The 54,351-nt window shown below is 68.8% G+C and carries 52 protein-coding genes and 1 other RNA gene (2 of these 53 running past the window's edge); 16 read left to right on the top strand and 37 right to left on the bottom strand.

All coding sequences use genetic code 11. The features are described 5' to 3' along the window. On the bottom strand, positions 1 to 282 hold the 5' end (the start) of the coding sequence (locus N5D62_RS11245) for a hypothetical protein (RefSeq protein WP_279757859.1). 336 nt of this gene lie to the left of the window's left edge; only the first 282 of its 618 coding nucleotides appear in the window; it begins with the start codon at positions 280 to 282; the stop codon falls past the left edge of the window. A 103-nt stretch (positions 283 to 385) separates the two neighbouring features. Continuing rightward, the gene (locus tag N5D62_RS11240; RefSeq protein WP_279757857.1) at positions 386 to 946 is read right to left on the bottom strand and encodes a hypothetical protein; all 561 of its coding nucleotides are present in this window, start codon (positions 944 to 946) and stop codon (positions 386 to 388) included. Between the two features lie 257 nt (positions 947 to 1,203). Here N5D62_RS11240 and N5D62_RS11235 point away from each other — a divergent pair, with 257 nt between their 5' ends. Continuing rightward, the gene (locus tag N5D62_RS11235) at positions 1,204 to 1,536 is read left to right on the top strand and encodes a DUF4148 domain-containing protein (protein WP_279757855.1); all 333 of its coding nucleotides are present in this window, start codon (positions 1,204 to 1,206) and stop codon (positions 1,534 to 1,536) included. Positions 1,537 to 1,707: 171 nt separating this feature from the next. Here the strand turns inward: N5D62_RS11235 and N5D62_RS11230 are convergent, their stop codons facing one another. Both N5D62_RS11230 and N5D62_RS11225 read right to left on the bottom strand, forming a co-directional pair. Then, positions 1,708 to 2,058 carry a GNAT family N-acetyltransferase gene (locus N5D62_RS11230; protein WP_279757852.1) on the bottom strand — a complete coding sequence of 117 codons (351 nt, stop codon included), beginning with the start codon at positions 2,056 to 2,058 and terminating at the stop codon, positions 1,708 to 1,710. A 536-nt stretch (positions 2,059 to 2,594) separates the two neighbouring features. Continuing rightward, a complete protein-coding gene (locus N5D62_RS11225) occupies positions 2,595 to 2,981 on the bottom strand; it encodes a hypothetical protein (protein ID WP_279757849.1) in 387 nt (128 codons plus the stop codon). Positions 2,982 to 3,286: 305 nt separating this feature from the next. On the opposite strand from N5D62_RS11225, the gene N5D62_RS11220 reads away from it, so the two are divergent. Next, entirely contained in the window at positions 3,287 to 3,619 is a 333-nt protein-coding gene (locus N5D62_RS11220; protein WP_279757847.1) for a DUF4148 domain-containing protein, read from the top strand. Between the two features lie 90 nt (positions 3,620 to 3,709). Here N5D62_RS11220 and N5D62_RS11215 read toward each other — a convergent pair whose 3' ends face one another. Together N5D62_RS11215 and N5D62_RS11210 are read right to left on the bottom strand one after the other, a co-directional pair. After that, entirely contained in the window at positions 3,710 to 4,324 is a 615-nt protein-coding gene (locus N5D62_RS11215; RefSeq protein ID WP_279757846.1) for a DUF2185 domain-containing protein, read from the bottom strand. Between the two features lie 218 nt (positions 4,325 to 4,542). Continuing rightward, complete coding sequence (locus N5D62_RS11210; RefSeq protein ID WP_279757884.1) at positions 4,543 to 5,547, bottom strand: SLAC1 anion channel family protein; 1,005 nt, start codon at positions 5,545 to 5,547, stop codon at positions 4,543 to 4,545. A 111-nt stretch (positions 5,548 to 5,658) separates the two neighbouring features. On the opposite strand from N5D62_RS11210, the gene N5D62_RS11205 reads away from it, so the two are divergent. Then, positions 5,659 to 6,666, top strand: a complete 1,008-nt coding sequence (locus tag N5D62_RS11205) for a GlxA family transcriptional regulator (protein WP_279757845.1) — start codon at positions 5,659 to 5,661, stop codon at positions 6,664 to 6,666. A 23-nt stretch (positions 6,667 to 6,689) separates the two neighbouring features. Here N5D62_RS11205 and N5D62_RS11200 read toward each other — a convergent pair whose 3' ends face one another. Beyond that, positions 6,690 to 7,010: a metalloregulator ArsR/SmtB family transcription factor gene (locus tag N5D62_RS11200; protein ID WP_279757843.1), complete on the bottom strand. Its 321-nt coding sequence runs from the start codon at positions 7,008 to 7,010 to the stop codon at positions 6,690 to 6,692. 96 nt (positions 7,011 to 7,106) lie between these two features. Between N5D62_RS11200 and N5D62_RS11195 the strand changes: the two genes are divergently transcribed. From N5D62_RS11195 to N5D62_RS11185, 3 genes are read left to right on the top strand one after another with little or no spacing between them, the layout of a single operon-like run. Further along, a complete protein-coding gene (locus N5D62_RS11195) occupies positions 7,107 to 7,517 on the top strand; it encodes a DUF393 domain-containing protein (protein WP_279757839.1) in 411 nt (136 codons plus the stop codon). Between the two features lie 23 nt (positions 7,518 to 7,540). Continuing rightward, positions 7,541 to 8,245: a bifunctional 2-polyprenyl-6-hydroxyphenol methylase/3-demethylubiquinol 3-O-methyltransferase UbiG gene (gene ubiG / locus N5D62_RS11190; RefSeq protein ID WP_279757836.1), complete on the top strand. Its 705-nt coding sequence runs from the start codon at positions 7,541 to 7,543 to the stop codon at positions 8,243 to 8,245. Between the two features lie 24 nt (positions 8,246 to 8,269). Beyond that, positions 8,270 to 8,524, top strand: a complete 255-nt coding sequence (locus tag N5D62_RS11185) for a VF530 family protein (protein WP_279757835.1) — start codon at positions 8,270 to 8,272, stop codon at positions 8,522 to 8,524. Between the two features lie 66 nt (positions 8,525 to 8,590). Here the strand turns inward: N5D62_RS11185 and N5D62_RS11180 are convergent, their stop codons facing one another. The 9 genes from N5D62_RS11180 to N5D62_RS11140 all read right to left on the bottom strand — a co-directional run bounded on the left by N5D62_RS11180 (position 8,591) and on the right by N5D62_RS11140 (position 17,031). Continuing rightward, positions 8,591 to 9,388 (bottom strand): N-acyl homoserine lactonase family protein, encoded by a 798-nt coding sequence (locus tag N5D62_RS11180; protein WP_279757833.1) that lies wholly within the window; start codon positions 9,386 to 9,388, stop codon positions 8,591 to 8,593. Positions 9,389 to 9,498: 110 nt separating this feature from the next. Continuing rightward, a complete protein-coding gene (locus N5D62_RS11175; protein ID WP_279757831.1) occupies positions 9,499 to 10,269 on the bottom strand; it encodes an ATP-binding cassette domain-containing protein in 771 nt (256 codons plus the stop codon). Next, a complete protein-coding gene (locus N5D62_RS11170; RefSeq protein WP_279757828.1) occupies positions 10,269 to 11,396 on the bottom strand; it encodes a M14 family metallopeptidase in 1,128 nt (375 codons plus the stop codon). The genes N5D62_RS11175 and N5D62_RS11170 overlap by 1 nt, the downstream gene beginning before the upstream one ends. Before the next feature lie 25 nt (positions 11,397 to 11,421). Beyond that, entirely contained in the window at positions 11,422 to 12,108 is a 687-nt protein-coding gene (locus N5D62_RS11165; RefSeq protein ID WP_279757827.1) for an ABC transporter permease, read from the bottom strand. An 88-nt stretch (positions 12,109 to 12,196) separates the two neighbouring features. Further along, complete coding sequence (locus N5D62_RS11160; RefSeq protein WP_279757825.1) at positions 12,197 to 12,889, bottom strand: ABC transporter permease; 693 nt, start codon at positions 12,887 to 12,889, stop codon at positions 12,197 to 12,199. 145 nt (positions 12,890 to 13,034) lie between these two features. Continuing rightward, complete coding sequence (locus tag N5D62_RS11155; RefSeq protein WP_279757824.1) at positions 13,035 to 13,829, bottom strand: ABC transporter substrate-binding protein; 795 nt, start codon at positions 13,827 to 13,829, stop codon at positions 13,035 to 13,037. Between the two features lie 139 nt (positions 13,830 to 13,968). Continuing rightward, positions 13,969 to 14,943: an alpha/beta fold hydrolase gene (locus tag N5D62_RS11150; RefSeq protein ID WP_279757823.1), complete on the bottom strand. Its 975-nt coding sequence runs from the start codon at positions 14,941 to 14,943 to the stop codon at positions 13,969 to 13,971. Then, positions 14,940 to 15,731 carry a sulfurtransferase gene (locus N5D62_RS11145; protein ID WP_279757821.1) on the bottom strand — a complete coding sequence of 264 codons (792 nt, stop codon included), beginning with the start codon at positions 15,729 to 15,731 and terminating at the stop codon, positions 14,940 to 14,942. The genes N5D62_RS11150 and N5D62_RS11145 overlap by 4 nt, the downstream gene beginning before the upstream one ends. A gap of 247 nt (positions 15,732 to 15,978) precedes the next feature. After that, positions 15,979 to 17,031: a peptidylprolyl isomerase gene (locus N5D62_RS11140; protein WP_279757820.1), complete on the bottom strand. Its 1,053-nt coding sequence runs from the start codon at positions 17,029 to 17,031 to the stop codon at positions 15,979 to 15,981. 59 nt (positions 17,032 to 17,090) lie between these two features. On the opposite strand from N5D62_RS11140, the gene dnaE reads away from it, so the two are divergent. Next, the gene (dnaE, locus tag N5D62_RS11135) at positions 17,091 to 20,645 is read left to right on the top strand and encodes a DNA polymerase III subunit alpha (protein ID WP_279757817.1); all 3,555 of its coding nucleotides are present in this window, start codon (positions 17,091 to 17,093) and stop codon (positions 20,643 to 20,645) included. A 12-nt stretch (positions 20,646 to 20,657) separates the two neighbouring features. Here the strand turns inward: dnaE and N5D62_RS11130 are convergent, their stop codons facing one another. Then, the gene (locus tag N5D62_RS11130; RefSeq protein WP_279757815.1) at positions 20,658 to 20,978 is read right to left on the bottom strand and encodes a contact-dependent growth inhibition system immunity protein; all 321 of its coding nucleotides are present in this window, start codon (positions 20,976 to 20,978) and stop codon (positions 20,658 to 20,660) included. A 92-nt stretch (positions 20,979 to 21,070) separates the two neighbouring features. Between N5D62_RS11130 and N5D62_RS11125 the strand changes: the two genes are divergently transcribed. Both N5D62_RS11125 and N5D62_RS11120 read left to right on the top strand, forming a co-directional pair. Next, positions 21,071 to 21,391, top strand: coding sequence for a helix-turn-helix domain-containing protein (locus N5D62_RS11125; protein ID WP_279757814.1), 321 nt, complete (start codon positions 21,071 to 21,073; stop codon positions 21,389 to 21,391). Between the two features lie 88 nt (positions 21,392 to 21,479). Then, entirely contained in the window at positions 21,480 to 22,778 is a 1,299-nt protein-coding gene (locus N5D62_RS11120) for a patatin-like phospholipase family protein (protein WP_279757813.1), read from the top strand. A gap of 51 nt (positions 22,779 to 22,829) precedes the next feature. Here N5D62_RS11120 and N5D62_RS11115 read toward each other — a convergent pair whose 3' ends face one another. The 6 genes from N5D62_RS11115 to glf form a co-directional block, all read right to left on the bottom strand. Then, complete coding sequence (locus N5D62_RS11115) at positions 22,830 to 24,230, bottom strand: ATP-binding protein (RefSeq protein ID WP_279757812.1); 1,401 nt, start codon at positions 24,228 to 24,230, stop codon at positions 22,830 to 22,832. Continuing rightward, positions 24,227 to 25,018, bottom strand: a complete 792-nt coding sequence (locus tag N5D62_RS11110; RefSeq protein WP_279757811.1) for a response regulator transcription factor — start codon at positions 25,016 to 25,018, stop codon at positions 24,227 to 24,229. Before N5D62_RS11110 ends, N5D62_RS11115 begins: the two co-directional genes overlap by 4 nt. Next, the gene (locus N5D62_RS11105; RefSeq protein ID WP_279757809.1) at positions 25,015 to 25,920 is read right to left on the bottom strand and encodes an intradiol ring-cleavage dioxygenase; all 906 of its coding nucleotides are present in this window, start codon (positions 25,918 to 25,920) and stop codon (positions 25,015 to 25,017) included. The genes N5D62_RS11110 and N5D62_RS11105 overlap by 4 nt, the downstream gene beginning before the upstream one ends. Positions 25,921 to 26,157: 237 nt before the next feature. After that, positions 26,158 to 27,987 (bottom strand): ABC transporter transmembrane domain-containing protein, encoded by a 1,830-nt coding sequence (locus N5D62_RS11100; protein ID WP_279757808.1) that lies wholly within the window; start codon positions 27,985 to 27,987, stop codon positions 26,158 to 26,160. Positions 27,988 to 28,111: 124 nt separating this feature from the next. Further along, positions 28,112 to 28,984, bottom strand: a complete 873-nt coding sequence (locus N5D62_RS11095; protein WP_279757807.1) for a hypothetical protein — start codon at positions 28,982 to 28,984, stop codon at positions 28,112 to 28,114. Between the two features lie 30 nt (positions 28,985 to 29,014). Next, positions 29,015 to 30,118 carry a UDP-galactopyranose mutase gene (gene glf, locus N5D62_RS11090; RefSeq protein ID WP_279757806.1) on the bottom strand — a complete coding sequence of 368 codons (1,104 nt, stop codon included), beginning with the start codon at positions 30,116 to 30,118 and terminating at the stop codon, positions 29,015 to 29,017. Between the two features lie 168 nt (positions 30,119 to 30,286). On the opposite strand from glf, the gene N5D62_RS11085 reads away from it, so the two are divergent. Further along, positions 30,287 to 31,423 carry a glycosyltransferase gene (locus N5D62_RS11085; protein WP_279757805.1) on the top strand — a complete coding sequence of 379 codons (1,137 nt, stop codon included), beginning with the start codon at positions 30,287 to 30,289 and terminating at the stop codon, positions 31,421 to 31,423. Between the two features lie 94 nt (positions 31,424 to 31,517). Here the strand turns inward: N5D62_RS11085 and N5D62_RS11080 are convergent, their stop codons facing one another. The 12 genes from N5D62_RS11080 to gyrA form a co-directional block, all read right to left on the bottom strand. After that, positions 31,518 to 32,567, bottom strand: a complete 1,050-nt coding sequence (locus tag N5D62_RS11080) for a glycosyltransferase family 2 protein (protein WP_279757804.1) — start codon at positions 32,565 to 32,567, stop codon at positions 31,518 to 31,520. 10 nt (positions 32,568 to 32,577) lie between these two features. Then, positions 32,578 to 33,336: a glycosyltransferase gene (locus tag N5D62_RS11075; RefSeq protein ID WP_279757803.1), complete on the bottom strand. Its 759-nt coding sequence runs from the start codon at positions 33,334 to 33,336 to the stop codon at positions 32,578 to 32,580. A gap of 22 nt (positions 33,337 to 33,358) precedes the next feature. Beyond that, complete coding sequence (lapB, locus tag N5D62_RS11070) at positions 33,359 to 34,516, bottom strand: lipopolysaccharide assembly protein LapB (protein ID WP_279757800.1); 1,158 nt, start codon at positions 34,514 to 34,516, stop codon at positions 33,359 to 33,361. Further along, positions 34,506 to 34,805 (bottom strand): LapA family protein, encoded by a 300-nt coding sequence (locus N5D62_RS11065; protein WP_279757798.1) that lies wholly within the window; start codon positions 34,803 to 34,805, stop codon positions 34,506 to 34,508. Before N5D62_RS11065 ends, lapB begins: the two co-directional genes overlap by 11 nt. Positions 34,806 to 34,950: 145 nt before the next feature. Next, on the bottom strand, positions 34,951 to 35,268 hold the full coding sequence (locus tag N5D62_RS11060; protein WP_279757796.1) for an integration host factor subunit beta: 318 nt from the start codon (positions 35,266 to 35,268) through the stop codon (positions 34,951 to 34,953). A gap of 168 nt (positions 35,269 to 35,436) precedes the next feature. Further along, entirely contained in the window at positions 35,437 to 37,122 is a 1,686-nt protein-coding gene (gene rpsA, locus N5D62_RS11055; RefSeq protein ID WP_279757883.1) for a 30S ribosomal protein S1, read from the bottom strand. Positions 37,123 to 37,307: 185 nt separating this feature from the next. Further along, positions 37,308 to 39,329, bottom strand: a complete 2,022-nt coding sequence (locus N5D62_RS11050) for a bifunctional 3-phosphoshikimate 1-carboxyvinyltransferase/cytidylate kinase (protein ID WP_279757794.1) — start codon at positions 39,327 to 39,329, stop codon at positions 37,308 to 37,310. Between the two features lie 40 nt (positions 39,330 to 39,369). Then, the gene (locus N5D62_RS11045; RefSeq protein WP_279757792.1) at positions 39,370 to 40,257 is read right to left on the bottom strand and encodes a prephenate dehydrogenase/arogenate dehydrogenase family protein; all 888 of its coding nucleotides are present in this window, start codon (positions 40,255 to 40,257) and stop codon (positions 39,370 to 39,372) included. A 33-nt stretch (positions 40,258 to 40,290) separates the two neighbouring features. After that, the gene (gene pheA, locus N5D62_RS11040; RefSeq protein ID WP_279757882.1) at positions 40,291 to 41,391 is read right to left on the bottom strand and encodes a prephenate dehydratase; all 1,101 of its coding nucleotides are present in this window, start codon (positions 41,389 to 41,391) and stop codon (positions 40,291 to 40,293) included. Positions 41,392 to 41,422: 31 nt separating this feature from the next. Continuing rightward, positions 41,423 to 42,550, bottom strand: a complete 1,128-nt coding sequence (serC, locus tag N5D62_RS11035) for a 3-phosphoserine/phosphohydroxythreonine transaminase (RefSeq protein ID WP_279757790.1) — start codon at positions 42,548 to 42,550, stop codon at positions 41,423 to 41,425. 103 nt (positions 42,551 to 42,653) lie between these two features. After that, positions 42,654 to 43,256 carry a DUF2059 domain-containing protein gene (locus tag N5D62_RS11030; protein ID WP_279757788.1) on the bottom strand — a complete coding sequence of 201 codons (603 nt, stop codon included), beginning with the start codon at positions 43,254 to 43,256 and terminating at the stop codon, positions 42,654 to 42,656. 5 nt (positions 43,257 to 43,261) lie between these two features. After that, positions 43,262 to 45,931 carry a DNA gyrase subunit A gene (gyrA, locus tag N5D62_RS11025; RefSeq protein ID WP_279757786.1) on the bottom strand — a complete coding sequence of 890 codons (2,670 nt, stop codon included), beginning with the start codon at positions 45,929 to 45,931 and terminating at the stop codon, positions 43,262 to 43,264. Between the two features lie 259 nt (positions 45,932 to 46,190). Here gyrA and ompA point away from each other — a divergent pair, with 259 nt between their 5' ends. The 5 genes from ompA to N5D62_RS11000 all read left to right on the top strand — a co-directional run bounded on the left by ompA (position 46,191) and on the right by N5D62_RS11000 (position 50,935). Beyond that, positions 46,191 to 46,838: an outer membrane protein OmpA gene (gene ompA, locus N5D62_RS11020; protein WP_279757785.1), complete on the top strand. Its 648-nt coding sequence runs from the start codon at positions 46,191 to 46,193 to the stop codon at positions 46,836 to 46,838. Between the two features lie 174 nt (positions 46,839 to 47,012). After that, the gene (ubiG, locus tag N5D62_RS11015) at positions 47,013 to 47,714 is read left to right on the top strand and encodes a bifunctional 2-polyprenyl-6-hydroxyphenol methylase/3-demethylubiquinol 3-O-methyltransferase UbiG (RefSeq protein ID WP_279757784.1); all 702 of its coding nucleotides are present in this window, start codon (positions 47,013 to 47,015) and stop codon (positions 47,712 to 47,714) included. Continuing rightward, on the top strand, positions 47,711 to 48,418 hold the full coding sequence (gene gph, locus N5D62_RS11010; RefSeq protein ID WP_279757783.1) for a phosphoglycolate phosphatase: 708 nt from the start codon (positions 47,711 to 47,713) through the stop codon (positions 48,416 to 48,418). Before ubiG (N5D62_RS11015) ends, gph begins: the two co-directional genes overlap by 4 nt. A 106-nt stretch (positions 48,419 to 48,524) precedes the next feature. Beyond that, positions 48,525 to 48,898, top strand: a transfer-messenger RNA (tmRNA) gene (gene ssrA, locus N5D62_RS11005). Between the two features lie 96 nt (positions 48,899 to 48,994). Next, positions 48,995 to 50,935 carry an ATP-dependent helicase gene (locus tag N5D62_RS11000; protein WP_279757781.1) on the top strand — a complete coding sequence of 647 codons (1,941 nt, stop codon included), beginning with the start codon at positions 48,995 to 48,997 and terminating at the stop codon, positions 50,933 to 50,935. Positions 50,936 to 50,961: 26 nt separating this feature from the next. Here N5D62_RS11000 and N5D62_RS10995 read toward each other — a convergent pair whose 3' ends face one another. Next, entirely contained in the window at positions 50,962 to 51,867 is a 906-nt protein-coding gene (locus N5D62_RS10995) for a LysR substrate-binding domain-containing protein (RefSeq protein WP_279757780.1), read from the bottom strand. 264 nt (positions 51,868 to 52,131) lie between these two features. Here N5D62_RS10995 and N5D62_RS10990 point away from each other — a divergent pair, with 264 nt between their 5' ends. Then, on the top strand, positions 52,132 to 53,757 hold the full coding sequence (locus N5D62_RS10990; protein ID WP_279757779.1) for an MFS transporter: 1,626 nt from the start codon (positions 52,132 to 52,134) through the stop codon (positions 53,755 to 53,757). Between the two features lie 152 nt (positions 53,758 to 53,909). Here the strand turns inward: N5D62_RS10990 and N5D62_RS10985 are convergent, their stop codons facing one another. Beyond that, positions 53,910 to 54,351, bottom strand: partial view of an alpha/beta hydrolase gene (locus N5D62_RS10985; protein ID WP_279757778.1) — the 3' portion only. Its footprint extends 398 nt past the window's final position; 442 of the gene's 840 nt are visible here — the last part of the coding sequence; its start codon lies beyond the right edge, outside the window; its stop codon occupies positions 53,910 to 53,912.

Genomic DNA, 54,351 nt, shown 5'->3' with positions numbered 1-54,351 from the left:
CGGGGCCATCAGGTCGTAGAAGCCCTCCAGGACGGGGTCGGAAGCCGCATGCTCTCGAGAAGGTCCGGGAATTGGCAAGCCCTCGCCAAGATAGGCCGCCACTCTCCTCAGCGTGTGCAGGCCGGAGTAGCCCCACATGCCGCAGGAATAAACCGCCTCGGCGCCAGGACTTCGCGGTTCCTCATACGGCGGAAGTCCTGCTTCGACCAACGCCGCGGACAGCGGATCGAAGATCTCCTGGTCCTCGTCGTCGAAACCGCCAACTTGCAAAGCCAGTCCCATGTTCCCCCCAGGGTTCAGTTATCCATGCGTCGCGAAGCTCGCGATCGAAGGTGTTCTTACAGAGATCCAAGAAAGCCACTGCCCAGCATCCGGCCGCCTCGAATCAACTGGCGGGGTCGGGTCGTGCACCATTCAGTTGAACAAGTACCGACTCGTCTGGAATCGCGATGTGGAAGGTGCCATCCTGGCGTGGATGTACCTCGCCGGCTATCAGGCGCAATACCTGCCCCTCGAAGTTCAACGCAACATCCGTGATGGCCCCGGTCGTGCTCTGCCCAAGCACGGTGAGCGTTGCCGTCCCTGTCGGCAGGCAGCCCAAAGTCCGAGTCCGATAAATCTCGCCAACCGTTTCCGGGATACGGACCGGCTCACGGACCACCTCCATGAGGAGCAAGCCGCTCGACCCGTCGATCGAATCGTCGCCAAACAGCTGAAAGCGAACTCCGGAGTCCACTTCGATTTCAAGGCTCACGAACTGTCGGTACGGGACGTCTGGATGCTCCCAGACGACCGGGGTATCGCCGAAGAAACCGGTGACCGCAGTCTCGTCCGTCACCACGGCATTTCCGCCATCGAGCGCCATCTCCAGTCCCGACCATCCCGTGATGAACGCGCCGTCGAGGCGTGTGAGAGGCCATGGAGTGATCGGTGATGTGACGCTCATGGGCAGCATTCCTTCGATTCCAGATCGACCTGCGTGCCGGGCGTTCTTGCATTTCGCATGGGTGCCATTCGATTGAAGAGACGTCGATTCTGGTGAAGCGGCGCTCGGTGCTTGGATTGTTGATTCTCTGGGAACAGCGCATTCGCTGGCGGCCCATTTATGCGGATGAGGTCGACATCTATTGTTCCGACATGGGCAAACGACACCGCCCTCGACACCAGACACCGACCTCAACCGCTCTCTCAAAGGCACCCATCATGACCGCCACCAAGACCCTGATCGCCGCCGCCCTGATCGCTGTTTCCGCCGTGGGCACGTCGACCTTCGCGCAGAGCTACAGCCACCTGGACCCGATCACCCCGAGCCAGAAGTCCCGCGCCGAAGTGCTGGCTGATCTGGAGATCTATCGCGAGTCCGGCCTGGCCGCGGTGGATCGCACGGAAGATTCGTCGCTCGAGATCAATCAGCGCGTCAAGGCCGAAGCCCGGTATGCCGAGCTGAAGGCCTCGCCGAGGTACGCGGCGCTGGTTCAGAAATTCGCAGCCAAGGAAGGCAAGGGCGCGATGACCGAAGGGGTTGCCGCCCGCTGATCGATTCGATCGCTGCAAACAAAACGCCCGGCTTGACGGGCGTTTTGCGTTTGAGGCAGCCGCTTCAGGCTGGGAGCGGAAGTCGGCTCACTCGACTTCGGTCGCTGCTTGGACCCCACGCCGCCAGCGGACCGCGATGGAAAACGCTCGATGCCGACGTTCCCGTGGTAGCTACGGCGCAATCGTCGCCGTGGTGTAAGGGGAAACGGTCTCCCAACCGAGCGTCAAATAGAGGGCTCTGCCATCTTCAGTTGCAACGAGCAGTTCGGGTATGGCGACATTCTTCCGCGCGCCCTGGAGCGACTGCATCAGACACGCCCCTAGCCCTCGACGGCGATGTTTCGCCTCGGTCACGATTCGATCGTAGATGAACACCTCCGACGTTTCGACGGCATAGCCGCTGGCGGCGAGCTCACCCGTCCGCGTCGTGATCCGGGCGCGCAGCACAGAGTCTTCGCGGACGACTTTGACGCTATATCCCAACGGCAGAGATCGCACAGGCATCTGCTTGTCCGCATGCATGAAGTATCCAGGGGACTGAATCTCCCAACCTGCCGGCAGCGCAGCTCTCAGGTCAGCGGACGTGCCACAAAGTTTGAGGAAGTAGCGTGGTCGGTCGATGGCTCGCGCCAATTGTCGAAGTCCGCATCCAACCTCGGTGAACACCCACCGCGAGGTCTCCGATTCCGAGTTGACATCGACGCGCAGTCCTCCGTGATCGAAAACCGGTAGGGGCAGATGCCGCGCAATTGACCGCGCGGACAGCCATGCGTTGAGGAGCGGAAGATCAACCTTTCTAACTGCCATCAACACCTCAAACTACGCTGATGCCTCGATCATAGAGAGCGCTCGAGCTGACAGTATTGAGCTTTCGACAAGCGAGGGCAGGGCCGCTCTCGCTGCGATGCTGCCGCCGCTTCAGGCTGGAGCCGGACCTAAGGCGCGTCCTCAAACACCTGCAGATCGCCTACTCGAAACCAGCCGCTCGTCGATGTCCACTGTTAACCAGCAGCAGACAAACGATGGTGATATTCGGCGTGACGAGTGTGGTCATCAAGTCAATGGCGTGGCGTACCTTCCGACGGGTACGGGTCAATCTTTGACGAACGGACTGATTCTTGACGCAAGACCTCCTCAATCACTCGCTCCTTGTAGAGCAGCAGATCCTCTGAGAACTCGTAAGCGGTCAGATCAAACTCCTGCGGTTCGCCAGGCAACGCTCCGTACATAGCGTCGAGGCGGATCGCCTCAATGAGTACCAAGAGGCGAATACGCTGCTCGTTAGAGATCATCCTCTCGGTTGTCACTGTTCTGAAGACCTGTGCATTCCGAAACCATACATCGAGGTCGTTCGGGGGAGACCCAACCTCTTCGAATTTGCGAGCAAATCCTTGCTCGAACATGAAGCCAAGAATCTCGTCGACGAAGTTGATGCGGTCTTTCATTTGGGTCGGGATTTGAGCATGAGATCAGCAAACCAGAAAGAAGCGCTGAACTGGAGCAAAGCAGTCCTCGTTGACCGGCCACTCCTGGCCGAGAGCGGTCCATCGGCACCGTTCTGATGAACGACCGCAATCGTTCCGAAGCGGATCCGCGAGGGATTCCCTGATTGTGGTTCCGCCAGCAACGGCGCATTCGCGGTGGCTGCATTTATGCGGATGAGGTCGACGTCTATTGTTTCGACATGGGCAAACGAAACCGCCCTCGACACCAGACACCGACCTCAACCGCTCTCTCAAGGGAACCCATCATGACCGCCACCAAGACCCTGATCGCCGCCGCCCTGATCGCTGTTTCCGCCGTGGGCTCGTCGGCCTTCGCGCAGAGCTACAGCCACCTCGACCCGATCACCGCGAGCCAGAAGTCCCGCGCTGAAGTGCTGGCCGACTTGGAGATCTATCGCGAGTCCGGCCTAGCCGCGGCGGACCGCACCGAAGACTTCGCGCTGAACGTTGGCCAACGCGCCAAGGCTGAAGCTCGGTATGCCGAGCTGAAGGCCTCGCCGAAGTACGCCGCGCTGGTTCAGAAATTCGCCGCCAAGGAAGGCAAGGGCGCGATGACCGAAGGGGTTGCCGCTCGCTGATCGATTCGATCGCTCCAAACAGAACGCCCGGCTTGCCGGGCGTTTTGCATTTCTGACGCGCGCCTCAGATCAGAAACCGCGCGAGAAAACTCAGCCGCGCAAATCCGGAACGAAGCACCCCGATGCCTCATCGCGCTTGAACGCGGAACCCTCACCCTCGTCCAGGAGGTGAAGCACCGAATCATCCTTCGACAGCACGATTCCGAGAGACACGTAGCCGATGTTGTTCGCGTCGTCCATGTACTCGTCGGTCTCGTCGCCAGCGGTGAATCGCCAACCGCTGTCCTGCTCGTCGTCCGGCGCCTCGCGATAGAGGAAACGGATGGCCTTCCCGTCGCGAAGAATTCGATGAGTGACGAAGGCGCGCTTGACGTACTTGGCAGTGAGGTCGTGGGGGTCGTGGTGCGCGGTATCGATGATGTGCCGCGCCTCGAAGCTCACCGGATCGCCAGCTTGCAGGCCGCGAATCTCGTAAGGGTCGTTGTCCAGTCGACCCTCGAAGCGATTGGCAGGATGGATGGCATCCACGATCACCCACATGCGCTCGACATGCACCTCGTTCGCGTCGGCACCTTCCCCTCGGAAAATCAGCTTCACGACTTCGCCGACCGCGACCTTGGAGAGAACCTCCGGCGACGGCTTGTAGAAGGCGTATTTGTTGGCCGCCGCGATGTCCGTGGGGTCCTCGAGTTGCCAAGTCAGCATGAAGCGCAAGGTCGAAGGAAAGTGCCCGCATTGTCGACCTCGCGCGTCTGCGTGGCGCGGGAAACTTGAGCGGACCTCAGCGCATATGAACCGCCCGGCCAGCCGGGCGTTTTGCATTTCCGATACCCCGGATTCAGGCCGCGAGTTCCTTTCGGATGATTTCCGCGCCTGCGCTCAGCGCATTCAGCATGGCCCAGGAGACGGCTCCAGTTGCGACGTCAAGCGGACAGCAATTTGCCGTTCAGCGCGATGCGCGCCGTGCGCCAGCCCAGCATCGCCACGGCGACGGTCAGGATCACGAGCAACACCAGGGCCACCGCCTTCAGCGCCGGCGCGTCCTGCGTCGCCGCGTATTTCAGCGCCGCATTGCTCAGCGCCGCCATCGGGAAACTGATGGCCCACCAGCTCGGCGCGAACGGCACCTCGCGCCGGAATACCTTCGGCGCCACCACGATGAAGACGAACAGGCCGAAGTAGAAGAGCAGCGCGCCGAACCGGTCGATGCCGAACACATTGCCGTACGCCAGGAAACCCACCGCGAAGGGCGCCACCAGCACCACCAGCGTCGGCACCATGCCCTTGGCCAGGGGCTCCTGGTGCACCAGGCGGCTGAGGATCAGGACATAGAGCACCAGCGCCATCACGGTGCCCACCGCCAGGGCCGCCAGGTTCACTTCCGCGGCCCACGCCATCGGCATCCGCCCGCCGGTGACGGCGATGTCCAGGGTGGCGACGCCGGGAATGAGCCAGGCCGGCACCGCGAGGGCCGTGCTCACCTGGCCGTTGAGCAGTCGACCCACCACCACGACGCTCAAGGCGAACGTGACGATCGTGCCGACCGTCCAGATCCACTGGCCCAGCGCTTCGCTGTAGGGGCCGATCACGGCGGAGAGCAGCAGGATCGCGATCGCGATGGTGCCGAAGAAGTTCCCGGCCACGGGGTGGCGGAACTCGTCGAGCACGGCGTCGCGGTGCTTGGCGAACTTGGCCAGGTAGCCGGCCGCGAGCAGCAGAAAGACGCCCACCGCCAGCGCGCCGATGGCTTCCCCGACCCAGGGACTGACGCCGAAGGTCGCGGGTGCGAGGCGCCAGGCCATCGCCAGGCCCGACAGGCCCATCACCGAGCCGAAGAGGTTCACCGGAAGGTTCCGGATGGACGCGGTGCCGCCTCGCGACGGGTTTGACGCGGGCTGCGGATTGACGATGGTCGTGGCGTGTTCCATGATTGACCCCGATTGGCTGAATTTGACGGTATGGATATTTTCGGCCACGTGCCGACAAAGCGCCCCGCCCATGGACGACGTATTCCGCCAAATCCCCAGCCAACCCAGCCAATGAAGATCGCCATCCTCGCCTTCCCCCGCGTGCAGTTGCTCGATGTCGCCGGCCCGGCCGACGTCTTCGCCGAAGCGGCACGCCAGCTCGGCGACCCGCGCGCCTATCGGGTGCAGGTCATCGGCACGGAGGAGGGCGCGCTCAAGTGCAGCAGCGGCTTGCGGCTGATGGCCGATGCCACGGTGGCCACGCACCGCGGGACCCTGGACACGCTGCTGGTGGCCGGCAGTCCGCACGCGGAGGCGATCACGGGAAATCCTGAACTGAGCGCCTGGTTGCGGCGGCAGGCGAAAACCGTCCGGCGCATCGGCTCGGTGTGCAGCGGGGCCTTCGTGATGGCGGCCGCCGGCCTGCTCGACGGCAAGCGCGTCACGACGCATTGGAATTCCGCCGACCGGCTGGCGCGGGAGTACCCGCAGGCGCAGGTCGACCCCGACAGCATCTACGTCAAGGACGGCAATACCTACACCTCCGCCGGCGTGACGGCCTGCATGGACCTGGCGTTGGCGATGGTCGAGGAAGACCACGGCCGCGACCTGGCGCTGCGCGTGGCGCGCGAGCTGGTGATGTTCCTCAAGCGCCCGGGCGGGCAGTCCCAGTTCAGCGCGCACCTGGCGGCGCAGACGGCGCAGCGCTCCGGCATCCGGGACCTGCAGGACCACGTGCTGGCCAACCTGCGCGCCGACCTGTCGGTGCCCGCGCTGGCCGCTCGCGCGGGCATGAGCGACCGCAACTTCTCGCGCGTGTTCCGCGCGGACACCGGGGTGACGCCCGCCGATTTCGTCGAGTCCGCGCGCGTGGATGCTGCGCGTCGATTGCTGGAGGACTCCGCCGTGCCGCTGAAGCGTCTGGCGGATCTCGTCGGTTATGCGAATGCCGATGGATTCCGGCGCGCGTTCCTGCGCCGGGTCGGCGTGGCTCCGAACGACTACCGCAAACGCTTCGCGGAGGAGGTCGTCACGCCTCAGCCATCGGCCGTGAAGCGCAAGCCGGCGACGCGGGGCTGAAGGGTGCGCCGAGGGCGCCGACCTCAGCGGGCCCGCGAGGTCTTGGCCGCGGCGATCCCCTTGCTTTCCTTGCGCAGCTTCGTCGACACCGGGCAGACCTGCTGCACGAAGCCGGTCAGCGTGTTGGCCAGGCTCTCCCGCTGCAGGCTGTAGAAGACGAACTGGCCGCGCTTCTCGGCCTTCACCAGGCCGGCGCCCTCCAGGATCTTCAGGTGCTTGGACAGCGACGGCTTCGTCATCTCGAAGCGGCTCGCGATGTCGCCCGCCGAGAGCTCCGTCTCGGAGAGATACGCCAGGATCATGCGCCGCGGTGTCGAGGCCAGTGCTTCGAAGATCTTGTCCATCCCCGCATCTTAGATCGCCTGAAGCGAATCTGCTAATTAGCTAGTTAGCCATTTAGCTAATCATGCTGTATGCTCCGTTCCACATCAGGAGTCCGCATGTCCGCCGATCCGAGTCCCTCCGGGCCCCCCGCCGCCGAGACGGCCGCCCCGCATCACACCGTCTACTACAACAGCGCCTGTCCCGTCTGCGATGCCGGCGTGTGCGCCATGAAGGCGCGCATCGCCGAGGACGACGTCGAATGGGTGGACGTGCATCGCCACCCCGAGCGCCTGGCCGCGCTGGGGCTCGAACTGGAAGACGTGCGCGAACGGCTGCACCTCGTCGATACCAAGGGCCAGCTGCAAATCGGCGCGGACGCGCTCCTCACCACCTGGTCGTTGCAGCCGCGCTGGGGATGGCTGCTCAAGCCGCTGGGCCTGCCCGGCCTGCGACGCCTGACCTCCTGGGCCTACATCGCCTTCGCCCGGCTGCTCTATCGCTGGAACCGTCGCCAGGGTCGCTGGTGATTCACTCGAGACAAGGAAACGACATGACCACGCACACCAATTTCGATGCCGCCGAACTCGACAAGTTCCAGGCGCTGTCCGCCCGCTGGTGGGACGCCGGGTCGGAGTTCTGGCCGCTGCACGCGATCAATCCGCATCGCCTCGACTGGATCGACCAACTGGTCTCGCTGCGGGGCCAGCGTGTCCTGGACGTCGGCTGCGGCGGCGGCATCCTGGCCGAGTCGATGGCGCATCGCGGCGCCGACGTGCTGGGCATCGACCTGGCGGACAAGGGCCTGAAGGTGGCCACGATCCACGCGGCGCGGAGCCAGGCCCGCGTCGCCTATCGCCACATCGCGGCCGAGGACCTGGCCCGCGAAGCGCCCGGCGCTTTCGACGTGGTGACCTGCATGGAGATGCTCGAGCACGTGCCCGATCCGGCGCAGGTGGTGGCCGCCTGCGCGACGCTGGTGAAGCCAGGCGGATGGGTGTTCTTCTCCACCATCAACCGGTCGCCGCTCAGTTGGCTGGTCGCCATCGTCGGCGCCGAGCGCGTGTTGAAGGTGCTACCGCGGGGCTCGCATGACTTCGCGAAGTTCATCCGACCCCGGGAGCTCAAGGCGATGGCCGCGTCGGCGGGGCTGGTCCTGCGCGACCAGAAGGGGCTGCGTTATCACCCGACGGCCAGGAGCTTCAGCCTCAACGGCTGGATGGGGGTGAACTACCTGCTCGCCCTGCAGAAGGCCTGAGGGCAGGGCGGCGACAATCCGCGGATGACCGACGCCGTCCCGCCGCCTCCCGCCCAACCCCGCAACCCGCTGCACGGGATGACCCTGGAGGCCATCGTCACCGCGCTGGTGGAGGAGTACGGCTGGGAGGGCCTCGACGACCGCATCCCGCTGCGCTGCTTCGCCTTCGAGCCCAGTATCAAGTCCAGCCTGAAGTTCCTGCGCAAGACGCCGTGGGCTCGCGAGAAGGTCGAGGGCCTCTACCTCTTCATGTTGCGGGAGCGGCGCCGCAACGCCTAGTCCTCTGGCCGCGGCCCCGTGGGCGCCGCGGTCTTCGGGATACCGGGTCGAGGCGCCGCGCCGCCGCTACTTCGCCGCGGCCGGGAAGGCGGGCAGCTTGCCGATGTCGCGCGGGTCGTGCTGGATGATGACCGTGGCCTTCAGGTTCTTCTCGATCTGCTTCATCCGCTGGATCGACGCGATCGTCTGCGCGCGGTCGTCGTTGAAGCCGGGCACGCCCTCGTGCTCGTAGTTCTCATGGAAGTGGACCGCGTCGCCGCTCAGCAGCACCGGGCCCATCTCCTTGAGCCGCACCAGCAGCATGCTGTGCCCGGGCGTGTGGCCCGGCGCGCGCAGCACCATCACGGAGCCGTCGCCGAACACGTCCTTGTCCGCGGTCAGCGTCTCCACCTTGCGCTTCTCCGCGATCCACTCGGCGAAGCCCTTGGCGTTGGCGCCGCCCATCGGCGGCGTCGCGTTGATGCCTTCCCAGTCGCCCTTGCCGATCAGCAGCGTCGCGTTCTTCAGCGGGCCGAGCTGCCCGGTGTGGTCCGCATGGAAATGGCTGATGCCGACGAACTTCACCTCGGCGGGATCGACCTTGATCTGGCGCAGCAGGTCGGCCAGCGGCTTGTTGGTCGCGCTCGGGGCGGAGCCGGGCAGGTAGCCGGTGTCCCACACCATCACGTCCGCGCCATGCCGGATGACGTAGCAGCTGAAGGTGAAGGGCTTGGAGGTCTCGGTGTAGGCGTAGGTGTCGCTGAAGCGGCGCGGGTCGTTGGTCCCGTTGCCGCATTCCAGGCGCGTCAGCGTGACCTCCTGGGCCGCGGCCGACAGCGAAAGCAGCGCACCCACGTGGAGCGCCAACCAGAAGCGTGAGCTCATCTCGTCTCCTTGTCTGCGTGTCGAAGGAAAGGACGGCGAATGCCGGCGCGCGAGCTTACCGCCGCCTGGGGCGGCGCGCGACGGGCGTTACCCGGCGCGCGCGCGGGGCCTTATTTCAGGCCGCCACTCAGGAAGGCCTTCAGGCGCTCGCTCTTCGGCTGCGCGAGGACCTCGCGCGGGTTGCCCTGTTCCTCCACGCGGCCCTGGTGCAGGAACATCGTGTGCGAGGACACCTCGCGCGCGAAGCCCATCTCGTGCGTCACGACGATCATCGTGCGGCCTTCCGCCGCCAGGTCGCGCATCACCTTCAGCACCTCGCCGACCAGCTCCGGATCGAGCGCCGAGGTGGGTTCGTCGAACAGCATCACCTCGGGCTCCACCGCCAGCGCGCGCGCGATCGCCACGCGCTGCTGCTCGCCGCCCGAGAGCTGCGCCGGGTAGACGTCCTTGCGATGCGACACCCCGACCCGCGCCAGCAGCGCCTCGGCCTTCTCGATCGCCTCGGCCCGCGACTGCTTGAGCACGTGGATCGGCGCCTCGATGACGTTCTCCAGCACCGTGCGGTGGCCCCACAGGTTGAAGTTCTGGAACACCATCGCCAGCCGCGCGCGCCAGCGCTGCAGCTGCGCGGCGTCGCCGGCCTTGAGGCTGCCGTCGCGGTCGCGCACCAGCTTCAGCTCCTCGGCGCCGAGCTTGAGCGTGCCTTCGTAAGGTTGTTCCAGCAGGTTCAGGCAGCGCAGGAAGGTGCTCTTGCCCGAGCCGCTGGACCCGATCAGCGTGATCACGTCGCCCGGTTTCGCGGCCAGGGACACGCCCTTGAGCACTTCGCGTTCGCCGTAGCGTTTATGGAGGTTGTCGACAACAAGACTGGCCGCGGACATCAACGGGCTCCCAACAGTTTTCCGGTGCGGGTCGCCTCGCGGCCCGCGACTTTCGCCACACGTGCCCCGGCGGTGACCAGGCGCAGCGTGTCGCGTGCGAACAGCAGCCCGTCCACCGGGCTCCTCAGATCGGTCACCGACGCGGTGATCGGGTCGATGACCTGGGCGATCACGTCGCCCGCGGCCACCGTCTCGCCGACCTCGCGCAGGAAGGTCAGCACGCCGCCGACCGGCGACGGGATCGGGATCGACCCCGCCAGCGGCCGCGCGTCGCCCACCGGCGCCGGCACCCGGGGCGCCGGGCCGTCCGCGGCGACGAGGCCGCGATGGATCAGGAAATCGACGATCGCCTGCGCGTCCTTGGCCGCCAGGTCGTGGTGCACGTCCTGCTGGCCGCGCAGCTCCACCGTCACCGACAGGCAGGCCTGCGGGATCGGGAAGCGGTCGCCGAAATGCTTCGCCCATTTCCACCAGACCTGCGAGCAGGCCTCGTCGAACGGGTTGTCGCCGGAGTCGGTGGCCAGCAGCGTCACGCCGGCGCCCAGGAAGGCCGCCAGCGGCTCGCACTGCGGCCAGCACGGCGTCTCGGTGTAGAGGTGCATCACCGCCTGCGCGTCGCAGTGCAGGTCCAGCACGACGTCGGCGTCGCAGGCCATCAGGAACAGCGCCTTGCGCAGCGCCTTGAGCTCGGTGTCGGCCGGCGAGGCCTGGACCTCGGTCTTCAGCGCGGCGCGCAGCACCGCGACGTTGTGCGCCGGATCGGCGCCCAGGCGCGGCTCGGCGTGGCGGGCGGCGGACTCGATGTACTCGGGGTAGTGGCGGTTGAAGTTCTCGCCCGACAGGCCATCGAAACGGCCCAGGTGCGACTGCAGCCACCACTGCGACAGGCCGATCGGATTGGCCATCGGCACCAGGATCACCTCGCCGCGCAGCCGGCCCGCGGCCTCCAGCGCGTCCAGGTGGCGGCGCAGGTGCCACGCGGTCAGCATGCCGGGCAGCTCGTCGGCATGCAGCGAGGCCTGGATGTAGGCCTTCTGGCCCTGGCCGGGCTGGCCGTAGTGCAGCGAGACCAGCTCGCGCTGGGTGCCCGGCGTCGGGCTCGGGAGCGGGTGTTGTCTGAGTTGCATGGGAATCTCCAGCGGCCGGGCCGGATCAGCGCGGCATCAGCGGTTTGAGCCAGCGCTTCTCGGCCTGGTGGAACAGCCCCACCAGCACCAGCGTCATCGCGAAGTAGAAGAGCGCGGCGGTGATGAAGGCCTCGAACGGGATGTAGTAGGTGGCGTTGATGTCGCGGGCGATGCCGGTGATGTCCATGATGGTCACCACGCTGGCCAGCGCCGTGCCGTGCAGCATGAAGATCGCCTCGTTGCTGTAGGCGGGCAGCGCGCGGCGCAGCGCATGCGGCAGCACGATGCGGCGCAGCATCACGCCGCGGCTCATGCCCAGCGACTTGGCCGCCTCGATCTCGCCGTGCGGCAGCGACCGGATCGAGCCCGCGATGATCTCGGTCGTGTAGGCGCAGGTGTTGAGCACGAAGGTCAGGCAGGCGCAGAACCACGCCGAGCTGAACAGCGGCCACAGCGCGCTCTGCTGCATCCACTCGAACTGGCCCAGGCCGTAGTAGATGAGGAACAGCTGCACCAGCATCGGCGTGCCGCGGAACACGTAGGTGTAGACCCAGACCGCGCGCGACAGCAGCTTGTTGGGCAGCGTGCGCAGGATCGCCAGCGGGACGGCGCAGGCCAGGCCGATCAGCAGCGAGACGATCAGCAGTTCGGCCGTGACCAGCGCGCCCTCGAAGTAGCGCGGGAGGTTCTCGACGATGGCGTCCAGGTTCATGGGAGGTGTCGTTCGGTCGGTGTCGGAGGGGGCGTCGGTCGCGGACGGCGGGGGAGCGCGACGCGGGCGTCGATGGCGGTGTCGGCGGTTACAGCGAGTGGCGCCGCACGCCCACGGACAGGCGCTTCTGGAGCTGGTCGAACAGCAGCTCCGACAGCGAGGTGAAGCCCAGGTAAATCAGCGCGACCGCCAGGTAGAACGAGAACGGCTCGCGCGTCGCCGCGGCCGCCTGCGAGCCGCGCATCATCAGGTCGTGCAGCCCGATGACCGACACGATGGCGGTGCTCTTGATCAGCACCAGCCAGTTGTTGGACAGGCCCGGCAGCGCATGCCGGATCATCTGCGGCAGCGTGATGCGCCAGACCACCTGCCCGGGGCTCATGCCGAAGGCCAGGCCGGCCTCGCGCTGCCCCGGCGGCACCGCCAGGAACGCGCCGCGGAAGGCCTCGGTCAGGTAGGCGCCGAAGATGAAGGCGATCGTGACCACGCCAGCGATGAACGGGTTGATGTCGATGTAGTCGTCGTGACCGAGCTGCAGCGCGATCGCGTTCACCGCGACCTGGCCGCCGAAGAAGATCAGCAGCATCAGCACCAGGTCGGGAACGCCGCGGATCAGCGTCGTGTAGACCGTCGCGACGCCCTTGGCGACGCGGAACTTCGACAGCTTGGCCATCGCGCCGAGCAGGCCCAGCACCATGGCCAGCGCCATCGAGCCGAGCGCCACGCCCAGGGTCAGTACGGCGCCCTCGAGCAGGCTGGGCAGAAAGCCGTGCAGGATCATTCGATGGTCCTTGTTCGTTCGCATGCGCCCGGCACGCGGGCCGCCCGGGAAGGGGCGATCGCGGCACCGGAGAGGGGGAAGGGGGAGAGGATCGGGGATCGGGGCGGGGAGCGGGGCCCGGCGCGGCGCCGGACCCCGAGGCCGATCACTTGGCCGAGATGTCGTACTCGAAGTACTTGTCGTTGAGCTTCTTGAACGAGCCGTTGGCCTTGACCGCGGCGATCGCGTCGTTGAACTTCTTGCCCAGCGTCTTCTCGTCGGCCTTGCGCAGACCGACGCCGCTGCCGACGCCGAAGTACTTCACGTCGCTGTAGCTCGGGCCGACGAAGCCGAAGCCCTTGCCGGCCGGGGTCTTGATGAAGCCCACGTCGGCCGCCACCATGTCCGCCAGCGTCAGGTCGACGCGGCCCGACTTCAGGTCCAGGAAGGCCTGGTCCTGCGTCGCGTAGCGGACGATCTCGCTCTGCTTGAAGGTGTCGGCGGCGAACTTCTCATGGATCGTCGCGCGCTGCACGCCGATCTTCTTGCCCTTCAGGCCGGCGGGCGAGAAGTCGAACTTGGCGTCCGCCTTCGCGGTGAAGCGGGCCGGGGTGTTGTAGTACGGGTTGGAGAAGGCGATGACCTTCTTGCGTTCGTCGGTGATCGACACCGAGGCAATGATCGCGTCCACCTTGCGCGCCTGCAGCGCGGGGATCAGGCCGTCGAAGTCCTGCTGGACCAGCGTGCACTCGGCCTTCATCTCGGCGCACAGCGCGTAGGCCAGGTCGATCTCGAAGCCCTTGAGCTTGCCGTCGGCGCCGACTTCGGAGAACGGGGGATAGGCGCCTTCGACGCCGATGCGGATCTTCTTCCAGTCAGGGGCCTGGGCGTGCGCGCCGGCGGTGGCCAGCAGGGCGCACGCGGCCAGGGCGGCGCGGGCGATCAGTTGTCGTCGTTGCATGAAGGCTCCTTGAGATTGAGCAGGCATCGTGGAATGGACTTCCGGTTCCGCCTTCGGGGCGGTTCGAGCCCGCCTCGGGGGAGGCGGTTCCGGAATGGGGGGGATTGTTGCAATGCCGCACGCGTGGCGGCCATCAGGGTTAAGGAGAGTGCAAAAACGTGTGAATGGCCTGGACGGTGGACGCCGGGTCCTCCTCCTGGGGGACATGCCCCAGGTCGGGGAAGACCCGCACCTGGCTGTTCTTGATGGCGCGGTGGAAGACCTCGGCCGCGGCGGGCGGGATCAGGCGGTCCTGGCCGCCCCACAGGATCAGCGTCGGCGCCTGCACGCGCGCCAGCAGCTCGGCGTGGCGGCCGGGCTCGCGCTGCGCCAGCCGCTGCGTCAGCGCCTCGCGGTTGCCCTCGCGCAACGTGAGCTCGAAGTAGCGGTCCACCAGCGCCGCGGTCACCTTGGACGGGTCGCCGTAGACCTCGCGCACGCCACGATCCACCAGCGGCCGCGGCAGGAACACGCCGGCCAGCCAGTGCAGCACGCGCCACTCGGGCACCCGCAGCCCGGCGGGCATCGCGTCGCCGCGGATCTCGAGGCCGCCCGCGTCGACCAGCACCAGCGCGGCGATCTGCTCGGGGTGGCGCGCCGCGTACTGCCAGGCCAGGCCGCCGCCCATCGAGTTGCCGCCGAGCACCATGCGGCCAATTTGCAACTGCCGGAAAAACGACAACAGGAACGAGTCATAGGCGTCGTCGCTGTAATCGCCTAGAGGAGACGGCCCCGTCAGGCCGAAGCCGGGCAGGTCCAGCGTGATCACGCGACGCGTCGCGCTGAGCGACTTCGCCCAGCCCTCCCACGTGTGCAGGCTCGCCGCGGTGCCGTGCAGCAGCACGATGGGCGTGGTGTCGGAGCGCGGGCCCTCGTCGCGGAAATGGACCAACTGGGTCTGTCCATCCGGCAGCTTCAGTTCGAGAAAGTCCGACGGCGGCGGCGCCCAGCGCGCGATCAGGCTTTCCAGCGGCCGGTCCGGCGCCCGGAAGGCCATCGCCAGCAACGCAGTCGCCAGCACGGCCAGGCCCAGCAGCTTCATCAGCCGCGCGCCGAAGGTGGGACGCTCGGTCATTCGACGACGGAGTCGGGCGAGGGCGCCAGTTCGGGATCGACCGCGCGGCGCTCGTCGAAGACGAAGCAGTCGCCGTGGTAATGCGCCCCGCCGACTTCCTCGAAGTACTTCAGGATGCCGCCTTCGAGCTGGTACACCTTCGCGTCCAGTCCGTGGCTCACGGTCTCCTGCTCCAGGTAGAGCGCGGCCTTCTCGCAGCGGATGCCGCCGGTGCAGTAGCTCACCACCGTCTTGCCGGCCAGCTCGTCACGGTGTGCTTGCACCGCGTCGGGGAACTCGCTGAACTTCGAGATGCGCCAGTCGATCGCGCCGTCGAAGGCGCCGACATCGACCTCGAAGGCATTGCGCGTGTCCAGCGTGACCACCGGGCGGCCTTCGTCGTCATGACCCTGATCCAGCCAGCGACGCAAGGTCGCCGCCGGCAGCGCGGGCGCGCGCGGCGCCTGGTCCGGACGGATCGTCGGATGATTCATCCGGATGATCTCGGGCTTCACCTTCACCAGCAGCTTGCGGAACGGGACCGCGTCGCTCCAGCTTTCCTTGGGGGCCAGCGGGGCGAATCGCGCATCGCTTCTGAGCGCCGCCACCCACGCGTGCACCGCGTCGGGCTCGCCGGCCAGGAACAGGTTGATGCCTTCTTCCGCGATCAGGACCGTGCCCTTCAGGCCCAAGGCCATCGCGCGCTCGTGCAGCGCGTCCCGCAGGGCCTCCGGCGCTTCAATGGCGACGAAGAGGTAGCAGGAGATGTTGAGAACGGCTTGGGAGTCAGGCGGTACGGCGGTGGTCATGCCGGCGCGGTGGGTTCACACCCACGCTGGATCAGCAAAACGCGGGATTGTAGGCGGGCAGGGGAGAGGGACTTCGGGAGGCCAGGCGCGGGCGCTTCACGGGGCATGGGGCCTCCCTCCGGGAACCCCAAGCCCCATTCCGGCCCCACCCGCGCTCGCTGACCTTGCCGGCGCGCAGCGCCGGTCGGGGGCTGCCCGGGTGCTCGGTGGCCTTGCCGGCGCGTGCCGGGGGCGTCCCTTGGGGCGATCAGCGTTGGGTCGCGGGGGACTTGGGCTCGTTGAGCTTCACGTCGGGGCCGGAGGCCGGCTTCGCGCGCACCGGCACCGCGGCACCGCACAGGTCGGTGTAGCCCGGGCTGTGCACGAACCAGCCACTGCGATGGCGGCGCGCGTTCAGCAGCTCCTGCCAGGTCGGCGTGTCGGTGCGCAGCACCTGCAGCGCCGGACGCTGCTCCGGCGGCAGCGCCGCCGCCAGCGCCACCCGCTCGATGCCCAGGCGCTGCTCGGGCTTGTCGTAGAAACCCATCGTCGCGCCGCCGCGCGGCAGCGAGGACAGGAACTCCATCCCCTTCAGCACCCGGCCCACGACCGTGATGTTCAGGTCCAGCCCCCGCGGCGCATGGCCGATGACCGCGTAGAGCTCGGCGCCGGTGCTGGAATCGACCGCGTTGCCGCGTCCCGCGCCGACGCTGCCGTAGCAGTGCGCCAGCCAGGCCCGGCCGGTCTTCGGATCCGCCGCCACCGGGAAACCATCCACCTGGCCGGCGCGCGGCGCCCAGCCCTCGGCATCCGGCAGCACCGTCATCGGCACGCCCTTGAGGGGGATCGAGAACTCGGCCGGCAGGTGCGATTTCGCGCCCGTGGGGAAGGGCTTGGCCTTGCCCTTGATGCCGGCCTCCTCGTCGTCCGCGTTGGGGTCGCCCCATTGGGTGACGAAGTTGTCCTGCACCCGCACGATCGCCAGGCCGTCGTAGTAGCCGCCGCGGGCCAGCGCGCGGATGTTGTCGACGTGGGCCGGCGCGAAGCGCGGCGCCAGCTCGATGAAGACCTGGCCCTGCGGCAGCGTCATGACCAGCAGGTTGTCCGGGTCGACGTCGCGCCAGTCGGCCGCCGGCGCGGTGGCCAGGATGTCGGCGCTGCTCCGGGCCGGCTTGGCCGGCGCGGCGGCCGGCTGGGCGGCCGGCTTCGGCGCCGCCTTCTCGATGGCCTTGGCCGGCGCCGCGGCGCTCGCGGGCTGGGCGGTGGCCAGGGCCAGCGCGGTCATCAGGGCGAGCAGGGTCGGCGAGGGCGACATCGTCATCGGGGCGCTCCGTGGGCGTGTTCGATGGGGGGCGAGCATAGCCTTCTTACAATCCGCCGATGGCTTTCGTTCACCTCCGCATCCACACCGAGTTTTCAGTCGTCGACGGCACGCTGCGCATCGACGACGCCGCCGCCGCGGCGGCCAAGGACGGGCAGGTCGCCCTCGGACTGACCGACCTGGCCAACCTGTTCGGCGGAGTGAAGTTCTACAACGCCTGCCGCAAGAAGGGCGTCAAGCCCATCCTCGGCGCGGACGTCTGGCTCGAGCCCGACGCCGCCGACAAGCCGCCCAGCCGCGTGCTGCTGCTGGTGCAGAACTTCCAGGGCTACCTGAACCTGAGCGAGCTGCTGTCGCGCGCCTGGATCCAGAACGTGCAGCGCAACCAGGCGCTGCTGAAGCTGGAATGGATGCAGGAACTGCACGAGGGCCTGATCTGCCTGGGCGGCATGCAGTTCGGCCCGGTCGGCCAGGCGCTGGTCGCCGGCGACGAGGCCAAGGCGCTGGACTGGGCCCGGCGGCTGGCGGCGATCTATCCGGACCGCTTCTACATCGAGCTGCAGCGCGCCGGGCTGCCGGGCCAGGAGGCGCTGCTGCGCCAACTGGTGCCGCTGGCGGCCAAGGCCGGCCTGCCGGTCGTGGCGACGCATCCGATCCAGTTCCTCGGCGAGGAGGACTTCGAGGCCCACGAGGCCCGCGTGTGCATCGCCGACGGCGAGACGCTGGCCAACCCGAAGCGGATCAAGCGCTTCCTGCCGAGCCAGCACTTCAAGTCGCAGGCCGACATGGAGCGGCTGTTCGCCGACCTGCCCAGCGCGATCGCCAACACGGTGGAGATCGCGCGGCGCTGCAGCCTGAGCCTGGTGCTGGGCAAGCCGCAGCTGCCCGACTTCCCGACGCCGATCCAGGCCGACGGCACGCCGATGCCGATGGAGCAGTACTTCCGCATGCTCTCGTACGAGGGCCTGGAGGACCGGCTCAAGCTGCTCTACCCGGACGAGGCCAAGCGCGAGGCGGTGCGCCCGCGCTACGTCGACCGGCTGGAATTCGAGCTCGCGACCATCATCAAGATGGGCTTCCCCGGCTACTTCCTCATCGTGGGTGACTTCATCCGCTGGGCGAAGAACAACGGCTGCCCGGTGGGCCCGGGCCGGGGCTCGGGCGCGGGCTCGCTGGTCGCGTACGTGCTGTTGATCACCGACCTGGACCCGCTGCAGTACAACCTGCTGTTCGAGCGATTCCTGAACCCGGAGCGGGTGTCGATGCCCGACTTCGACATCGACTTCTGCCAGGGCAACCGCGACCGCGTCATCGAGTACGTGAAGGACAAGTACGGTCGTCCGGCGGTCAGCCAGATCGCCACCTTCGGCACGATGGCGGCCAAGGGCGCGCTGCGCGACATCGGCCGCGTGCTGGGCATGGGCTTCGGCCACGTGGACTCGATCGCCAAGCTGGTGCCGGCCCCGCCCGGCAAGACGGTGACGCTGGCCCAGCTGCCGCCGGACTTCGACCCGGACAAGGCCAAGATGGTCTACGCCCGCCACGAGTCGCCGGAGATCGGCGAGCGCGAGGCGCAGGACGAGGAAGTCGCCGGGCTGCTGGAAATGGCGGCCCGGGTCGAGGGCACGGTGCGCTCCATCGGCATGCACGCCGGGGGCGTGCTGATCGCGCCGGGGCGGATCACCGACTTCTGCCCGCAGTACCAGCAGCCGGGCTCGACCTCGGCGGTCAGCCAGTACGACAAGGACGACGTCGAGGCCATCGGCCTGGTGAAGTTCGACTTCCTGGGCCTGGCGACGCTGACCATCCTGGAACTGGCCAAGGACTTCATCGTCGGCCGCTATCCGGAGCACGCGGACTTCGCGTTCGAGACCATCCCGCTGGACGACAAGCGGACCTACAAGCTGTTCTCCGACGGCCTGACCGAGTCGGTGTTCCAGTTCGAATCGAGCGGCATGCAGCGCATGCTCAAGGACGCCAAGCCGTCGCGGCTGGAGGACCTGATCGCGCTGAACGCGCTGTACCGGCCGGGTCCGATGGACCTGATCCCGAGCTTCGTCGCGCGCAAGCACGGCAAGGAAGTGGTCGAGTACCCGCACCCGCTGGTGGAGCCGGTGCTGTCCGAGACCTACGGGATCATGGTCTACCAGGAGCAGGTGATGCAGACCGCCCAGGTGCTGGGCGGCTACTCGCTCGGCGGCGCGGACATGCTGCGCCGCGCGATGGGCAAGAAGAAGGCCGAAGAGATGGCCATGCACCGCGACCTGTTCCGAAAGGGCGCGGCCGAGAAGGGCATCGATCAGAACAAGGCCGACGAGGTCTTCGACCTGATGGAGAAGTTCGCGGGCTACGGCTTCAACAAGTCGCATGCGGCCGCCTACTCGCTGCTGGCGTATCACACGGGCTGGCTGAAGGTGCATTTCACGGCGGAGTTCTTCGCCGCGAACATGACGATCGAATCGGACGACACGGACAAGCTCAAGGTGCTCATGAACGACGCCAAGCTGTTCGGCATCGAGTTCGAGCCGCCCAACATCAACCTCGGCGTGGGCCGGTTCGAGCCGATGACGCCGGTCGGCGTCGCGTCGACGACCAAGGACGGCAAGACGGTCACGCCCAAGTCCCGCAAGATCAACTACAGCCTGGGCGCGATCAAGGGCACCGGCGCCGGCGCGATCGAGGCGATCGTGCGCGCCCGCGAGGAAGGCGGCCCGTTCACCAGCTTCTTCGACTTCTGCGCGCGGGTGGACCGCAAGGCGGTCAACAAGCGGGTGGTGGAGGCGCTGATCAAGGCCGGCGCCTTCGACGCGCTGCATCCGCAGCGCTCGCGGCTGCTGGCCAGCGTGGCGCTGGGCTACACCTACGCGGACAACCTGCAGCAGAACGCCAACCAGGGCGGGCTGTTCGACTTCGACGGCACGCACGGCTCGTCGACGGCGGAGCCGGACTTCGTCGAGGCGCCCGAGTGGGGCATCAAGGAGCGGCTGAGCCTGGAGAAGACGGCGATCGGCTTCTACCTGTCGGGCCACCTGTTCGACCAGGCGGAGACGGAGCTGCGCCGGATGGTCAAGCGCCGGATCGTGGACCTGCAGGACAGCCGGGAGCCGACGACGGTGGCGGGCATCGTGTCCGACATGCGCGTGATCAACGGCCAGCGCGGCCGGGTGGCCATCTTCAAGATCGACGACAAGACCGATGCGATCGAGGCGGTGGCCAACGAGGAGCTGCTCAACGCCAACAAGGAGCTGCTGGCCGAGGACGAGCTGATCATCGCGGTGGGCAAGGTGCAGAACGACCGGTTCTCGGGCGGGCTGCGGATGAACGTGCAGCAGGTGTTCAGCCTGGCGGCGGCGCGGGCGCGGTTCGGCCGCTACCTGCGCACCGCGCCGAACCTGCCGGCGTCGGCGGTGCTGGAGCTGGTGAAGAGCTGGCCGGCCAAGCGCGTGGAGACGGAGCAGGGCGTGCTGAGCCAGGGGCTGGAGCTGCGCATCCCGATCAAGCGCGATGGCGCGATGGCCGAGCTCGGCCTGGGCGGCGCGGGCAAGTTCTGGCCCAGCGACGAGGCGCTGGAGAAGCTCAAGCCGGCGGAGATCGTGTATTCCGAAGGCGGGTGAGGGCGGCTCGCCTCAGGTGGCGGGCGCGTCCGCCAGCGCCTGCCGGATCGCCTCGAGGAACTCGCGCGTCGTGGGACGGAAGGCTGTCGGGATGACATCCGGTTGGAAGCAATCGATGAACGATTCGTCCAGGGAGCCGGCTTGCGAGGCAAGGAAGCGGTCGATGTCCTGGACCAGCCGCGAGGCGTAGCGCGCGTCGACGTCGCGCCGAAAGGCCTGGACGACCTCTTCCAGCGTGTCGCCGTTGATGTCGAAGTCCTGATGGAACCAGCCGCTCATGAAGTCGGCGAGGTCGGGGTACTCGGGGCGGCCGGCGGCGTTCGGGCTCGACATGGTCAGGGCTTGGGATAGGCGGTGAGGATGAAGTACACGCGATTCTGCTTAATGGTGCTGGGGCAAGAGTCTTGTCCCACAACTCTTGTCCCATGAAGAGTTTGAAGACCTATCCCTTCATAGTGGAAGACTCGCTGATCGACCTCGGCGCGCGGATATCGCTTGCGCGAAGGGCTCGGCGGTTGACCCAGCCGGATCTTGCGGCCAAGGCCGGGATCGGCTTGAGTACCGTGCTTGCGATCGAGAAGGGAACCCCTACCGTCCAAATTGGCTCCGTGCTGATGGCGTTGTGGGCGCTCGGTTTGGAGGGTACTTTCGACACGCTGTCCCGGCTGGGATCCGACAGGGAGTTGTCCGAACTGATGACGGACTCGGTGCCGTTGAGGGTGCGACACAAGCGGCGCCCGCGATGAGTGGGCACGCCTGTTTGGGCAGCCATCCCCCCATTTGCCGGGTAAACCGGCGACACCGCCCGGGGGCGTCAGGCGTAAGCTCGCGCCCATGCAGGACGCCAAGCCCAAGACTGGCCTGATCCTCACCGGAGGAGGAGCCCGTGCCGCCTACCAGGTCGGCGTGCTGGCCGCCATCGCGCAGCTGCGCCGCGATGCCTGCACCACCGGCGACAACCCCTTCCAGGTCATCGCCGGCACCTCCGCCGGCGCCATCAACGCCGCCACGCTCGCCTGCCAGGCCGACGACTTCTGCTCCGCCGTCGACGGCCTGATGTACATCTGGCAGAACATCCACGTCGAGCAGGTCTACGCCGCCGACTCCCTCGGCGTCATCCGCTCCGGCGCGAAGTGGCTCACCATGGTCAGCCTGGGCTGGGCGCTGAACCGCTGGCGCCGCACCCGGCCCCGCAGCCTGCTCGACAACACCCCGCTGCGCGGCCTGCTGGCCCAGTGGATCAAGATGGAACGGCTGGACGACATGCTCGCCCAAGGCCACATCGACGCGCTCGCGGTGACCGGCTCGAGCTACACCTCCGGCCACCACGTCACCTTCTATCAGACGCACCAGCAGCGCGATCCCTGGATCCGCACCCAGCGCCTGGCCACGCGCATCCCGCGCCTGTCCATCGAGCACCTGGTCGCGTCCTCCGCGATCCCGTTCATCTTCCCGGCCGAGCCGCTGGACCTCGCCGGCGAGGTCGAATGGTTCGGCGACGGCTCGATGCGCCAGACCGCGCCAATCTCGCCCGCCGTCCACCTGGGCGCGGAGAAGGTGCTGGTCATCGGCGCCGGCCGCATGCACGAGGCCGGCGGCGAAGGCCAGCACGGGCCCACGCCCACCGGCCACCCGAGCCTGGCGCAGATCGCGGGCCATGCGCTGTCCAACATCTTCCTGGACGCGCTCGCGGTCGACATCGAGCGCCTCAAGCGCATCAACAGCACGCTGGCGCTGCTGCCGCCGGAGGCGCAGCGCAACACGCCGCTCAAGCCGATCGAGGCGCTGGTCATCGCGCCGAGCCGGCCGCTGGACAGCCTGGCCGCCGAGCACCAGGGCGCGCTGCCGCCGCCGATCCGCGGCCTGCTGCGCGGCGTCGGCGTGTCGGGGGAGGGCGCCAACGCCAGCGGCTCGGCGCTGGTCAGCTACCTGCTGTTCGAACCCGAATACACCAGCGAGCTGATCACGCTGGGCATGGCCGACACGCTGGCGCGGCGCAGCGAGATCCAGAAGTTCTTCGACTGGCCGGCCCAGGCGCCACAGGTCGACCCCGCGACGATGCGCAAGCGCGCCGGCGGCTTCGCGCTGCAGGTGCCGCCGAATCCGCCGGGACCGCCGCGGCTGGTCGCCTGAACGGCGGAGCGCCGGGCGCCTGATCCAGGCCGGCGTCGGTTGAACTTGAGCTCAGACCGGCGTCAGCCGGACCTCCGCCATCAGGCCGCCTTCCGGACGATTCGACAGCGTCAGCGATCCGCGCTGGCGCAACACCAGTTCCCGCGCGATGTAGAGGCCCAGGCCCGCGCCGCCGGTGTGCCGGTTGCGCGAGTCCTCCAGCCGGTAGAACGGCTCGAAGACCGCCTCCAGTTGCTCGGGCGGGATGCCCGGGCCTGAATCGGTGACCCGCACCCAAGCCCCCTGCGCGTCGCGGCCGACGCGGACCTCGGCGCTGCCGCCGTAGCGCAGCGCGTTGCCGATCAGGTTGCCCAGCACGCGCCGCAGCGCCATCGGCTGGCCCTTGGCGAGCACCGGCGTGTCGCCGCCTTCGAAGACCACCGGCATCGCCTGCTCGACCAGGTCGTCCGCCAGCGCCTGCGCCAGCGCGCCGAGGTCCAGGTCCTGCAGCGGCTCGGCCGCGCCGGGGCCGTCGCCGCGGAACAGCTCCATCACCGCGTCCACCAGCGCATTCATCTCGCGGATGTCCTCGACGGAGCGCTGGCGCTGCAGCTCGTCGATGTCCAGGGTCTCCAGCCGCATCCGCAACCGCGTCAGCGGCGTGCGCAGGTCATGCGAGATCGCGGCCACCATCAGGCCGCGTTCGTTGAACTGGCGGCGCAGCTGGCGCGCCATCGCGTTGAAGACCTGCGCGCTCTCGCGCACCTCCAGCGTGCCGCGCTGCTCGTCAAGTAAGGGCAGCCGCTCCTGCTTGTGCAGCGACTGGCCCAGCGCCTGCGACGCGCGCACCAGGTCGCGCATCGGCCGCGACAGCCAGCGCGACGCGACCCACGCGGCCAGGCCGGTCACCAGGAGCCGGATGCCGTAGTCGAGCGTCAGTTCCCAGGCGGTCAGCGCGCGGAACGGGCCGCGCCACTGCGGAGGGCGCGTCTCGGCGCGCGCGTCGGCCGGCTGCCCGGGTGGCGCGTCGTGGCCCAAGTCCGGCGGTTGTCTGCCTTCGGGGAAGCGTCGGAAGTCCTCCGGTGGCGGCAGATCGCCGGGCAGCGACGGCACGTCGTGCGACTCAGGGCCAAATCGCGGACCTTGCGGACCTTCCGGACCTTGCGGTCCTTGCGGTCCTTGCGGTCCCTGGGAACCTTGCGCGTCCCGCGGCCCTTGCGGCCCCTGCGGGCCTGGCGACTGCGGCCCGCGGATCAGCCCGGGCATCGGCGGCAGCGTCGGCGCCACCGGCATGCGCGCGACGGCGAAATCGCCCCGCACCCAGGTCACGACGCCGATGGCCAGCGCTTGCGCGGCCACCAGCGTCACCCACAGCAGCAGGAAGATCCGCCGCGCCAGCGTGTCGCCGAACGCGCGGCCGAAACCCTCGCGCGCTCGGCGCGCAAGGCGTCGAAGTCCGTCGACGCCATTCAAGCCTGCACCTGGGCGTCGAACAGGTAACCCTCGCCGCGCATCGTGCGGATCAGGCGCGGTTCCTTGGGCGAGTCGCCCAGCTTCTGCCGCAGCCGCGAGATCGTCAGGTCGACGCTGCGGTCGTTGACCTCGACACCGGGCGCGCGCGTCAGCTCGATCAGCTGCTCGCGGCTGAGCACGCGGCCGGGGCGCTCGACCAGCGCGCTGAGCATGCGGAACTCGGCGCTCGACAAGGGCACCACCACCTGCTGCGGCGACACCAGCTGGCGCAGCAGCCGGTCGAAGCTCCAGCCCTCGAAGCGGAACTCGCGGCGCGTCTGGACTTCATGCTCGCCGCGTCGCGCGCGACGCCGGATCGCATGGATGCGGGCCACCAGCTCGCGAGGCTCGAAGGGCTTGGACAGGTAGTCGTCGGCGCCCATCTCCAGCCCCAGCACGCGGCTGATCGGATCGCCATGGGCGGTCAGCATGATCACCGGCACCAATGGGTGGTGCTGCTGGATCCACTGGCACAGGGTCAGGCCGTTCTCGTCCGGCAGCATCAGGTCCAGCACGACGACGTCGAACACCTGCGTCGTCATCTGCCGGCGCATCTCGCGCCCATCGGCCGCCGTGCCGACGGTCACGCCGAACTTCCGCAAATATTCGTCGAGCGAGCGTCGGATCTCCGCATCGTCGTCGACCACCAGACACCGCGTCATTCGCACCTCCACCACCGAGGCCGGCTTCGACCCCGCGTCGGACGATACACCGCCGTTTCCGGCGTCGGCGCGCGGGACGATCGTCATGCGGCGATGCCCACCGTCAACGTCGCCGCGTAGCCGTTGGTGACATCGCCGCTGAGCGTGGCCAGCTGCGTCGTGTAGCCGTCGCTGAAGACGTTGTCGGAGGCGAAACTGATCCGGTTGAAGTTGGTCAGGCTGCTGCTGTAGCCCGACGCGGTGCTGTAGACCGTCGTGCAGACATCCGTCGGGAAGGCGATCTGCGAGGTCTTGATCTTGTTGGCGTAGGAGGTCGCGGCGCTGGCGCTCTGGTAGACCTCGAAATGCATGTGGGGCATGCGGCCGTCGTAGCAGCCCGGGAAAATCGTCGTGAAGGTCACCGTGCCGTCGCTGCCGGTGACCTGCACGCCGCGCAGGTAGTTCTCGTTGACGATGCTCGAGCTGTACAGCGAGTAGCGGCCTTCGCGGTCGCAGTGCCACAGGTAGATCGCATAACCGGCCAGGCTGGCGCAGCTGCTGCTCGTGCTGACCAGCTTCAGCGTGAGCGTCAGCGGCACGCCGCCGGCGGTGCCGCTCGCGGTGCCGATGCTGGAGCGGATGTCGCTGCGCACGATGCCACTGAGCGCCAGTGCATTGGCGATGCCGCTGCCGTTGCTGTTGGAACCGTCGCCGGGATAGGGGCCGGCGGTCTCCTCGGGGATCACCGAGCAGCTCGAGGTCGAGCCCGTTGATCCGGTGGAGCCCGTCGATCCGGTCGATCCGGAGGAACTCGTGGTGCCCGTGCCCACGGTGCTGGTACCGGCATCGCTGCCGCCACCGCCGCAACCCATCAGAGACAGTCCGCCCAAGCCGGCGAAACCGGCCAGCAAACCCAACGCGCGGCGGCGCTGCTGCAACACGGCCAGGTCGTGGGCCAGACCCTGGTCATGATCGTGATGGGACTCGGAAGCGTGGCGATGAGGCTGCATGCGGAACTCCTGAAGGGGATGTCTCGCATTGGATCGACGTCGGTTGTCGGGGGCTTATCGTCTTTGTGTCAAGGCTGACACCGAGCGCTCGCAACCCAACCGGGGGCCCTTTTCTCCATGTCCTCCTTCGTTACCCTACCGGGTAACGAATTCCCCCTAATACTTCCGAAAAGGGCCCCCGGTCGGGTTGCTCCGAATCACCGAGCCGGGGCGCTGCAATTCGTTCGGGCCTTTTCGTCAGTGCTGGACCTTCACCATGCCGGCGTAGGCGCCGTCCTGGGCGATCAGGCTGTCGTGGTCGCCTGACTCGACGACCTGGCCATCCGCCAGCACCTGGATGCAGTCGGCACGACGGATCGTCGAGAGACGGTGCGCGATCACGATCAGCGTCTTGCGACCCTGCCATTGCTCCAGCGCCTGCTGCACCGCGCGCTCGCTCTCCGTGTCCAGCGCCGACGTGGCCTCGTCGAAGATCCACACCGGCGCGTCCTTGTACAACGCCCGCGCGATCGCCAGCCGCTGCCGCTGACCGCCCGACAACTTGCTGCCGTTGGCCCCGACCGTCGTGTCCAGCCCCTCCGGCAATCCCTGCACGAAGTCCCACAACGCCGCGGCGCGCAAGACCTGCTCCAGCTTGGCGTCGTCACGCTCCTGCGCGTAGGCGATGTTGTCCGCGACCGAGAGGTCGAACAGCACGATGTCCTGCGACACGACCGCGAACTGCCGGCGCAGGTTGGCCTTCGTCAGCTCGTCGATCGGCACGCCGTCCAGCAGGATGCGGCCACTGTCGGGACGCTCGAACCCCAGCAGCAGGTTGATCACCGAGGTCTTGCCCGCGCCCGAACTGCCCACCAGCGCCGTCGTCTTGCCCGACGGGATGTGCAGGTCCATCGCGGCCAGCGCGTCGCGATTCGCGCCCGGATACCGCAACGTGACCTGCTGCAGCGCGATGTCGCCCCGCACGTCCTTGAGCTCACGCGTGCCGGTGTCCGGCTCCGCCGGCGTGTCCAGCAGCCCGATGCAGCCGCGCGCCACGACCAGCGCATTGGTGATCGGCTGCATCACGTCGCTCAGGTGCCGCAGCCGCGAGCTCATGAACAGCAGCGCGGCGACGAAGGACGCGAACTCGCCCACGCCGGTGCCGTTCACCCGCGACTGGTACAGCGCCAGGCTGACGATGATCGAGATGCCCACGCTGGCCATCACCTGCGACAGCGGCTGCGCCATCGCGTTGGACGCCGCCGTCTTGAGCGTGCTGCGCTGCACCTCGCGGGCACGCTCGGCGAAACGGCGGCGCTCGTAGTCGGCCGCGTCGAAGCTGCGCACCACGCGCCAGGCCCGGGTGACGTCCTCGACCACCGAGACCAGCCGCAGCTGCGCGTCGTAGGCCCAGGTCCCCATGCGGCGCACCCGCTTGTTGACCTTGCGCACGACGAAGGCCAGCCCCGGCACCGTGACCAGCGAGAGCAGCGTCAGCTTCCAGTTCAGGACGAACAGGTAACCCATCAGCGCCAGCGCCGGCAGCCCGTCGCGCAGGATCGTCACCAGCGAACCGGCGATCAGCGTGACCACATGCTGCGGGTCGTTGACGACCTTGGTGACCGCGGTGGCCGGCTGCAGGCTGGTGTAGACCCGCGCGTCCGCGCGCAGCAGCACCTGCAGCAGCGCGGTGCGGATGTCCATCACCGTGCGCGAGATGGTCCAGTTCAGCATGTACTGGCCGCAGAAGGTGAACAGCCCGCGGATCGCGAACAACCCGATCAGCACGATCGGCACCATCCAGATCGGGAAGCTGTACTCGAGGTGCACCGACGGCATGCTGACGCCGCCGGGCAGCGCGCTGGACGCGGCCGGCGCCGCCGCGGCCGCCGACGCGCCCTTGGCATGGAAGCCCTCGCCGAGCGCGAATCCGAGCAGTTGCGGGATGAGCGGCTCGGTCGCCGCCACCAGCACGAAGGAGATCACCGACAGCAGCAACCCCCAACGGTGCGGCTTCATGAAACGCCAGAGGCGGCTGGCGGTCGGCGCCAGCGGTTCGAGGTCTTTGACGGGGGCTTTGTCGGTCATGGCGCAGGCCGGCGCCGCGCGCGGGGCGCCGCATCCAGCCAGGAGATCGAAGGGAGGAAGCGGCGATTGTGCCGGAGTCGCGCCCCGCGCCGGCACCGCCGGGCGCCGGCGCGTGCCGCGGGGTTCAGCTCGACGAGTCGAGCCAGTCGGCGATCACGCGCGCCGTGCGGCGCTTCCAGCGGATCCACTTGTTGGGCGTCTCGCGCGCCACGAAGGTGCGGTGGTACCACGGGCTGCGGACCAGCTCGGGCGCCTCGCGCTGGATCAGCTCGATGCTGGCCTGGCGCAGGATCTGGCGCTCCTGCCAGGCGGTGCGGCCGTTGCGGTAGACCTTCTCGCCGCTGGTGACCGGACGCCGGTGGCTGGCCATGACCGCGTCCAGCAACGCCGTGCGGGTCTGGCCGCGCAGCTGCTGCAGCGCCGGGATCATGAAGCGGTCCAGCCCCCAGGACGAGATGTTGTCCTGGTAGTGCTCCCGCGCGGCCATGAACAGGTCGCCGCGGTAGAAGGGCATCATGACCTCGACCCAGTCGACCTCGCGGTAGATCCGGTTGGGCTGGTGCCGCATCCAGTGGTGGGAGTACGGGCTGTCGTGGCTCAGCGAGGGCGAGAAGATGTCCAGCCGCTCGCAGCGCGCCAGGTGCAGCGCGGCGTTGATCTGGCCGACCGAGATCAGGATGTCGTCGTCGATCACGCCGATGTACTCGGGCCAGGGACCGGCCACCGGGTCCGCGGCGGTCGCGGCGAGGTGGTCGGACAGGTGCTTGAAGATCTCGCCCTTGCACTCGGTCTTCGCGGACAGCACGACCGTGGGCTGGTCGCGCAGCACCCGCGCGCCGGGAGCCTGGCGGCCGGTGTAGTCGAACAGGATCCAGTCGAATTCGGGCGCCGCGTCCTGGTGCACCAGCGCCAGGGGCAGGCTCTCGCCGTCCCAGGACACCAGCACGGCGGGGCGCCGGACCGCGTCGCGCGGCCGGTCTTCGGAATAAACGCTCATCCCGCCATCATGCCTCGGTGGGACGGCGGTTCAGCCCTCGGACGGCTCCAGCAGGTCCTGCGCCGTCTTCAGCGCGGCCGCCACGATCTGGTCCATGTTGTAGTAGCGGTACTGCGCCAGCCGGCCGACGAAGGTCACGCCCTCGGCCCGCTCCGCCATCGCCGCGTACTGCTTGTAGAGCGCCTCGTTCTCGGGCCGCGGCACCGGGTAGTACGGGTCGCCTTCGGCCTGCGGGTACTCGCGCACGATCGAGGTCCCCGGATGGGTCTCGCCGGTCAGGTGCTTGAACTCGGTGATGCGGGTGTACTCGTGGTCGTTCGGGTAGTTCACCGTGCCCACGGGCTGGATCTGCGCCGTCGCCGGCAGGTGCTCGTGGTCGAAGCGCAGGCTGCGGTAGGGCAGGTGGCCGTGGCAGTGGTCGAAGAAGGCGTCGATCGGACCGGTGTAGATGATGTGCACGCCGGGGAACTCGGCGCGCACCGCCTGGAAGTCGACGCCGGTGCGCACCGTGATCGCCGGGTGGTCCAGCATCCGCTCGAACATCGCGGTGTAGCCGTCGGCCGGCATGAACTGGAAGGTGTCGCCGAAGTAGCGGTCGTCGTCGTTGCTGCGCGTCGGGATGCGCGCCGCCACGCCCGCCGACAGCTGCGACAGGTCCAGCCCCCACTGCTTGCGGGTGTAGCCGCGGAAGAACTTGTCGCACAGGTCGCGGCCGACCGAGTTCAGCACCACGTCCTCGCTGGTCTGGATCGGGTCGCGGGGCTCGCGCACCGTCTCCAGGTAGCCCTGCACCTCGTCCTCGGTCAGCGACAGGCCGTAGAGCGTGTTGATCGTGGTGCGGTTGATCGGGATCGGCAGCAGCTGCTCGCCCACCTTGGCGAGCACGCGATGCTCGTAGAAGCGCCAGGTGGTGAAGCGCGAGAGGTATTCGAAGACCTTCTTCGCGTTCGTGTGGAAGATGTGCGGCCCGTACGGATGGATCAGCACGCCGTGGGCGTCGCGTTCGTCGTAGGCGTTGCCGCCGATGTGCGGCCGCTTGTCGATCAGGTGGACGGTCTTGCCGGCGTCGGCCAGCACCCGGGCGCACACCGAGCCGGCGAATCCGGCGCCCACGATCAGGTAATCAGTCTTCATGATGGCGCCCGGCGGGCGGCCTCCTGCTCTCGAGTGAACGGATTGTGAACGCCGTGCTCCGGCGAGGTTGCCGGAAACAACCCGGCTTTACCGGGGGTTTTCAAAGCAGGGGACGTGCCCGGCCCGTTCCTCGCCGGTAACCGAACGTGCCCCGCATACACTGCCCCGATGTCCCTGTCTCCCCCCAGCGCCCCGAGTCAACAGGCCCCTCGCCGACGGGTGCTGCACTTCGTCACCGGCGGCTTCTCGGGGGCCACGCAGGTGGCCGTCGACCTCTGCCTGGCCCAGCTCCGCAGCGAGACCATCGAGCCCATCCTGGTGCTGCGCCGCAAGATGCGGACCGAGAACCCGACCAAGCTCGCCCGCATCGCGGCGCTGCGCGAGCAGGGGCTGCCGGTGCATGTCGTGCCGGGCTGGGCGCACCTGGCCACGATCTGGTCGCTGCGCCGGCTGTGCGAGCAGTTGCGCCCCGACGTCGTGATGGCCCATGGCTTCCCCGAGCACCTGCTCGGCCGTCGCGCCGGACGCCTGGCCGGGGTGCCGGCGCTGGTGCAGGTCGAGCACAACTCCCGCGAGCGCTACACCCGCTGCAAGCGCGCGCAGGCGCGCCGGCTCAGCGCGTCGAGCGCGCGGCTGGTCGGCGTGTCCGAGGGCGTGCGGCGGCGGCTGGTGGACCTGGGCATGCCCGAGGACAAGACGCTGGCGATTCCCAACGGCATCCGTCTGGATCGATTCGCGGCCGCGGACCAGCACCCGGCCGACACGCGCGAAGCCGGCATCGTGATGTCGGCCCGCTTCGCGCGGCAGAAGGATCCGCGCACGCTGGTGCGGGCGCTGGCGCTGCTGCGCGAGCGCGGCCTGCGGCCACCGCTGTACCTCGCGGGCGGCGGCAAGGAGGCCTATCGCCGGGCCACCGAGCGGCTGACCCGTCAACTGGGCCTGGACGACCAGGTGCGCTTCCTCGGCCATCACGGCGACATCCCCGGCCTGCTGATGAGCCAGCGGATCTTCGTGCTGTCCACGCATTGGGAAGGCATGCCGCTGGCGCTGCTGGAGGCGATGGCTGCCGGCTGCGCCTGCGTCGCGTCGCTGGTGCCTGGCGTGGAGGGCGTGCTGGAGGACGGACGCACCGGCTTGCTGGTGCCGGAGGCCGATCCCGAGGCGCTGGCCGGCGCGCTGGAACGCCTGCTGCGCGATCCGGCGCTGGCCGCGCGGCTGGGTGCCGCGGCGCGCGCGCGGGCGATCGAGGAGCACGGCGTCGACCTCATGATGCGGCGCTACGAGGCCATGCTGCTGGCGCTCTGAGCGCCGTCGGTTCCATCGGCGCCGATCGTTCCGAAGGCGCGGTTCCGACATGAAAACGCCGGCGTGAGCCGGCGTTCGTTCGAGGGGCGGGGCGTCAGGTCGCCGCCGCCGTGGTCCGGCCTTCGGCGCGTCGCAGCCAGTGGCGCAGCCGCATCGCGCGGACCCACCAGCCGCGGCGCTTGTAGGCGCGGTCCAGCTCGTTCAGCGGGATCGGGGACGCTTCCTCGAACGCGTCGCGGAACATCGCGACCGCGTCGGCGCAGCCGTCGGGCAAGGCCTTGTCGGCCATGCGGGACGCCCCGATGAAGTTGCGCGCCGCGAAATGGGCCCAGGCGAACAGCGTGTCCTCCTCGAGCGCCGTGCCCGCCGCGGCCTCGCGCAGGTTGGCCAGCGCATGGGCCAGGTGCTCGGCCTTGGTCAGGTTGGGCGTGGCCAGGATGGAGCCCGCGCGCTGCCGGTAGGCGACCCACACCGCCGGCTCGTACCAGGCGCTGTCGGCCAGCAACGCGAGGAAGGGCGTCGTGGCCATGTCCTCGAAGTAGCGGCCGACCGGGAAGCGCAGTTGCTCGCCCCAGACGCTGCGCCGCGCGATCTTGGACCAGCTGTGCATCTGGCCGCCTTCGAACAGTCCGCGCATCAGCAACGACGGGTCGCGCAGCAGCTGGCGCGCCGGGCCGGTGAAGGTGCGGCGGTGCAGCTCGCCGCGCAGCCGGTGCTTGAGCTTCATCCGCTCGCGCAGCATGAAGAAGTCGCACAGCACCAGCGCGGGCGCGTGCGCCTGGACGATCTCGCGCAGGCGCGGGATCGCGCCGGGCATGAGGTAGTCGTCGGAGTCGAGGAACCAGACGTAGTCGCCGCGCGCGGCCTGCAGCATCGTGTTGCGGGCGCCGGACAGGCCCAGGTTCTGCGCATGGAACAGGCCGTGCACCCGCACCGGGCCCTGCGCGTGCTCCGCCACCAGCGCGCGCACCAGCGCGTCGGAGCCGTCGGTGGAGCAGTCGTCGACCATCAGCACCTCGACGCCGGCATCCGCTTGCGCGAGCACCGACGCGAGGCATTCGCGCAGGTAGTCCTTGACGTTGTGGACCGGGATCAGCACCGACAGCCAGGGGCCGCGGCCGGATGTCTCGATGGGGGCGTTCATCGCGGGGCCCTCACTCGTGCCAATGGTCGGCGATCCAGGGCGCCGGCTTGGGACGGCGCCAGTTGCCGTTGCTGCGGCCGGCCAGCGCGTCGGGCGGGTTCATGACGCCGTGGAAGATCAGGATGCGGGCGCCGTCGGGGATGAAGGGCGCCTGGAAGTAGTTCAGCGGCCAGCGCGGGATGCTGTGGTACTTGAAGCTCGCGCACCAGCGCGCGTCCCAGTAGGTCAGCAGGCCCTTCTTGTGCATCTCGTCGGAGAGGTAGGCCTGCTCGTTGCGGAACTGCCGGCGGATCGCGTCGAACTCGCGCCGGAACTTGGCCAGCACCTCCGGATGCGCGCCCAGCGTGAAGCGGTAGACCGACGAGTTGCCGGTGATGCGCCACGGGCGCTTCCAGTCGTGAATGATGAGGAACTCGCCGGGCACCTCGAAGAAGGGCGTGATGTCGTCGACGATCACCACGTCCAGGTCCAGGAAGAGGGCGGTGCCGCGCAGGCCGTACTTGTCGACCAGGTCGTCGCTGAAGGTGGTCAGCTTGGTCCAGCCGCGCTCGGGGCTGCCGGGCGGCAGGTCCAGCGGCGGGATCGGCAGGCATTCGACCTCCGGCCGCACGCCGTCGCCGCGATCGGTCAGGCAGACGAAGCGGAAGTCGCCGCGCAGGTGCCGGCGCACCATCGCGTAGAGGCGGTTGACGTACTCGGGGCCGTACTTGGTCCCCCACTTCATGCAGAGGATCACGCGGTCGCTCGCGGCCGTCGGGGCGGGGCTCATCGGGGTATTCATCGGGACGGGATCAGAGCTCTTCGACGTGACGCGGGGGATAGCTGTCCCAGCTGAGGCAGCCCGGGCATTGCCAGAAATAGTGCTGGGACTCGAAGCCGCAGGCGGCGCAGCGGTAGCGCTGCAACGGCCGCACGGCGCGCTGCAGCGCGGTGCCGACCAGTTGCGCCTCGTCCTCGTTGAGCGGCTGCTGGCGCGCCTGGCTCTGCTGCAGCAGCTGCGTCGCGGCCGACAGCGCCGGCTCGACGCGCAGGTGCTCGGCCAGCCGGCGGCGCTGCGACTCGGGCGCGGGCTCCAGCAGCGCGATCGCCTGCAGCAGCGCCATGCTCGGATGGCGGCGGTACTGGGCCTCGATCAGCGCCTGCGCCTGCGCGACGGTGCCGGTGGCCTGCGCGGCCTGGGCATAGTCGCGCGCGACCAGGTTGAACGCGTCCGGATTGGCCTTCAGCAGCTCGCCGTAGATCGCCATCGCGCCGGACTGGTCGCCCTGGCGCGCCAGCATCTGGCCCAGCAGCACGTAGGCCCGGGCCGACTGCGGCGCGCGCTCGCGCGCCTGGTCCAGCCAGCGGCGCGCCTGCGCCTCGTCCTGGTGGGCCTGCGCCTCCAGCGCCAGCTCGCACCAGTAGTTGGCGATGCGGCCCGCGAAGCTGCCGGTGCCGGCGGCCTCGAGCTGCTCGGACACCTCCGCCGCCTTGGCCCACTCGCGCGAGCGCTCGTACAGCGACAGCAGCGCCAGCGCCGCGTCGTGGTCGAAGGCCGTGCCCTTGAGCGCCTCGTAGGCGGTTTCGGCGCGGTCGAACAGCCCGGCCTTGAAGAAGTCCTGCGCCAGCGCGTACTGGGCGCGGTCGCGCTCGGACTTGGGCAGGTCGCCGCGCGAGAGCAGGTGCTGGTGCACCCGCACTGCGCGTTCATACTCGCCGCGGCGGCGGAACAGGTTGCCCAGCGCGAAGTGCAGCTCCGAGGTGTCGGGGTCGGCCTGCACCGCCTCGATGAAGGCGTCGATCGCCTTGTCCTGCTGTTCGTTGAGCAGCAGGTTGAGGCCCTTGAAGTAGGCGCGCGGCGCGTCGCGCTGCTCGCGCTTCCACTGGCGCGAGTCCAGCTTCGAGGCGAGCCAGCCCAGGCCGAAGACCAGGGGGATGCCGATCAGCAGCCAGCTGAGATCAAATTCCATCGGGGATCTTGGGGTCGGTGGCGGAAGACGCCGCGGCCGTCGGCGGGACGTCGTCCGCCGGAGGGAGCGAGCGCGCGGCGGCACGTTTGTGGCGCCACCAGGCCGGAACCATCGCCAGCACGCCGAAGGCGCAGCCGAGCCCGAAGGTCAGCAGCACCACGATCACCAGCGGAGAACGCCAGGCCTGGCCGAAGAACCAGTGCACGACGACCTCCTGGCTGTTGTTCAGCGCGAAGGCGAACAGGCAGAAGAACAGGAATGCTCGGAAGAGCCAGACCAGGATTCGCATGGGGGGCGATTCTAGGCGCGTGCGGGGTACGGTTCGCCCAAGCCGTGACGTTCGGCAGGGAGGATCCTTCCGGATGCTCCGGACCGCGCGGACGAAAAAAAAGCGCCGCGGATCGCGGCGCTCGTCGGCAGGGGCGAGGCGGGCCTCACGCGGCCTGCTGGTCGTCGTCCTCCAGGACCGGCAACTGGGCGTCCACCGCCTCGCGCAGGGCCTTGCCCGGCTTGAAGTGCGGCACCAGCTTCTCGGGGATCAGCACCTGCTCGCCGCTGCGCGGGTTGCGGCCCATGCGCGGCGGGCGGCGGTTGATCGAGAAGCTCCCGAAACCGCGGATCTCGATGCGGTGGCCCCGGGCCAGCGCGTCGGACATCGCGTCCAGGATGGTCTTGACCGCGAACTCGGTGTCTCGCTGCGTGAGCTGGCCGAAGCGCTCGGACAAGTGGGCCACCAGGTCGGATCGGGTCATGGTCGTCGGCATCTGAAGAAAAACAGGCTCGCTGCGGAGCGAGCCTGTCGAAACGCGTGTCGCGTCGTTGAGCGGATCTGCGGCAGGCAGGCTAACCCAGCCCGCCGCCGACCAGAACAAGGGATTGTCTTGAGGCCGGGCGCTGCGCGCAGCGCCCGGACATCAGGATCAGCCGTTGTTCTGGTTGTCCAGCTTGGCGCGCAGCAGGGCGCCCAGGCTGGTCGTGCCGGCGTTCTCGCGCTCGTTGGACTGCGACAGGCGCTGCATGGCTTGCTGCTCGTCGGCGTTGTCCTTGGCCTTGATCGACAGCTGGATGCCACGCGACTTGCGGTCGACGTTGATGATCACGGCCGTGACCTCGTCGCCTTCCTTCAGCACGTTGCGGGCGTCTTCCACGCGGTCGCGCGAGATTTCCGAAGCGCGCAGGTAGCCGGTGACGTCGTCGGCCAGCTCGATCTCGGCGCCGCGCGGGTCGACGGTCTTGACCTTGCCGGTCACCGACATGCCACGGTCGTTGACCGAGACGTAGGTGGTGAACGGGTCGCCGTCCAGCTGCTTGATGCCCAGCGAGATGCGCTCGCGCTCGACGTCCACGGCCAGCACGATCGCGTCGACTTCCTGGCCCTTCTTGTAGTTGCGGACGGCGGTTTCACCCGGCTCGTTCCACGACAGGTCGGACAGGTGCACCAGGCCGTCGATGCCCTGGGCCAGGCCCACGAACACGCCGAAGTCGGTGATCGACTTGATCGGGCCCTTGACGCGGTCGCCACGCTTGACGTTCTCGGCGAACTCTTCCCACGGGTTGGCGCGGCACTGCTTCATGCCCAGCGAGATGCGACGCTTGTCTTCGTCGATCTCCAGGACCATGACTTCCACTTCGTCGCCCAGCGAGACGACCTTCGAGGGCGCCACGTTCTTGTTGGTCCAGTCCATTTCGGAGACGTGCACCAGGCCTTCGATGCCCGGCTCGATCTCGACGAACGCGCCGTAGTCGGCGATGTTGGTGACCTTGCCGAACAGGCGGGTGTTGGCCGGGTAGCGGCGCGACACGCCGAACCACGGATCGTCGCCCAGCTGCTTCAGGCCCAGCGAGACACGGTTCTTCTCGGCGTCGAACTTCAGGACCTTGGCGGTCAGCTCTTGACCGACCGTCACCACTTCGCTCGGGTGACGGACACGGCGCCAGGCCATGTCGGTGATGTGCAGCAGGCCGTCGATGCCGCCCAGGTCCACGAACGCACCGTATTCGGTGATGTTCTTGACCACGCCGTTGACGATGGCGCCTTCGGTCAGCGTCTCCAGCAGCTTGGCGCGCTCTTCACCCATCGAAGCCTCGACCACCGCGCGACGCGACAGCACAACGTTGTTGCGCTTGCGGTCCAGCTTGATGACCTTGAACTCCATGGTCTTGCCCTCGAACGGGCTCATGTCCTTCACCGGGCGGGTGTCGAGCAGCGAACCGGGCAGGAAGGCGCGGATGCCGTTGACCAGGACGGTCAGGCCGCCCTTGACCTTGCCGGAGACGGTGCCGGTCACGAAATCGCCCGATTCCAGGGCGGTTTCCAGCGACAGCCACGAGGCCAGGCGCTTGGCCTTGTCGCGCGACAGGATGGTGTCGCCGTAGCCGTTTTCGATGGCATCGATCGCCACCGAGATGAAATCACCGACTTGGACTTCGACTTCGCCCTGGTCGTTCTTGAACTCGTCGACCGGCACGTAGGCTTCGGACTTCAGGCCGGCATTGACGACCACGAAGTTGTGCTCGATGCGGACGACTTCAGCCGAGATGACCTCGCCGGCGCGCATGTTCGACTTCTGCAGCGATTCCTCGAACAGGGCGGCGAAAGATTCCATTTGGGACATGTGAGATTTCCTTGCCAGGCACAGAGCGTCCGGCGCTTGATGCGTCAAGCGGCCTGATCCGAGAGGTGCGCGGGCTTGTGTTGCAAGCGGACTTGCGGGTTAGGTTGTAGAACACGTCACCCCCAGTGGACTGGCGTCCGGAGGGAGGGGTGACGCTCCTGGTTGCGTCCTGGCCTTCAGGCCCGGAACGGACGGCGCTCCTGCCACCAGCTCAACACCAGGTCACGGGATTCCCCGATGGTCTGCTGCGAGTTGTCCAGCTCGATCGCGTCCGCGGCGGCCTGCAGCGGGGACGCGCTGCGGCCTTTGTCGCGTGCGTCCCGCGCTTCAAGATCAGCGCGCAAGCTTTCGATATTAGCCGAAATGCCCTTGGAAATCAATTGCTTGTAGCGGCGTTCCGCCCGCGTCGCGGCGCTCGCGGTCAGGAAGACCTTCAGCGGCGCGGCGGGAAAGATCGCCGTGCCCATGTCCCGGCCGTCGGCCACCAGGCCGGGCAGGCGGCGGAAGTCCAGCTGCAGCTGATGCAGCGCGTGGCGCACCGCCGCGTGGGCGCCAACCTGCGAGGCCATCAGCCCGGTCGCTTCGTGGCGCAGCTCGGCGGAGACGTCCTCGTCGTCGAGCAGCACCCGGCCCGATTCGAACTTCAGGTCCAGCGTCGGCACCAGCGCTGCCACCGCCTCGCCGTCGCCCAGGTCGATGCCCCGGCGCGAGGCGGCCAGCCCGGTCACGCGGTACAGCGCGCCGGAGTCCAGCACGTCGTAGCCCAGCGCCTGGGCCACCTCGTCGGTCAGCGTGCCCTTGCCGGAGGCGGTCGGGCCGTCGATGGTGATCACGGGGATGTCCTCGGCCGCGGCGCGCACGACGCCAAACAGCGTCTCGAAGTAGTCCGGGAAGGTCTTGGCGACGCATTGCGGATCGAGGATGCGCACCGGCACCGCCTCGCCCTGGCGGTCGTCCTGCAGGCCGTTGAAGGCCGCCAGCGAGAAACACATCGCGACGCGGTGGTCGTCGTAGGTGTGGATGGCCGCCGGCTTCCAGGCCTTGAGCGGATGCACGCGCAGCCAGTCCGGGCCTTCCTCGACCTGCGCGCCGAGCTTGCGCAGCTCGGTCGCCATCGCGGCGATGCGGTCGGTTTCCTTGACCCGCCACGAGGCGATGTTGCGCAGCGTCGTCGGGCCGTCGGCATACAGCGCCATCACGGCCAGCGTCATCGCGGCGTCGGGGATGTGGTTGCAGTCCAGGTCCAGCGCCTTCAGCGGCCAGGCGCCGCGGCGGACCTCCAGCCAGTTCGGGCCGACGTCGACCCGGGCGCCCATCGCCTGCGCCGCCTCGACGAAGCGGACGTCGCCCTGGACGGAGGTCGAGCCGACGCCCTCGATGCGCACCGGCGCGTCGGTCGCGGCGATCGCGCCGAGCGCCACGAAGTACGAGGCCGAGGACGCGTCGCCCTCGACGTGCACCTCGCCGGGCGAGCGGTAGCGGCTGCCGGCGGGGATCACGAAGCGCTGCCAGTCGTCGTCGCGCCGGACCTGGACGCCGAAGCGCGCCAGCAGTTCCAGCGTGATGTGGACGTAGGGCTTGGAGATCAGCTCGCCGGTGACCTCGATGACGAGGTCCTGGTCGGCGACCAGCGGCAGGGCCAGCAGCAGCGCGGTCAGGAACTGGCTGGACACGTCGCCGCGCACGCGCACCGGCGCGTCCAGCGTCAGCGCGGCCGGGCCGTTCAGCCGCAGCGGCGGATAGCCCTCCTGGCCGAGGCAGTCGATCGGGCAGCCCAGCGCGCGCAGCGCGTCGACCAGGTCGCCGATCGGGCGCTCGTGCATGCGGGGCACGCCGGAGAGCTCGAACGCGCCGCCCTGCGTCGCCGCCAGCAGCGCCAGCGCCGCGGTCAACGGGCGCATCGCCGTGCCCGCGTTGCCCAGGAAGAGCTTGGCCTCCTTCGCGCGCAGCCGGCCGCCGATGCCGGTGACCACGAGGACGTCCTCGCCGTCGTGCTCCAGCTGGCAGCCCAGCTCGCGCAGCGCGGCCAGCATGACCTTGGTGTCGTCCGAGGCCAGCAGGTCGTGCACCCGGGTCACGCCCTCGGACAGGCCCGCCAGCAGCAGCACGCGGTTGGAGATGCTCTTGGAGCCGGGCAGGGACACCGTGCCCGCGGCACCGCGCAGCGGAGGCAGGTCCAGGAAGGGGATCTTGTACATGGCACGGTCCGGCGCGCGCGGCGCGCCGTGGGGGAGGGGGTTACTTGGACTTGGACGACGGCGCCGGGGCGCCGAGCTGCCATTGCGCGCGGCCCTCGGAGGCCTGGCGGATCATGGCCTCCAGCGCCTGCGGGTCGCCGTCGCGGATGGCCTGCTCCATCTGGTCGAGCACCTCTCTGAAGCGCTGCGACTGCGTCAGCAGGTCCTGCTTGTTGGCCATCAGCACGTCGCGCCAGACGGCCGGGTCGCTCGCCGCGATCCTCGTGAAATCGCGGAAGCCGGGGCCCGCCAGGCTCAGGAAATCGCGTCCCGACGGCTGCCGGGCCACCGAGCTGAAATAGGCATAGGCCAGCAGGTGCGGCAGGTGACTGACGGCGGCGAAGGCCTCGTCGTGATGATGAGGCGCCATCTTGAGCACCTGGCAGCCCAGCGCCGACCAGAGGTCGGTGGCCTTCTGCACCATCTCGGGCTTGGTCTGCTCCAGCGGCGTCAGGATGACCTGGCGGCCCTGGTAGAGCGTCGCGTCGGCGTGCTGCACGCCGGCGCTTTCCTTGCCGGCGATCGGGTGGGCGGGCACGAAGCTGGGCAACTGCTTGCCCAGCGCGCGCCGCGCGGCATCGACGACGTCGCTCTTGGTCGAGCCCACGTCCATCAGCAGCACGTCGCTGCGCACCAGGTGGCGGATGGCCTTGAGCGTGGACTCGGTGGCCGCCACCGGCACGGCCACCAGCACGATGTCCGAGCCGGACACGGCCAGCAGCGCCGACTCCGCGGCGATGTCGATCACGCCCATGCGGCGGGCGGTGTCGGTCGTGGACGGGCTCTTGCTGTAGCCCACCACCCGGCGCACGAGGCCGGCTTTCTTCATGGCCAGCGCGAACGAGCCGCCCATCAGGCCGCAACCGATCACGCCGAGTTGGTTGTACATCGCGAGGAACCTCTTTCGCTCAAGACTTCAGCGTCAGGACTTCAGCGGGTAAGCGCCGATGACCTTGTAGAACGCGCACAGCTCCCGCAGCTCCGCCAGCGCCGCCGAGACGTGCGGCTGCGACGGGTGGCCGTCCAGGTCGATGTAGAAGTAGTACTCCCACTGACCGGTGCGGGCCGGGCGCGATTCCAGGCGGGTCATCGACACGCCGTGTTTCTTCAACGGGACCAGCAGATCATGCATCGCGCCCGGGCGGTTGGCCACGGAGACGATGAGGCTGGTGCAGTCGCGCCCCGTGGCCGGGGGGGTGGCCATGGTCTGCGGCAGGCAGATCACGGCGAAACGGGTCCGGTTGTAGGCCTCGTCCTGCACCGCATGCGCGGTGATGTGCAGGCCGAACAGCGTGGCCGCGCGCTCGCTGGCGATCGCGGCATGGGCCGGGTTCTCGGCGGCCAGGCGGGCGCCCTCGGCATTGCTGGAGACGGCGCGCCGCTCGGCGTTGGGCAGGTGCTTGGAGAGCCAGTTCTGGCACTGCGCCAGCGCCTGCGGATGCGCCAGCACCGCCTCGATGCCCTCCAGCGAGTTCTCCTTGCGCAGCAGGTTGTGGCGGATCAGCAGGCTGACCTCGCCGACGACATGCGTGGGCGTGTGCAGGAACAGGTCGAGCGAGCGCGTCACCACGCCCTCGGTCATGTTCTCCACGCCGACGACGCCGTACTGCGCGCTGCCCGAGGCGGTCGCGTGGAAGACCTCGTCGAAGCTGTTGCAGTAGATGAGGTCGGCGGCGCCGCCGAAGTACTCGATCGCGGCCTGCTCGCAGAAGGTGCCGAAGGGGCCCAGCACGGCCACGCGCTGCGGCGACTCCAGCGCCAGGCAGGCGGACATGATCTCGCGCCAGATCGCGGCGACGTGCTCGCCCTTGAGCGGCCCGGGGTTCGTCGCCTTGATCTTGGCGATGACCTGCGCCACGCGGTCGGGGCGGAAGAAGGGCGTGCCGTCGCGGCGCTTGATCTCGCCGACCTGCTCGGCGACGTGGGCGCGCTGGTTCAGCAGCGACAGCAGCTGGCTGTCGAGGGCGTCGATCTGGTCGCGCAGCGCGAGCAGCTCGGGATCGGCCACCGGCGCGGGCGGCATCGCGGCGTCGGCATCGGCGGGTTTCGGCGTGTCAGCCATGTCGGGTCTCGAAGTCCTTCAGGTAGCTCACCAGGGCTTGGACGCCCTCCAGCGGCATCGCGTTGTAGATCGATGCCCGCATGCCGCCCACCGACTTGTGGCCTTTGAGTTGCAGCAGCCCCCGCTCCCTGGCGCCAGCCAGGAAGGCGTCGTTCAGACGCTCGTCGCGGAGGAAGAACGGGACGTTCATCCGCGAGCGGCAATGCGCCGCCACGCGGTTCTCATACAGGGAGGAGCCGTCCAGCGCGGCATACAGCAGCGCGGCCTTGTCGATGTTGCGGCGCTCGATCGCCGCCAGGCCGGTCGCGCCGCCGTAGGCGAAGCGCTTGAGCCACTGGAACACCAGGCCGGCGACGTAGATGCCGAAGGTCGGCGGCGTGTTGTACATCGACTGGGCCTCGGCCACCGTCTTGTAGTCGAAGGCGGACGGGCAGATCGGCAGGGCGTGGCCCAGCAGGTCCTCGCGGACGACGACCAGCGTCAGGCCGGCCGGGCCGATGTTCTTCTGCGCGCCGGCGAAGGCCACGCCGACGCGCGACCAGTCCACCGGCCGCGACACCACGTGCGACGAGAAGTCGATCGCCAGCGGCGCGTCGCAGCCCAGCGCCTTCAGGTCGGGCAGGGACTGGAACTCGACGCCGTCGATCGTCTCGTTGGTGCAGACGTGGACATAGGCGGCGTCGCGGCGCAGTTGCCAGGACGCGGGATCGGGGATGTCGAGGAAACGGCCGCCGGCGCCCTCGAGCGCCCCGCCGTCCGCGGCGATGCGCACGTCGGCGTAGCGCCGGGCCTCGCCGGCGCTTTTCTTCGACCACGAGCCGGTGACCACGACGTCGACCGCGCCGCCGCGCGACAGGTTCAGCGGCAGGATCGCGTTCTCGCCGAGCCCGCCGCCCTGCATGAACAGGATGCGGAAGTTCGCCGGCACCTGCAGCAGCTCGCGCAGGTCGGCCTCGGCGGCTTCGTAGATCGAGATGAACTCGCGGCCGCGGTGGCTCATCTCCATGACGCTCATCCCCGAGCCGTGCCAGTCCAGCATCTCCTCGGCCACCTGGCTCAGGACCTCCTGGGGGAGGGCGGCGGGACCGGCGGAGAAGTTGAAGGGGCGAGCGGCGTGCATGGGCGGGGCGATCTGGGCGGGGAGCGACGGGAACCGCGGAAGGCCGGGCGGCCTCCCGGGCGGCGCGGCGGCGCTGGACCGCCGCCGGACCGCGTTCGGCGGCTTACTTCTTCGGCGCGGGCTTGGCCGCGGGCTTGGCGCCCGACGCCGGCGTGGCCGGAGCGGCCTCGACGCCCAGCTGCTTGGCGACGTTCTGCTGCAGCGCGGTGAACTTCTCGTCCAGCTGCTTGCCGTTGTCGTCGATCAGCTTCTTCGTGTAGAGCGTCTGCAGTTCCTGCGAGGACTCGGCGAACTTCTTGCTCACCGGCGATTCCAGCCAGGCCAGCAGCTGCTTGAGCTCGTCCTCGGTGAACTTCTCGTCCAGCGCCACGCCCATCGTCGACGGCGCCAGCTTCAGGCCCTTGTCGACCAGCGGCTTGGCGTTGTCTTCCATGAACTTGCGCAGGTCGGCGTCGATCTGCTTGGCCACCGGCTCGCGCTTGGCCTCGGGCAGGTTGCGCAGCGCGGGCATCGCCTTCTGCGCCAGTTCGTTGACCGGACGGCTCAGCACGCCCATCGTCAGCGCCTCGATCGCGGGCTGCTGGATCTTGAGGATCTTCGCGATCAGGTCCTTCTTGGACTGCGGGCTGTCGGCCTTCTGCGCGAAAGCGACAGGGCTCGCCAGCAGCGTTGCGGCGATGGCGCCGGCTTGGATGGACTTCAGCAACAAGGTCATTCCTTCACGTCGGGGGTGGAGTCGCCCGCGTCGCCCGTGGCGTCGCCGGCATCGGGACCGGCGGCGTCCGCCTCGGTCGATTCGTTCGCATCGTTTTCCACGATGCGCTGCAGGCCGGACAGCTTCGCGCCCTCGTCCAGCGAGATCAGCGTGACGCCCTGCGTGGCGCGGCCCAGTTCGCGGATCTCGGCAACCCGCGTGCGCACCAGCACGCCGGTGTCGGTGATCAGCATGATCTCGTCCTCCGGACGGACCAGCGTGGCGGCGACGACCTTGCCGTTGCGCTCGCTCTGCTGGATGGCGATCATGCCCTTCGTGCCGCGGCCGTGGCGCGTGTACTCGGCGATGCCGGTGCGCTTGCCGTACCCGTTCTCGGTGGCGGTCAGCACGCTCTGCGTCTCGTCCTCGGCCACCAGCATGGCGATCAGGCGCTGGTCGGGCTCGAGCATCATGCCGCGCACGCCGCGGGCCTGGCGGCCCATCGGGCGGACGTCGTCCTCGTCGAAGCGCACCGCCTTGCCGCCGTCGGAGAACAGCATCACGTCATGCTGGCCGTCGGTCAGCGCGGCGCCGATCAGGTAGTCGCCCTCGTCCAGGTCGACGGCGATGATGCCGGCCTTGCGCGGGTTGCTGAAGTCCTTCAGCGAGGTCTTCTTGACGGTGCCCAGCGCGGTGGCGAAGAAGATGAAGTGGTCCTCGGGGAACGAGCGGAATTCGCCGGTCAGCGGGAGGATGACGTTGATCTTCTCTTCCGGCTGCAGCGGGAACATGTTGACGATGGGCTTGCCGCGCGCGTTGCGCGAGCCCTGCGGCACTTCCCAGACCTTGAGCCAGTAGACGCGGCCGCGGTTGCTGAAGCACAGCATCCAGTCGTGCGTGTTGGCGATGAAGAGCTGGTCGATCCAGTCGTCGTCCTTGGTCGCGGTGGCCTGCTTGCCGCGGCCGCCGCGGCGCTGCGCGCGGTACTCGCTCAGCGCCTGGCTCTTGATGTAGCCGGTGTGCGAGAGCGTCACCACCATGTCGGTCGGGGTGATCAGGTCCTCGGTGCCCAGTTCCTGCGCGTTGTGCTCGATCACGCTGCGGCGCGCGCCCAGCTTGGTCTGGCCGAACTCCTGCTTCAGCGACACCAGCTCCTCGCCGATGATCGTCGTCACGCGGGCCGGCTTGGCCAGGATGTCCAGCAGGTCGGCGATCTGCGCCATCACGTCGCGGTATTCGCCGACGATCTTGTCCTGCTCCAGGCCGGTCAGGCGCTGCAGGCGCATCTGCAGGATCTCGCCGGCCTGCTCGTCGGAGAGGCGGTACAGACCGTCCTCCTGCATGCCGTACTGGGCCGGCAGGCCTTCAGGACGGTAGGCGTTGCGGCCGCCGGCGGCCTCGCCCTCGGCGCGCTCGAGCATCTCGCGCACCAGCGACGAGTCCCACGAGCGCGACATCAGCTCGGCCTTGGCGACCGGCGGCGTCGGGCTGCGCTTGATGATCTCGATGAAGTCGTCGATGTTGGCCAGCGCGACGGCCAGGCCTTCGAGCAGGTGGCCGCGCTCGCGGGCCTTGCGCAGTTCGAAGATCGTGCGGCGGGTGACGACCTCGCGGCGGTGCTCCAGGAAGACCGTGATCAGGTCCTTCAGGTTGCACAGCTTGGGCTGACCGTCGATCAGCGCCACCATGTTCATGCCGAAGCTGTCCTGCAGCTGCGTCTGCTTGTAGAGGTTGTTCAGGACGACCTCGGGCACCTCGCCGCGCTTGAGCTCGATGACGATGCGCATGCCGGAACGGTCCGACTCGTCCTGGATGTGGCTGATGCCCTCGATCTTCTTTTCCTGCACCAGCTCGGCGATCCGCTCCAGCAGCGTCTTCTTGTTCACCTGGTACGGGATCTCGTCGACGATGATCGCCTGGCGCGCGCCGCGGTCGATGTCCTCGAAATGGACCTTGGCCCGCATCACGACCTTGCCGCGGCCGGTGCGATAGCCCTCGCGCACGCCCGACAGGCCGTAGATGATGCCGGCGGTGGGGAAGTCCGGCGCCGGGATGATCTCCAGCAGCTCGTCGATCGTGCAGTCCGGGCTCTTCAGCGCATGCATGCAGGCGTCGACCACCTCGTTGAGGTTGTGCGGCGGGATATTCGTGGCCATGCCGACCGCGATACCGGCCGAGCCGTTGACCAGCAAACTGGGCAGCCGCGTCGGCAAAACCAGCGGTTCTTTCAGCGAGCCGTCGTAGTTGGGCCCGAAGTCGACGGTTTCCTTGTCGATATCGGCCAGCATTTCGTGGGAGATTTTCGACAAGCGGATTTCGGTGTATCGCATCGCCGCGGCGTTGTCGCCGTCGATCGAGCCGAAATTGCCCTGGCCGTCGACCAGCATGTGGCGCATGGAGAAGTCCTGCGCCATCCGGACGATGGTGTCGTACACGGCGCTGTCGCCGTGCGGGTGGTATTTACCGATGACGTCGCCGACGATACGCGCGGACTTCTTGTACGGGCGGTTCCAGTCGTTGTTCAGCTCGTGCATCGCGAACAGCACGCGGCGATGCACCGGCTTGAGGCCGTCGCGCGCGTCGGGCAGCGCGCGGCCGACGATCACGCTCATCGCGTAATCCAAGTACGAGCGCCGCATCTCCTCTTCGAGGCTGATCGGCAGGGTTTCCTTGGCGAACTGGGTCATGCGCATCGGGCCGCGCGCACGCGTGCGCGGCCTCTGGAGAGATCGGAAGTCGAGGATTCTAATTGCGCCCGCTTGTCGTGCTTGCGCAACAGGTTCATGAACAGTTGCAGTGGCTGCCGCGACAATGGAGGCGTCCTGTTGCCCTATGGCACAATCGGTTCGTCCCTAGGAGAAACCCTTGGTCAGGGAACTCCTGAGGTTTTAGTTCCGACATTGGACGTTTCGCAGGGCAACTGCGGCTTTCCTTGAGAGGAGAATCATGAAGAAACTGAACCGCGTGGCAGCGCTCTTCGCTGTCGCCGCCGTGGCCACCTCGGGTGCAATGGCCCAATCCGTGGACAACTGGCGCGCAACGGATGGCACCGTTTGGAAGAACGGCACCAACGAGCTGTGCTGGCGCGATGCATTCTGGACCCCGGCCACCGCCGCCAAGGACTGCGACGGCGCGCTGAAGCCGGTCGCCCAGGCGCAACCGCAAGTGGCGCCCCCCGTGGCGCCGCCGACGGTGGCTCCGACGCCGGTGGCCCCGCCGGTGGTGACGCCGTCGAGCGAGAAGGTCACTTACGCCGCTGACGCCTTCTTCGACTTCGACAAGTCGGTCCTGAAGCCCGAAGCGAAGGCGAAGCTGGACGACCTGATCTCGAAGACGGGTGGCATCAACCTGGAAGTGATCATCGCCGTCGGCCACACCGACAGCATCGGCACGGACGCCTACAACCAGAAGCTGTCGGTTCGCCGCGCTGAAGCCGTGAAGGCCTATCTGGTGTCGAAGGGTCTGGAAAAGAACCGCGTCTACACCGAAGGCAAGGGCAAGAAGCAGCCCATCGCCGACAACAAGACCGCGGAAGGCCGCGCCAAGAACCGCCGCGTCGAAATCGAAGTGGTCGGTACCCGCGCCGTCAAGTAATCGGTGCCGAACGGCGACTTCGGTCGCCGTCCGACAAACCCCGCCAGCCGTCAGGCTCGCGGGGTTTTTTCATGGCGCGGTCATGATTCGCCGACCTTTCCGGACGCTCGGGACGGCATTTTGGCCCCATGGAATCGGCGTTGTGGCCGGTTCGCTCGGCTACCATTGCGCCCCATGGCGAATGTCGACGTGAAAGAGCTCGAGAAGTTCAGCGAGCTGGCCCACCGCTGGTGGGATACCGAAAGTGAATTCAAGCCGCTGCACCAGATCAATCCGTTGCGGTTGAACTGGATCGACGGTTTATGCGGCCTGCAGGGCAAGACGGCGCTGGACGTCGGTTGCGGCGGCGGCATCCTGGCCGATGCGATGGCACGCAAGGGCGCGAACGTCCTGGGCATCGACCTGGCGACGAAGTCGCTGCGCGTGGCCGAGTTGCATGCGATGGAGGCCGGCACCGAGAACGTCGCCTACCAGGAGATCGCCGTCGAGGATCTCGCCGCGCAGCGGCCCGCGTCCTTCGACGTGGTGACCTGCATGGAGATGCTGGAGCATGTCCCCGATCCCGGCTCCGTGGTGACCGCGTTGGGGCAACTGGTGAAGCCGGGCGGCTGGGTGTTCCTGTCGACGCTGAACCGCAACGCCAAGTCCTTCCTGTTCGCGATCGTCGGCGCGGAGTACGTCCTGCGCATGCTGCCCGCCGGCACGCACGAGTACGCGCGTTTCATCCGCCCGTCGGAACTGGCGCAGATGTGCCGCGACGCGGGTCTGGAAGTGCAGGGCGCCAAGGGCCTGACCTTCAACCCGATCACGCAGCGCTATGCGCTGAACGCGGACACCGACGTGAACTACCTGCTGGCCTGCCGCCGCCCCGCATGAGCACGGTGATGCTGAATTCGCCGGTCGGCGTGCCGGTGCGCACGGCCATCCGGACGGTGCTGTTCGACCTGGACGGCACGCTGGTGGACAGCGCGCCCGACCTGGCCGGCGCGACCAACGAGATGCTCGTCGCCCGCGGCCTGCCCGAAGTGCCGTTCGAACGCCTGCGGCCGATGGTCGGCGCGGGCGCGCGCGGCATGATGGGCGTGGCCTTCGGCGTCACGCCGACGCAGCCCGCGTTCCCCGCGCTGCGCGACGAGTTCTTCGATCGCTACGAGCAGCGCCTGCTGCGCGCGACGCATCCGTTCGACGGCATCGCGACGATGCTGCAGGCGCTCTCGGACGACGGCCTGAGCTGGGGCATCGTGACCAACAAGTCCGAGCGCTTCGCGCTGCCGCTGGCCAGCGGCCTGGGCTGGTCGACGCGGGCGGCGGCGGTGATCGGCGGCGACACGACGCCACACAGCAAGCCGCATCCGGCGCCGTTGCTCGAAGCCGCGCGCCGCGCCGGCGTCTCGCCGGCCGAGTGCATCTACGTCGGCGACGACGCGCGCGACATCCTCGCCGGTCGCGCGGCCGGCATGCCGACGGTGGCGGTGCGCTGGGGCTACCTGGGCGACGGCGAGCCGATCGACGCCTGGGGCGCCGACGTCGTCATCGACACCCCGGCCCAGTTGATCGAGTGGCTGCGCGCCTCGCGTTGATCCTCGCCGCATCGCGGTTCCGTCGACGCCTGTCGAACTTCAGAAAAGTGTCACGCTTCAGCTCTTGAAGTCGGGGGCGCTGGCATAATCTGAGACTTCTCTCTCTGGGGCCGACCTGGTTTCGACGTGGGTACGGAGTCGGAGTAGGGCATGCCGAGGGCCAGGCACCTCGTAAATCCATCTGGAACAAACCAACTGCGAACGATCAAACGTACGCTCTCGCGGCTTAAACCCCGCGGACCTCTCACCGGTTGGCCGATGGGCCGGGTGAACGGACGCAAGTCCTGACACAGAGAGGTTATTCACATTGGCTGGCTGTCATTCGTGCACCTTGGGTGACGGCGAGATTTAGGGTGCTGGCCTGTCCGGTAGCGTGCTCCTGCGCGACCAGGCGGGCGAGATCCAAACCAGAGAGCTAAGCATGTAGAACTGCCCGGCAAAGGCTTGCGGACGCGGGTTCAATTCCCGCCGGCTCCACCATCTTCTTGATCCAAGGACTTCCTTGGACCGGCATCAGGCCTGAGCACTCAACCGCTCAGGCCTTTTTTCTATCCGCGGGGCGGGAAGGGCGCGCGCATGGCTTGGAAGCAACCTCCGTTCACGCCGACGGACGAGCAGACGCGCATCGCCGAAGCCCAGGCGCGGCGCGTCATCGTCGAGGCCAACGCCGGCGTGGGCAAGACGACCTCGCTGTGCCTGCGCGTGCTGCGCCTGGTGCGGGAGGGCGGCGCCGATCCGGCCCGCATCCTGATGCTGACCTTCACCGAGCCCGGCGCCGAGGCCATCCGGCGCACGCTGCTGCGGCTGGGCGCGCCGGCGAGCCTGTGCGACCGGCTGCGGCTGGGCACCTTCGACCAGTTCTGCGCCGCGCGCTTGCGCCGCATGGGCGAGGCGCCGGCGCTCGAGCTGCGCCAGCCCGAGCAGCTCAAAGGCGCCGTCCTGGCCGCCATCGAGGCCGCCCGCGCGCAGGCCCACGCCCGCCACGGCGACGATTTCAAGCTGCACGGCACCGGCCACCTGATCGTGGAGCGCCTGCTCAAGGACTTCGAGCGCCTCAAGGGCGCGCTGGTGCTGCAGCGCCAGGGCGAGGACTTCCGCCTGACGCCCGAGGCGGCGCTGGACACCGGCTTCGACTACACGACGCTGGCGATCTTCTCGGCTTACGAGGCCGATCGCCTGGGCGGCGGCCCGGGCCGGGACGAGGTGCGTTTCCGCGCCGCCGGCGACGCGACCTACGACATGGCCCGCGCGCTGACGGCCGAGGACCCGGCCTTCGGCTACGACAACCACCCGCTGCGGGTCGGCGCGCTGCAGGCGGTGTTCGTCGACGAGTTCCACGACATGAACTGGGCGATGGCGACGGTGCTGCGCGAGCTGCTGGCGCAATACCCGGCGGTGCCGTTCACCGGCGTCGGCGACGTCGACCAGGTGATCCATGCCGAAAGCGGCGCGGACTCGTACTTCCTGCGCGCCGGTTTCGACATCGAGTTCGGCAAGGCCGAGCGGATGACGCTCACCCACGCGCAGCGCTTCGGGCCGGGCATCGCCGAGGCGCTGGGCGCGTTCGCGCGCAAGGCGTATCCGTCGCATCCGCAGCGCGCGGGACGGCTGGAGGTGCTGGCGATCGACAATGCGCTGGAACTCGCGCTGCACATCAAGGGCGTGTGCGCCGAGCGCCAGCAGCGCGACGCCAAGGCGCCGCTCAATGAAGTGGCGGTGCTGCTGCGGCATCCCAACGCCGCGCTCGACCTGGAGTACCGGTTGCTCAACGCCGGCGTCGACTACGAGACCGCGGGCTTCGCCGCCTACACGAGCCGGCCGGAGGTGCTGTTCGTGCGCATGCTGCTGGCGGCGGCGGTGGGGCATGCCGACGCGTTCACCGCGCGGTCGCTGGAGGCGGCCAAGCTCGCGACCTGGGAGTTCATCGGCGGCGCGCTGCCGGCGCCGGGCGGCGCGGACGATCCCGACACGCGGGCCAAGATCGTCGCCGCGCCGGCCGGGGCGTTCCAGCAGTTCATGCTGGAGGACCTGCTGGCGCGCACGCCGCGTCCCGAAGGGGCCGGTTTCGTGCGCGAGGCCCTGGCGATCGCGGCCTCGGACCGCGTGCCGGACGTCGCGACGGCGCTGAAGGCGCTGCGGATGCGCCGCCTGGCGGAACACGTGCTGGTGAAAGCCGAGGCGATCCGCGACGCGGCGGACTCGGTGCTGGCGCTCGAGCGCATCGTGGCGCGCGAGAACTTCCTGTCGATCACCGAGATGCTGGGCGCGATCCGCGCGCAGGAGGATCGGGCGCAGGAGGACTGGACGTCGAAGCGGCGCATCGTGCTGTCGACGATCGAGCAGGCCAAGGGCCTGGAGTACGAGCACGTGATCATTCCCGGCCTCAACCAGGGCGAGTTCGACGGCGCCGACGAGGACGAACGCCATCGCTTCTACGTGGCGGTGTCGCGGGCGAAGCAGGTGGCGCAGCTGGTGCACGACGGCGCGCGGCCGAGCCGCTTCCTCCAGCCCGGCTGAGCGACGCCGCCGGGCGGCGGCGGGCATCAGGCCAGGCGCGCCTTCAGGAAGTCGACGAACACCCGGACCTTGGGCGACAGGTGCCGGCTGGTCGGCCAGACCGCGTGGAAGCGGCCGGCCGGACGGGCGTCGACATCCAGCACCGCGCGCAGCCGACCGTCGGCGATCGGGCCGAGCGCCAGGAAGTCCGGCATGCAGCCGATGCCCAGGCCGCCGATGGCGGCGCCGCGCACCGCCTCCATGTTGTTGAACACGAGCGTGCGCCGCAGTCGCGGCTCCGGCGCGTCCACGGTGTTGCCGCCCGGGCCGTCCAGCGGCCAGCTCAGCAGCCGGCCTGAATTCGGGAAGCGGAAGCGCACGCCGTCGTGCTCGGCGAGGTCCTCGGCCCGCCGGGGCTCGCCGCGCCGCGCCAGGTAGTCCGGCGACGCGCAGATCAGGAAGCGGAAATGGCGCAGCGGCAGGCTCACCATCCGCGAGTCCGGCAGGTCGCCGCTGCGGATGGCCAGGTCCACGCCCTCGTCGATGAGGTCGACCACGCGGTCGTTGAAGTCGACGTCGAGCTCCACCTCGGGGTAGCGCGCCAGGAACTCCGGCAGCAGCGGCAGCAGCAGGTGGTAGGTCACGATCGGCACGCTGACGCGCAGCCGGCCCCGCGGCGCGCCGGCCGCGTGCGACAGCTGCGTCCGCGCATCATCGAGATCCTCCAGGATGCGCCGGCAGCGTTCGTGGAACAGCCGGCCCTCCTCGGTCAGCGCGATGCGCCGGGTGCTGCGCTGCAGGAGCCGCACCCCTACGTCCTGCTCCAGCCGCGTGACCGCCTTGCCGACCGCCGAGGCCGAAATGCCCAGCACCCGGCCCGCCGCGACGAAGCTGCCCAGGTCGGCGGTGCGGACGAAGGCCAGCAGGCCGGAAAGACCGGAAGAGGGGTCCATGAGCAAGGCGGCAACAGGCCGCGGGGAAGGTGGAGAGGAGCGATCAGGCTCGACGAATTCGAGCGTTTGATTCCAGGGTTATTGGAATCGGTGCCTGTTTTTCGATGAATCGGTCAATCGTATCTTCAATCGCTCGCCACGTTCCTCGGTCCGACCCACATCGCGAGCCTCGTGACATCCCGTGCGACGTCCGCTGCCACGTCCGACGTGATGTCCGAGGCGACAGCCGAGACGACCTCCACACGACATCGACAAGACATCGACATGACCGCTTCCCCCTCCACCTGTTCGACCGCTGCCGGTGCGCCGGCGGACGTTTCGCCCGCATTGCCAGGCCATCTCGCCTCCGATGCCTCATCGGCACCGCGCGCGGCCGCGGCCCGCCAGCGCCGCGTGTTGGCGGCGGTGTGCCTGGCCGCCGCGACGCTGCCGATGGCCTTCACCGGGCCGGCGGTCGCGCTCGGCGCCATCGCCGACGACCTGCAGGCGTCCGCCGCCGCGCTCGCCTGGGTGACCAACGCCTTCATGCTCAGCTTCGGCGGCGCGATGCTGCCCGCCGGCGCGCTGGCCGACCGCGTCGGCCGCCGGCGCGTGTTCCGCGGCGGCGCCTGGCTGTTCCTGGTCGCCTCGGCGCTGTTGCCGATGGCGCCGGGCATCGCCGCCTTCAACCTGCTGCGCGCGCTGCAGGGGCTCGGAGGCGCGGCGCTGCTGTCGGCCGGCGCCGCGCTGCTGGCCCAGGAGGTCGATGGCGCCGCGCGGACGCGGGCCTTCAGCTGGATGGGCACCAGCTTCGGCATCGGGCTGGTGCTGGGTCCGGTCACCGCCGGCGCGCTCTCGGCCGCCTTCGGCTGGCGCGCGATCGTCGCGCTGCTGATGGCGGCGATCGTGCTGTCGCTCGCGCTCGGCGCGGGAGCCCTGCGCGAGTCGCGCGATCCCGCCGCCGCGCGCTTCGACTGGCCGGGCGCCGCGCTGTTCTCCACCGCGCTGACGCTGCTGACGACCGCCGTGCTGCAGGCGCCGGCGCGCGGCTGGGGCGATCCGTGGGTCCTCGGCGGGCTGGTGGCCGCGGGCGTGCTGTTCGCGGCCTTCGCGCGGGTCGAGCGCCGGTCGCCAGCGCCGATGCTGGACCTCTCGCTGTTCCGCCATCGGCGCTTCCTGGGCATCCAGCTGCTGGCGGCGGCGCCGGCCTATGCCTTCGTCGTGCTGCTGGTGCTGCTGCCGATCCGCTTCGCCGGCATCGAGGGCGCCTCCCCGGCGATGACCGGCTGGTGGATGGCCGCGTTGTCGGGACCGCTGCTGGCGCTGCCGCTGGCGGCGGGACGCGCGACGCGTTGGTGGTCGCCGGCGACGGTGTGCGCCGGCGGACTGCTGGTGGCCGCCGCGGGCCTGTGGTGGCTGGGCGCCGCGGCCGAGGCTGTCCAGGCGCTGCCGGCGATGGCGCTCATCGGCGTGGGCATCAGCGGGCCCTGGGGGCTGATGGACGGGCTGGCGGTGAGCGTGGTGCCGCCGCGGCAGGCCGGCATGGCGGCCGGCATCTTCAGCACGGTGCGGGTCGCGGGCGAGGGCGTGGCGCTCGCCCTCGTCGGCGCGGTGCTGACGGCGTTGATCCAGGGTCGTCTGCCCGTTGGCGCGGATGGCCCGGCGCTGGCGCAGGCGCTGGCGGCGGGGCGCCTCGCCCAGGCGCTGGCCCTGCAGCCGGCCTTGGGCCCCGACACGCTCGTCCAGGCCTACGAGGCCGCGTTCTCGGCGCTCGCGCGCGGCCTGGCCGTGGTGACGATGCTGTCGGCGTTCGTCGTGCTGGCGATGCTCCGGCCAGCGGCGGCGGCGTCGACGGCGGCAACGAATGCCCCGGCCATCACGACGTCGAGAGCGAAGGGCCGTCCGCGGTGACGCCCGCCAAACGGTGCCGCAGGTGCGGCGGTAGCGCGGGCTTGGCGTTGACGCCCGCCAGGCGGTGCCGCGGGCGCGGTGGTGGCGCCGGCTTGGCGGAAGCGCGGGGCTTGGCGGTGGCTCGGGTCGGTGGGCGAGGCGCGCGACGCGCGTCAGGCCAGGAACTCGGCGACCGCCGCGATCACCGCCTCGGGCGCCTCGCGATGAGGCCCATGGCCGATCCCCGCCATCGTCAGCTTGCGCGCGGGCCCGGACACCAGGCCGGCGATCAGGTCCTGATGCGCGGTGCTGCCGTACTCGTCGAGCTCGCCATGGATCGTCAGCAGCGGGCAGGTGACGCGCGGCAGCGTCGATCGCAGCGACCAGGCGGCGAACTCGGGCGCGAGCCAGCGTTCAGTCCACGCGTGCAGCACCCAGCTGGCCTTGTCGCCGTGGTACTTCGCGAGCCGCTCCATCTGGCCCGGCGCCTGGAAATCGTCGCGTGACGCGCGCACGCCGGCGATGGTGCGGTCCTCGACGAAGGCCTGCGCGGAGATCGTGATGAGCGCCTCGCAGCGTTCCGGCAACTGCGCGGCGATCTCCACCGACATGCCG

Origin of the sequence: Mitsuaria sp. GD03876, from assembly GCF_029840635.1 — a bacterium.
Taxonomy (GTDB): domain Bacteria; phylum Pseudomonadota; class Gammaproteobacteria; order Burkholderiales; family Burkholderiaceae_C; genus Roseateles.
This window is presented reverse-complemented; position numbering and strand designations above follow the sequence as displayed.

What these genes read in the sequence shown, in the direction of transcription:
- N5D62_RS11240 (WP_279757857.1), bottom strand. Translation starts at nt 946, where the DNA reads ATGAGCGTCACATCACCGATCACTCCATGGCCTCTCACACGCCTCGAC.
- N5D62_RS11235 (WP_279757855.1), top strand. Translation starts at nt 1,204, where the DNA reads ATGACCGCCACCAAGACCCTGATCGCCGCCGCCCTGATCGCTGTTTCC.
- N5D62_RS11230 (WP_279757852.1), bottom strand. Translation starts at nt 2,058, where the DNA reads ATGCATGCGGACAAGCAGATGCCTGTGCGATCTCTGCCGTTGGGATAT.
- N5D62_RS11225 (WP_279757849.1), bottom strand. Translation starts at nt 2,981, where the DNA reads ATGAAAGACCGCATCAACTTCGTCGACGAGATTCTTGGCTTCATGTTC.
- N5D62_RS11220 (WP_279757847.1), top strand. Translation starts at nt 3,287, where the DNA reads ATGACCGCCACCAAGACCCTGATCGCCGCCGCCCTGATCGCTGTTTCC.
- N5D62_RS11215 (WP_279757846.1), bottom strand. Translation starts at nt 4,324, where the DNA reads ATGCTGACTTGGCAACTCGAGGACCCCACGGACATCGCGGCGGCCAAC.
- N5D62_RS11210 (WP_279757884.1), bottom strand. Translation starts at nt 5,547, where the DNA reads ATGGAACACGCCACGACCATCGTCAATCCGCAGCCCGCGTCAAACCCG.
- N5D62_RS11205 (WP_279757845.1), top strand. Translation starts at nt 5,659, where the DNA reads ATGAAGATCGCCATCCTCGCCTTCCCCCGCGTGCAGTTGCTCGATGTC.
- N5D62_RS11200 (WP_279757843.1), bottom strand. Translation starts at nt 7,010, where the DNA reads ATGGACAAGATCTTCGAAGCACTGGCCTCGACACCGCGGCGCATGATC.
- N5D62_RS11195 (WP_279757839.1), top strand. Translation starts at nt 7,107, where the DNA reads ATGTCCGCCGATCCGAGTCCCTCCGGGCCCCCCGCCGCCGAGACGGCC.
- ubiG (WP_279757836.1), top strand. Translation starts at nt 7,541, where the DNA reads ATGACCACGCACACCAATTTCGATGCCGCCGAACTCGACAAGTTCCAG.
- N5D62_RS11185 (WP_279757835.1), top strand. Translation starts at nt 8,270, where the DNA reads ATGACCGACGCCGTCCCGCCGCCTCCCGCCCAACCCCGCAACCCGCTG.
- N5D62_RS11180 (WP_279757833.1), bottom strand. Translation starts at nt 9,388, where the DNA reads ATGAGCTCACGCTTCTGGTTGGCGCTCCACGTGGGTGCGCTGCTTTCG.
- N5D62_RS11175 (WP_279757831.1), bottom strand. Translation starts at nt 10,269, where the DNA reads ATGTCCGCGGCCAGTCTTGTTGTCGACAACCTCCATAAACGCTACGGC.
- N5D62_RS11170 (WP_279757828.1), bottom strand. Translation starts at nt 11,396, where the DNA reads ATGCAACTCAGACAACACCCGCTCCCGAGCCCGACGCCGGGCACCCAG.
- N5D62_RS11165 (WP_279757827.1), bottom strand. Translation starts at nt 12,108, where the DNA reads ATGAACCTGGACGCCATCGTCGAGAACCTCCCGCGCTACTTCGAGGGC.
- N5D62_RS11160 (WP_279757825.1), bottom strand. Translation starts at nt 12,889, where the DNA reads ATGATCCTGCACGGCTTTCTGCCCAGCCTGCTCGAGGGCGCCGTACTG.
- N5D62_RS11155 (WP_279757824.1), bottom strand. Translation starts at nt 13,829, where the DNA reads ATGCAACGACGACAACTGATCGCCCGCGCCGCCCTGGCCGCGTGCGCC.
- N5D62_RS11150 (WP_279757823.1), bottom strand. Translation starts at nt 14,943, where the DNA reads ATGACCGAGCGTCCCACCTTCGGCGCGCGGCTGATGAAGCTGCTGGGC.
- N5D62_RS11145 (WP_279757821.1), bottom strand. Translation starts at nt 15,731, where the DNA reads ATGACCACCGCCGTACCGCCTGACTCCCAAGCCGTTCTCAACATCTCC.
- N5D62_RS11140 (WP_279757820.1), bottom strand. Translation starts at nt 17,031, where the DNA reads ATGACGATGTCGCCCTCGCCGACCCTGCTCGCCCTGATGACCGCGCTG.
- dnaE (WP_279757817.1), top strand. Translation starts at nt 17,091, where the DNA reads ATGGCTTTCGTTCACCTCCGCATCCACACCGAGTTTTCAGTCGTCGAC.
- N5D62_RS11130 (WP_279757815.1), bottom strand. Translation starts at nt 20,978, where the DNA reads ATGTCGAGCCCGAACGCCGCCGGCCGCCCCGAGTACCCCGACCTCGCC.
- N5D62_RS11125 (WP_279757814.1), top strand. Translation starts at nt 21,071, where the DNA reads ATGAAGAGTTTGAAGACCTATCCCTTCATAGTGGAAGACTCGCTGATC.
- N5D62_RS11120 (WP_279757813.1), top strand. Translation starts at nt 21,480, where the DNA reads ATGCAGGACGCCAAGCCCAAGACTGGCCTGATCCTCACCGGAGGAGGA.
- N5D62_RS11110 (WP_279757811.1), bottom strand. Translation starts at nt 25,018, where the DNA reads ATGACGATCGTCCCGCGCGCCGACGCCGGAAACGGCGGTGTATCGTCC.
- N5D62_RS11105 (WP_279757809.1), bottom strand. Translation starts at nt 25,920, where the DNA reads ATGCAGCCTCATCGCCACGCTTCCGAGTCCCATCACGATCATGACCAG.
- N5D62_RS11100 (WP_279757808.1), bottom strand. Translation starts at nt 27,987, where the DNA reads ATGACCGACAAAGCCCCCGTCAAAGACCTCGAACCGCTGGCGCCGACC.
- N5D62_RS11095 (WP_279757807.1), bottom strand. Translation starts at nt 28,984, where the DNA reads ATGAGCGTTTATTCCGAAGACCGGCCGCGCGACGCGGTCCGGCGCCCC.
- glf (WP_279757806.1), bottom strand. Translation starts at nt 30,118, where the DNA reads ATGAAGACTGATTACCTGATCGTGGGCGCCGGATTCGCCGGCTCGGTG.
- N5D62_RS11085 (WP_279757805.1), top strand. Translation starts at nt 30,287, where the DNA reads ATGTCCCTGTCTCCCCCCAGCGCCCCGAGTCAACAGGCCCCTCGCCGA.
- N5D62_RS11080 (WP_279757804.1), bottom strand. Translation starts at nt 32,567, where the DNA reads ATGAACGCCCCCATCGAGACATCCGGCCGCGGCCCCTGGCTGTCGGTG.
- N5D62_RS11075 (WP_279757803.1), bottom strand. Translation starts at nt 33,336, where the DNA reads ATGAGCCCCGCCCCGACGGCCGCGAGCGACCGCGTGATCCTCTGCATG.
- lapB (WP_279757800.1), bottom strand. Translation starts at nt 34,516, where the DNA reads ATGGAATTTGATCTCAGCTGGCTGCTGATCGGCATCCCCCTGGTCTTC.
- N5D62_RS11065 (WP_279757798.1), bottom strand. Translation starts at nt 34,805, where the DNA reads ATGCGAATCCTGGTCTGGCTCTTCCGAGCATTCCTGTTCTTCTGCCTG.
- N5D62_RS11060 (WP_279757796.1), bottom strand. Translation starts at nt 35,268, where the DNA reads ATGACCCGATCCGACCTGGTGGCCCACTTGTCCGAGCGCTTCGGCCAG.
- rpsA (WP_279757883.1), bottom strand. Translation starts at nt 37,122, where the DNA reads ATGGAATCTTTCGCCGCCCTGTTCGAGGAATCGCTGCAGAAGTCGAAC.
- N5D62_RS11050 (WP_279757794.1), bottom strand. Translation starts at nt 39,329, where the DNA reads ATGTACAAGATCCCCTTCCTGGACCTGCCTCCGCTGCGCGGTGCCGCG.
- N5D62_RS11045 (WP_279757792.1), bottom strand. Translation starts at nt 40,257, where the DNA reads ATGTACAACCAACTCGGCGTGATCGGTTGCGGCCTGATGGGCGGCTCG.
- pheA (WP_279757882.1), bottom strand. Translation starts at nt 41,391, where the DNA reads ATGCCGCCCGCGCCGGTGGCCGATCCCGAGCTGCTCGCGCTGCGCGAC.
- serC (WP_279757790.1), bottom strand. Translation starts at nt 42,550, where the DNA reads ATGCACGCCGCTCGCCCCTTCAACTTCTCCGCCGGTCCCGCCGCCCTC.
- gyrA (WP_279757786.1), bottom strand. Translation starts at nt 45,931, where the DNA reads ATGACCCAGTTCGCCAAGGAAACCCTGCCGATCAGCCTCGAAGAGGAG.
- ompA (WP_279757785.1), top strand. Translation starts at nt 46,191, where the DNA reads ATGAAGAAACTGAACCGCGTGGCAGCGCTCTTCGCTGTCGCCGCCGTG.
- ubiG (WP_279757784.1), top strand. Translation starts at nt 47,013, where the DNA reads ATGGCGAATGTCGACGTGAAAGAGCTCGAGAAGTTCAGCGAGCTGGCC.
- gph (WP_279757783.1), top strand. Translation starts at nt 47,711, where the DNA reads ATGAGCACGGTGATGCTGAATTCGCCGGTCGGCGTGCCGGTGCGCACG.
- N5D62_RS11000 (WP_279757781.1), top strand. Translation starts at nt 48,995, where the DNA reads ATGGCTTGGAAGCAACCTCCGTTCACGCCGACGGACGAGCAGACGCGC.
- N5D62_RS10995 (WP_279757780.1), bottom strand. Translation starts at nt 51,867, where the DNA reads ATGGACCCCTCTTCCGGTCTTTCCGGCCTGCTGGCCTTCGTCCGCACC.
- N5D62_RS10990 (WP_279757779.1), top strand. Translation starts at nt 52,132, where the DNA reads ATGACCGCTTCCCCCTCCACCTGTTCGACCGCTGCCGGTGCGCCGGCG.